This window comes from Caballeronia terrestris, assembly GCF_001544515.1.
GTDB lineage: Bacteria > Pseudomonadota > Gammaproteobacteria > Burkholderiales > Burkholderiaceae > Caballeronia > Caballeronia terrestris.
On sequence record NZ_FCOL02000016.1, the window covers coordinates 1 to 57,152 of the forward strand.

General features: G+C 63.5%; 49 protein-coding genes, 1 tRNA gene and 1 riboswitch (1 of these 51 running past the window's edge). Of the genes, 25 read left to right on the top strand and 25 right to left on the bottom strand.

Features of this window, described 5'->3' with window-relative positions:
* From AWB67_RS15385 to pcaC, 4 genes are all read left to right on the top strand, one after another.
* A partial coding sequence (locus AWB67_RS15385; RefSeq protein ID WP_125477604.1) for an acetyl-CoA C-acyltransferase occupies nt 1–621 on the top strand: 621 nt, incomplete at its 5' end.
* Nucleotides 622–625: 4 nt separating this feature from the next.
* Complete coding sequence (locus tag AWB67_RS15390) at nt 626–1,984, top strand: 3-carboxy-cis,cis-muconate cycloisomerase (RefSeq protein WP_087657119.1); 1,359 nt, start codon at nt 626–628, stop codon at nt 1,982–1,984.
* A gap of 34 nt (nt 1,985–2,018) precedes the next feature.
* Nucleotides 2,019–2,813 carry a 3-oxoadipate enol-lactonase gene (gene pcaD, locus AWB67_RS15395; RefSeq protein ID WP_087657120.1) on the top strand — a complete coding sequence of 265 codons (795 nt, stop codon included), beginning with the start codon at nt 2,019–2,021 and terminating at the stop codon, nt 2,811–2,813.
* Nucleotides 2,810–3,202, top strand: coding sequence for a 4-carboxymuconolactone decarboxylase (gene pcaC, locus AWB67_RS15400; protein WP_087657121.1), 393 nt, complete (start codon nt 2,810–2,812; stop codon nt 3,200–3,202). Before pcaD ends, pcaC begins: the two co-directional genes overlap by 4 nt.
* Nucleotides 3,203–3,692: 490 nt before the next feature.
* On the opposite strand, the gene AWB67_RS40805 is transcribed toward pcaC, so the two are convergent.
* From AWB67_RS40805 to thiC, 3 genes are all read right to left on the bottom strand, one after another.
* On the bottom strand, nt 3,693–4,160 hold the full coding sequence (locus AWB67_RS40805; protein WP_159964853.1) for a hypothetical protein: 468 nt from the start codon (nt 4,158–4,160) through the stop codon (nt 3,693–3,695).
* A gap of 212 nt (nt 4,161–4,372) precedes the next feature.
* Complete coding sequence (locus tag AWB67_RS15405; RefSeq protein ID WP_087657122.1) at nt 4,373–4,585, bottom strand: YMGG-like glycine zipper-containing protein; 213 nt, start codon at nt 4,583–4,585, stop codon at nt 4,373–4,375.
* A gap of 297 nt (nt 4,586–4,882) precedes the next feature.
* The gene (gene thiC, locus AWB67_RS15410; RefSeq protein WP_087657123.1) at nt 4,883–6,814 is read right to left on the bottom strand and encodes a phosphomethylpyrimidine synthase ThiC; all 1,932 of its coding nucleotides are present in this window, start codon (nt 6,812–6,814) and stop codon (nt 4,883–4,885) included.
* A gap of 146 nt (nt 6,815–6,960) precedes the next feature.
* Nucleotides 6,961–7,091: riboswitch (TPP riboswitch) on the bottom strand.
* Nucleotides 7,092–7,370: 279 nt separating this feature from the next.
* Between thiC and AWB67_RS15415 the strand changes: the two genes are divergently transcribed.
* Nucleotides 7,371–8,324, top strand: coding sequence for an EamA family transporter (locus tag AWB67_RS15415; RefSeq protein WP_087657124.1), 954 nt, complete (start codon nt 7,371–7,373; stop codon nt 8,322–8,324).
* 92 nt (nt 8,325–8,416) lie between these two features.
* Here the strand turns inward: AWB67_RS15415 and AWB67_RS15420 are convergent, their stop codons facing one another.
* Both AWB67_RS15420 and AWB67_RS15425 read right to left on the bottom strand, forming a co-directional pair.
* A complete protein-coding gene (locus tag AWB67_RS15420; protein WP_143328408.1) occupies nt 8,417–8,815 on the bottom strand; it encodes an MFS transporter in 399 nt (132 codons plus the stop codon).
* Between the two features lie 8 nt (nt 8,816–8,823).
* Nucleotides 8,824–9,693: an MFS transporter gene (locus tag AWB67_RS15425; RefSeq protein ID WP_087657126.1), complete on the bottom strand. Its 870-nt coding sequence runs from the start codon at nt 9,691–9,693 to the stop codon at nt 8,824–8,826.
* Nucleotides 9,694–10,242: 549 nt separating this feature from the next.
* Between AWB67_RS15425 and AWB67_RS15430 the strand changes: the two genes are divergently transcribed.
* The gene (locus AWB67_RS15430; RefSeq protein ID WP_087657127.1) at nt 10,243–11,025 is read left to right on the top strand and encodes a DUF4397 domain-containing protein; all 783 of its coding nucleotides are present in this window, start codon (nt 10,243–10,245) and stop codon (nt 11,023–11,025) included.
* 161 nt (nt 11,026–11,186) lie between these two features.
* Here AWB67_RS15430 and AWB67_RS15435 read toward each other — a convergent pair whose 3' ends face one another.
* Nucleotides 11,187–11,321: an entericidin A/B family lipoprotein gene (locus tag AWB67_RS15435; RefSeq protein ID WP_087657128.1), complete on the bottom strand. Its 135-nt coding sequence runs from the start codon at nt 11,319–11,321 to the stop codon at nt 11,187–11,189.
* Between the two features lie 252 nt (nt 11,322–11,573).
* On the opposite strand from AWB67_RS15435, the gene AWB67_RS15440 reads away from it, so the two are divergent.
* Nucleotides 11,574–12,788 (top strand): IS701 family transposase, encoded by a 1,215-nt coding sequence (locus AWB67_RS15440; protein ID WP_087657129.1) that lies wholly within the window; start codon nt 11,574–11,576, stop codon nt 12,786–12,788.
* A 123-nt stretch (nt 12,789–12,911) separates the two neighbouring features.
* Here the strand turns inward: AWB67_RS15440 and AWB67_RS15445 are convergent, their stop codons facing one another.
* The gene (locus AWB67_RS15445) at nt 12,912–14,384 is read right to left on the bottom strand and encodes a sensor histidine kinase (protein ID WP_235025181.1); all 1,473 of its coding nucleotides are present in this window, start codon (nt 14,382–14,384) and stop codon (nt 12,912–12,914) included.
* A 182-nt stretch (nt 14,385–14,566) separates the two neighbouring features.
* On the opposite strand from AWB67_RS15445, the gene AWB67_RS15450 reads away from it, so the two are divergent.
* The 5 genes from AWB67_RS15450 (at nt 14,567) to AWB67_RS15470 (ending at nt 16,847) form a co-directional block, all read left to right on the top strand.
* Complete coding sequence (locus AWB67_RS15450; protein ID WP_087657130.1) at nt 14,567–14,743, top strand: DUF1328 domain-containing protein; 177 nt, start codon at nt 14,567–14,569, stop codon at nt 14,741–14,743.
* Between the two features lie 79 nt (nt 14,744–14,822).
* Nucleotides 14,823–14,984 carry a DUF1328 domain-containing protein gene (locus AWB67_RS15455; protein WP_087657131.1) on the top strand — a complete coding sequence of 54 codons (162 nt, stop codon included), beginning with the start codon at nt 14,823–14,825 and terminating at the stop codon, nt 14,982–14,984.
* Between the two features lie 116 nt (nt 14,985–15,100).
* A complete protein-coding gene (locus AWB67_RS15460; protein ID WP_087657132.1) occupies nt 15,101–15,676 on the top strand; it encodes a ferritin-like domain-containing protein in 576 nt (191 codons plus the stop codon).
* A 45-nt stretch (nt 15,677–15,721) separates the two neighbouring features.
* Nucleotides 15,722–16,354: a response regulator gene (locus AWB67_RS15465; RefSeq protein WP_087657231.1), complete on the top strand. Its 633-nt coding sequence runs from the start codon at nt 15,722–15,724 to the stop codon at nt 16,352–16,354.
* 64 nt (nt 16,355–16,418) lie between these two features.
* Nucleotides 16,419–16,847, top strand: coding sequence for a response regulator (locus AWB67_RS15470; protein ID WP_087657232.1), 429 nt, complete (start codon nt 16,419–16,421; stop codon nt 16,845–16,847).
* Between the two features lie 3 nt (nt 16,848–16,850).
* Here the strand turns inward: AWB67_RS15470 and AWB67_RS15475 are convergent, their stop codons facing one another.
* The gene (locus AWB67_RS15475; RefSeq protein ID WP_087657133.1) at nt 16,851–18,056 is read right to left on the bottom strand and encodes an MFS transporter; all 1,206 of its coding nucleotides are present in this window, start codon (nt 18,054–18,056) and stop codon (nt 16,851–16,853) included.
* Nucleotides 18,057–18,253: 197 nt separating this feature from the next.
* On the opposite strand from AWB67_RS15475, the gene AWB67_RS15480 reads away from it, so the two are divergent.
* Complete coding sequence (locus AWB67_RS15480; protein WP_087657134.1) at nt 18,254–18,466, top strand: hypothetical protein; 213 nt, start codon at nt 18,254–18,256, stop codon at nt 18,464–18,466.
* 16 nt (nt 18,467–18,482) lie between these two features.
* Here AWB67_RS15480 and AWB67_RS15485 read toward each other — a convergent pair whose 3' ends face one another.
* The 3 genes from AWB67_RS15485 to AWB67_RS15495 form a co-directional block, all read right to left on the bottom strand.
* On the bottom strand, nt 18,483–18,875 hold the full coding sequence (locus AWB67_RS15485; RefSeq protein WP_087657135.1) for a hypothetical protein: 393 nt from the start codon (nt 18,873–18,875) through the stop codon (nt 18,483–18,485).
* 107 nt (nt 18,876–18,982) lie between these two features.
* A tRNA-Leu gene (locus tag AWB67_RS15490) sits at nt 18,983–19,067 on the bottom strand.
* Nucleotides 19,068–19,349: 282 nt separating this feature from the next.
* The gene (locus AWB67_RS15495) at nt 19,350–19,655 is read right to left on the bottom strand and encodes a DUF4148 domain-containing protein (protein WP_087657136.1); all 306 of its coding nucleotides are present in this window, start codon (nt 19,653–19,655) and stop codon (nt 19,350–19,352) included.
* Nucleotides 19,656–19,817: 162 nt separating this feature from the next.
* Here AWB67_RS15495 and AWB67_RS15500 point away from each other — a divergent pair, with 162 nt between their 5' ends.
* Nucleotides 19,818–20,282: a metallophosphoesterase family protein gene (locus tag AWB67_RS15500; RefSeq protein ID WP_087657137.1), complete on the top strand. Its 465-nt coding sequence runs from the start codon at nt 19,818–19,820 to the stop codon at nt 20,280–20,282.
* A 50-nt stretch (nt 20,283–20,332) separates the two neighbouring features.
* Here AWB67_RS15500 and proP read toward each other — a convergent pair whose 3' ends face one another.
* From proP to argA, 3 genes are all read right to left on the bottom strand, one after another.
* On the bottom strand, nt 20,333–21,802 hold the full coding sequence (gene proP, locus AWB67_RS15505) for a glycine betaine/L-proline transporter ProP (RefSeq protein WP_087657138.1): 1,470 nt from the start codon (nt 21,800–21,802) through the stop codon (nt 20,333–20,335).
* A 624-nt stretch (nt 21,803–22,426) separates the two neighbouring features.
* Nucleotides 22,427–22,699, bottom strand: coding sequence for an oxidative damage protection protein (locus AWB67_RS15510; RefSeq protein ID WP_087657139.1), 273 nt, complete (start codon nt 22,697–22,699; stop codon nt 22,427–22,429).
* Between the two features lie 69 nt (nt 22,700–22,768).
* The gene (argA, locus tag AWB67_RS15515; protein ID WP_087657140.1) at nt 22,769–24,139 is read right to left on the bottom strand and encodes an amino-acid N-acetyltransferase; all 1,371 of its coding nucleotides are present in this window, start codon (nt 24,137–24,139) and stop codon (nt 22,769–22,771) included.
* 511 nt (nt 24,140–24,650) lie between these two features.
* Between argA and hrpA the strand changes: the two genes are divergently transcribed.
* Nucleotides 24,651–28,997 carry an ATP-dependent RNA helicase HrpA gene (gene hrpA, locus AWB67_RS15520; protein WP_235025182.1) on the top strand — a complete coding sequence of 1,449 codons (4,347 nt, stop codon included), beginning with the start codon at nt 24,651–24,653 and terminating at the stop codon, nt 28,995–28,997.
* A gap of 80 nt (nt 28,998–29,077) precedes the next feature.
* Here hrpA and AWB67_RS15525 read toward each other — a convergent pair whose 3' ends face one another.
* The 3 genes from AWB67_RS15525 to AWB67_RS15535 form a co-directional block, all read right to left on the bottom strand.
* On the bottom strand, nt 29,078–29,671 hold the full coding sequence (locus AWB67_RS15525; protein ID WP_235025183.1) for an outer membrane protein assembly factor BamE: 594 nt from the start codon (nt 29,669–29,671) through the stop codon (nt 29,078–29,080).
* A 116-nt stretch (nt 29,672–29,787) separates the two neighbouring features.
* The gene (locus AWB67_RS15530) at nt 29,788–31,203 is read right to left on the bottom strand and encodes a YadA family autotransporter adhesin (protein WP_200822241.1); all 1,416 of its coding nucleotides are present in this window, start codon (nt 31,201–31,203) and stop codon (nt 29,788–29,790) included.
* The gene (locus AWB67_RS15535; RefSeq protein WP_087657143.1) at nt 31,160–32,575 is read right to left on the bottom strand and encodes an ESPR-type extended signal peptide-containing protein; all 1,416 of its coding nucleotides are present in this window, start codon (nt 32,573–32,575) and stop codon (nt 31,160–31,162) included. The genes AWB67_RS15530 and AWB67_RS15535 overlap by 44 nt, the downstream gene beginning before the upstream one ends.
* A 544-nt stretch (nt 32,576–33,119) precedes the next feature.
* On the opposite strand from AWB67_RS15535, the gene AWB67_RS15540 reads away from it, so the two are divergent.
* From AWB67_RS15540 to AWB67_RS15555, 4 genes are all read left to right on the top strand, one after another.
* A complete protein-coding gene (locus AWB67_RS15540) occupies nt 33,120–34,127 on the top strand; it encodes a YncE family protein (protein ID WP_087657144.1) in 1,008 nt (335 codons plus the stop codon).
* A gap of 80 nt (nt 34,128–34,207) precedes the next feature.
* The gene (locus AWB67_RS15545; protein ID WP_087657145.1) at nt 34,208–35,221 is read left to right on the top strand and encodes a sterol desaturase family protein; all 1,014 of its coding nucleotides are present in this window, start codon (nt 34,208–34,210) and stop codon (nt 35,219–35,221) included.
* Nucleotides 35,222–35,398: 177 nt separating this feature from the next.
* A complete protein-coding gene (locus tag AWB67_RS15550; protein WP_087657146.1) occupies nt 35,399–36,226 on the top strand; it encodes an EI24 domain-containing protein in 828 nt (275 codons plus the stop codon).
* Nucleotides 36,227–36,235: 9 nt separating this feature from the next.
* Nucleotides 36,236–37,054, top strand: a complete 819-nt coding sequence (locus AWB67_RS15555; RefSeq protein ID WP_087657147.1) for a competence/damage-inducible protein A — start codon at nt 36,236–36,238, stop codon at nt 37,052–37,054.
* Nucleotides 37,055–37,069: 15 nt separating this feature from the next.
* Here the strand turns inward: AWB67_RS15555 and AWB67_RS15560 are convergent, their stop codons facing one another.
* Nucleotides 37,070–37,534 carry a rhodanese-like domain-containing protein gene (locus AWB67_RS15560; RefSeq protein ID WP_087657148.1) on the bottom strand — a complete coding sequence of 155 codons (465 nt, stop codon included), beginning with the start codon at nt 37,532–37,534 and terminating at the stop codon, nt 37,070–37,072.
* A 370-nt stretch (nt 37,535–37,904) separates the two neighbouring features.
* On the opposite strand from AWB67_RS15560, the gene glnA reads away from it, so the two are divergent.
* From glnA to ntrC, 3 genes are all read left to right on the top strand, one after another.
* On the top strand, nt 37,905–39,320 hold the full coding sequence (gene glnA, locus AWB67_RS15565; RefSeq protein WP_087657149.1) for a type I glutamate--ammonia ligase: 1,416 nt from the start codon (nt 37,905–37,907) through the stop codon (nt 39,318–39,320).
* Nucleotides 39,321–39,505: 185 nt separating this feature from the next.
* Nucleotides 39,506–40,648, top strand: coding sequence for a nitrogen regulation protein NR(II) (gene glnL / locus AWB67_RS15570; protein ID WP_087657150.1), 1,143 nt, complete (start codon nt 39,506–39,508; stop codon nt 40,646–40,648).
* A gap of 115 nt (nt 40,649–40,763) precedes the next feature.
* Complete coding sequence (gene ntrC, locus AWB67_RS15575; protein ID WP_087657234.1) at nt 40,764–42,269, top strand: nitrogen regulation protein NR(I); 1,506 nt, start codon at nt 40,764–40,766, stop codon at nt 42,267–42,269.
* 21 nt (nt 42,270–42,290) lie between these two features.
* Here the strand turns inward: ntrC and xth are convergent, their stop codons facing one another.
* A complete protein-coding gene (gene xth / locus AWB67_RS15580; protein WP_087657151.1) occupies nt 42,291–43,067 on the bottom strand; it encodes an exodeoxyribonuclease III in 777 nt (258 codons plus the stop codon).
* A 122-nt stretch (nt 43,068–43,189) separates the two neighbouring features.
* Here xth and AWB67_RS15585 point away from each other — a divergent pair, with 122 nt between their 5' ends.
* Nucleotides 43,190–44,464, top strand: coding sequence for an amidohydrolase family protein (locus AWB67_RS15585; protein ID WP_087657152.1), 1,275 nt, complete (start codon nt 43,190–43,192; stop codon nt 44,462–44,464).
* Nucleotides 44,465–44,515: 51 nt separating this feature from the next.
* Here the strand turns inward: AWB67_RS15585 and AWB67_RS15590 are convergent, their stop codons facing one another.
* From AWB67_RS15590 to fixL, 6 genes are all read right to left on the bottom strand, one after another.
* Nucleotides 44,516–46,648 carry a M3 family metallopeptidase gene (locus tag AWB67_RS15590; protein WP_087657153.1) on the bottom strand — a complete coding sequence of 711 codons (2,133 nt, stop codon included), beginning with the start codon at nt 46,646–46,648 and terminating at the stop codon, nt 44,516–44,518.
* A 175-nt stretch (nt 46,649–46,823) separates the two neighbouring features.
* The gene (folD, locus tag AWB67_RS15595; protein ID WP_087657154.1) at nt 46,824–47,678 is read right to left on the bottom strand and encodes a bifunctional methylenetetrahydrofolate dehydrogenase/methenyltetrahydrofolate cyclohydrolase FolD; all 855 of its coding nucleotides are present in this window, start codon (nt 47,676–47,678) and stop codon (nt 46,824–46,826) included.
* 220 nt (nt 47,679–47,898) lie between these two features.
* Complete coding sequence (locus AWB67_RS15600) at nt 47,899–48,822, bottom strand: DUF2950 domain-containing protein (RefSeq protein WP_087657155.1); 924 nt, start codon at nt 48,820–48,822, stop codon at nt 47,899–47,901.
* 48 nt (nt 48,823–48,870) lie between these two features.
* The gene (locus tag AWB67_RS15605) at nt 48,871–50,196 is read right to left on the bottom strand and encodes a DUF3300 domain-containing protein (protein ID WP_087657235.1); all 1,326 of its coding nucleotides are present in this window, start codon (nt 50,194–50,196) and stop codon (nt 48,871–48,873) included.
* Between the two features lie 502 nt (nt 50,197–50,698).
* A complete protein-coding gene (fixJ, locus tag AWB67_RS15610) occupies nt 50,699–51,337 on the bottom strand; it encodes an oxygen response regulator transcription factor FixJ (protein WP_087657156.1) in 639 nt (212 codons plus the stop codon).
* Entirely contained in the window at nt 51,334–53,862 is a 2,529-nt protein-coding gene (fixL, locus tag AWB67_RS15615; RefSeq protein ID WP_087657157.1) for an oxygen sensor histidine kinase FixL, read from the bottom strand. Before fixL ends, fixJ begins: the two co-directional genes overlap by 4 nt.
* Nucleotides 53,863–54,133: 271 nt before the next feature.
* Between fixL and aceE the strand changes: the two genes are divergently transcribed.
* Entirely contained in the window at nt 54,134–56,830 is a 2,697-nt protein-coding gene (gene aceE / locus AWB67_RS15620) for a pyruvate dehydrogenase (acetyl-transferring), homodimeric type (protein ID WP_087657158.1), read from the top strand.
* 79 nt (nt 56,831–56,909) lie between these two features.
* On the top strand, nt 56,910–57,152 hold the start of the coding sequence (gene aceF, locus AWB67_RS15625; RefSeq protein WP_087657159.1) for a dihydrolipoyllysine-residue acetyltransferase. Its footprint extends 1,404 nt past the window's final position; 243 of the gene's 1,647 nt are visible here — the first part of the coding sequence; it begins with the start codon at nt 56,910–56,912; its stop codon lies beyond the right edge, outside the window.

A 57,152-nucleotide genomic window follows, 5' to 3' on the forward strand; every position in this document is an offset into this window, starting at 1 on the left:
GCGAAGGCCGACGGCACGTTCGCGCAGGAAATCGTCGCGGTGACGATCGCGCAGAAGAAGGGCGATCCGATCGTCGTGTCGCAGGACGAGCATCCGCGCGAGACGAGCATCGAGGCGCTGGCGAAGCTGAAGGGCGTCGTGCGCCCGGACGGCAGCGTGACGGCGGGCAACGCGTCGGGCGTGAACGACGGCGCAGCCGCGCTCCTGATCGCCGATGAAGACAGCGCGAAGCGTTTCGGGCTCGTGCCGCGCGCCCGGATTCTGGGTCTTGCGACGGCCGGCGTGCCGCCGCGCGTGATGGGCATCGGCCCGGCGCCCGCGACTCAGAAACTTCTGAAGCGCCTGAACATGACGATCGACCAGTTTGACGTGATCGAGCTGAACGAAGCGTTCGCGTCGCAAGGACTGGCCGTGCTGCGCATGCTCGGCGTCGCCGACGACGATCCCCGCGTCAACCCGAACGGCGGCGCGATCGCACTCGGCCACCCGCTCGGCATGAGCGGCGCGCGCCTCGTCACGACCGCGAGCTACCAGCTTCAACGCACCGGCGGCCGCTTCGCGCTCTGCACGATGTGCATCGGCGTGGGGCAGGGCATCGCGATCGCGATCGAACGTGTCTGAAGCCATGTTCGCCGCCACCGGACGCCTGACCGACCTCATCTGCGGTACCGAAGCGGCGAACGCCGTCTGGTCGCCGCGCCAGAACGTGCAGGCGATGCTCGACGTCGAGGCCGCGCTCGCGCGGGCCTCGGCGGCGCACGGCGTGATTCCGGACGCGGCGGTCGGCGCAATCGAAGCCGCCTGCAACGCCGACAACATCGACGCTCACGCGCTGATGGCGGGCGCGGCGCAAGGCGGCAACCTCGCGATTCCGCTCGTCAAGCTACTGACGGCCGTGGTCAAGGCCGCCGACCCCGAAGCCGCCAAATATGTGCACTGGGGCGCGACGAGCCAGGACATCATCGATACGGGCGCGGTCCTGCAATTGCGCGCGACGCTCGACCTGATCGATGCCGATCTGCGCGACCTCTGCGCCGCGCTCGCCGACCAGGCGAGGAAGCACCGCGTCACGCCGATGATCGGCCGGACGTGGCTGCAGCAGGCGCTGCCAGTCACGCTCGGCCTCAAGTTCGCGCAATGGCTCGACGCGCTGACGCGGCATCGCGAGCGTCTTTCGACGCTGCGTTCGCGCGCGCTCGCGCTCCAGTTCGGCGGCGCGGCGGGCACGCTCGCGAGCCTGCGCGACAAGGCGCAGCCAGTCGCGCAAACGCTCGCCGACGAACTTGGCCTCGCGCTCCCCGCTTTGCCGTGGCATACGCAGCGCGACCGCATCGCAGAAGCGGCGGCGTGTCTTGGCATGCTGACCGGTACGCTCGGCAAGATCGCGCGCGACATCTCGCTGTCGATGCAGACCGAAGTCGGCGAGCTCGCGGAACCGGCGGCGGCGGGCAAGGGCGGCTCTTCGACGATGCCGCACAAACGCAACCCGGTCGGCTGCGCGGCGGTGCTGACGGCCGCGACGCGCGCGCCCAACCTGGTCGCGACGATTTTTGCGGGCATGGTGCAGGAGCACGAGCGCGCGCTCGGCGGCTGGCAGGCCGAGTGGGAAGCGTTGCCCGACCTCGCGCGCCTGACCGCGGGCGCGCTCGCGCAGATCAAGTCGATCGTGCCGGACATCGAAGTGAACACCGAACGGCTCACCGCGAATCTCAACGCGACGCGCGGACTCGTGCTCGGCGAGGCCGTCATGCTCGCGCTCGGCGACCGGATCGGCCGGCTGGATGCGCACAAGCTGGTCGAGAAATCGTCGAAGGAGGCCGTGGCAAGCGGCCGGACCCTCTTCGACGTGCTCTCTTCCGAGCCCACCGTCAACCAGCATCTATCAACCGATCAGTTGCAACACTTGCTCGATCCGGCGAATTACGCCGGTTGCGCGCAGGCATTCATCGATGCCGCGCTCGAGCTTCATCACGCGAACGCGTGATCCTCGCGACAACCCAATCAGGAGCGAAACGCCCATGCCTCTCGCCGCCGTCAACGGTATCCATATTTACTATCGCATCGACGCCGACGCGGGCGACGACGCCCCGTGGCTCGTGCTGTCCAACTCGCTCGGCAGCGACATGTCGATGTGGTCGCCGCAAGTCGAGGCGTTTGCAAAAAAATATCGCGTGCTGCGCTACGACACGCGCGGCCACGGCCACTCCGACGCGCCGCAGGGCCCATACACGATCGACCAGCTGATCGGCGACGTGATCGGCCTGATGGACGTCCTGAAGATCAAGCGCGCGCACTATTGCGGGCTGTCGATGGGCGGGCTGACCGGCGTCGGGCTGGCCGCGCGCCATCCGGAGCGCTTCGAGCGCGTGGTGCTGTCGAACACGGCGGCGCTGATCGGCTCGGACGCCGTCTGGACGCCGCGTGCCGCGAAGGCGCGCGAGGTCCACGGCATGGTCTCGCTGACCGACGCTGTCATCCCGCGCTGGTTCACGGCGGGGTTCATCGAAAGCCAGCCGCTCGTGCTCGCGCCGATCCGCGACGTGTTCCGCCACACCTCGGGCGACGGCTACGCATCGAATTGCGAAGCGATCCGCGACGCCGACCTGCGCGGCGAAGCGAAGACGATCAAGGCGCCGGTGCTGGTGATCGCCGGCACGCACGATCTATCGACGACAGCGGAGCAGGGCCGCGAACTGGCCGGCTATATAGAAGGGTCGCGCTACGTGGAGCTCGACGCAGCGCATTTGTCGAACATCGAGAAATCGTCGGATTACACCCGCACCGTGCTGCAATTCCTGGGAGAACAGGCATGACCGAAGACGAACGTTACGACGCGGGCCTGGAAGTGCGCCGCGCGGTGCTGGGCGATGCGCACGTGGACCGCTCGCTCGCGAACCGCACGGACCTCACGACGGAGTTCCAGAACCTGATCACGCGCTATGCGTGGGGCGAGATCTGGACGCGGCCGGGTTTGCCGCGTCATACACGCAGTCTTCTGACGATCGCGATGATGGTCGCGTTGAATCGCGGCGAGGAACTGGCGCTGCATCTGCGGGCGGCGAAGAACAACGGCGTCTCGCGCGACGAGATGAAGGAAGTGCTGATGCAGACAGCGATTTACTGTGGCGTGCCGGCGGCGAACTCCGCGTTTCATCTGGCGCAGAAGATTTTCGATGAGATGGATGAGGCGGCGAAGGGGTGACGGCTTAGGCCGTTGATTTTTGGCTGATAGTGTCGAAAAAGCCGTTCCGGGTTTGCCGGGACGGCTTTTTCATGTACGCCGGATGCGTGGGTGCGCTTTGTTTCAACGCCGATAATCAGGTCTTCGCCGTCTCAGGCGTATCGCGCTCAGTGGCAGGCGCGCCACGAAATACCCAGACCGTCAGCAAGCCAAGGGAAGCGATCATCCACAGCAGGAAAAACGCAAAGGCCATCATCTCCGTCCCCTCAGGCTGGTTGGTGCCGCTTTAGCGCTCGGGGAATAGCCCGTCGCCTTATCGGCATTGTGAGGAAGAACACATAGCGAAAATCGTGCCTGAACGCAGGCGGAAATCGGCGGAGCCTTGTCGGAAAAGGATAGGGCGGCGGTCACAGCGAGTGTGGCCATCCGCGCTTTTCGCACATCAGCGAAAAAACGTTACAGAAACGAAACGCTGGCAGTAAAACGCCAAATTTTTGTAAAGGTCAGGACGCTAGTGACTGTGTCCCGAACCGCCACCGTGCCAGTTGCCGCCCCCACCGCCGTGCCAGCCTCCGCCGCCGCCGTGCCAGCCGTGTCCGCCCCAGCAACAGCCGCCGCCGCCCCAGTAACCGAAGCCGACCGAGATCGACGGATAGCCGTATCCGTAATACGCGGGGTAAGGCGCATAGGGATAAGCCGGGTAAGCAGGGTAGGGATACGCAGGGTAGTAACCCGGATACGTCGCGTAGGTCACGGGCGGTTGCGCGACCGGATACTGCGCGCTGACGGGCGCAGTCGTGTAGGACGAGACCACGGTCGACGAAGCTTCCTGCGTGCCTACCGCGAACTCCCTCTGCGTATAAGCCGCACCGACTACTGGATAAGATGGATAAGCGGGATAGGCCGGATAGCCGACGTAATAACATCCGCTCAGCAGCGCGACGCCCCCGAGAGCCGTCAGCGTGAGTTTCGGATTCATGATGCTGCTCCTTTCGTGCAACTGCCTTCTATCGTGCTGTGTTCGTGCGAGGCATCGAACGGTCGGCGAAAAGAGCTTGGCGCAACGTCGGCGGCTTGAGGAAAAGCGTGGCGGCTCGCGGCTGAGTTCGGATTGGTCGATGTGTTTTAAAGATAGCGCGGATCGTGCGACCCCGCGCGATCCGCTTTGTTACCCCGAATTACCCCGAAGGCCTACTTGCCGACCTGGTTCCCGATCACCCCGCCGACCGCCGCGCCACCGAGCGTCGAAAGCGCACTGCCGCCGATCGCCGCCCCCGCCACGCCGCCGACGCCCGCGCCGACCGCGGTATCGCGTTGCCGCGTGGTCATGCTGTCGCAGGCACTGAGGCCGCCGAGCAGTGCGACAACGAGTGCGGCAGCGCTGATCTGTCTGATATTTTTCATTTTGACTCTCCATTACGTGATGAAGTGGTACGGCCTGGCTGAAGCGGCTTAGGTGTCCATCGGGCGCCGGGCCGGGCTCGCCGCTTGAGCGGCTGATCGTTTTAGGAGCGTTGCAGCGACGGAAGGTTATTGCCGATTCATCCTAGATGAAGCAGGAAAAGTGCCAGATTACGAATGAACCGTGGAGCGCTTTGTGCACGGGCGTTCGCGCCGAAAGAAACGGCCTGTCGCGCACGATGCGCGACAGGCCGTTTTGTCAGCTTGCGTTGTAAATTTCTTCAGCGAGCAACCGAAGCGTCAAGTCCGCTGATAAATCTCCGCGCCCCTCTTCACGAACTCGATCGCCTTCGTCTGCATGCCTTGCTCGAGCGCCTCCGTATCGGTGACGCCTTGCTTGGCCGCATAGTCGCGCACATCCTGCGTGATCTTCATCGAGCAGAAGTGCGGGCCGCACATCGAACAGAAATGCGCGACCTTCGCAGAATCCTTCGGCAACGTTTCGTCGTGGAATTCGCGCGCCTTGTCCGGATCGAGGCCGAGGTTGAACTGGTCCTCCCAGCGGAACTCGAAGCGCGCCTTCGAGAGCGCGTTGTCCCGCACCTGCGCGCCCGGATGACCCTTCGCCAGATCGGCGGCGTGCGCGGCGAGCTTGTACGTGATGATGCCGGTCTTCACGTCGTCCTTGTTCGGCAGGCCCAGATGCTCCTTCGGCGTCACGTAGCAGAGCATCGCCGTGCCGAACCAGCCGATCATCGCCGCTCCGATGCCCGACGTGATGTGGTCGTAGCCGGGCGCGATGTCGGTCGTGAGCGGCCCGAGCGTGTAGAAGGGCGCTTCGTCGCACCATTCGAGCTGCAGGTCCATGTTCTCCTTGATGAGCTGCATCGGCACGTGGCCGGGGCCTTCGATCATCACCTGCACGTCATGCTTCCACGCGATCTGCGTGAGTTCGCCGAGCGTCTTCAACTCGCCGAGTTGCGCTTCGTCGTTGGCGTCGTAGATCGAGCCGGGACGCAGGCCGTCGCCGAGCGAGAAGCTGACGTCGTAGGCTTTCATGATTTCGCAGATGTCCTCGAAATGCTCGTAGAGGAAGCTCTCCTTGTGATGCGCGAGACACCACTTCGCCATGATCGAGCCGCCCCGCGAGACGATGCCCGTCATGCGGTTCGCCGTCAGCGGCACGTATTGCAGACGAACGCCGGCGTGGATCGTGAAGTAATCGACGCCTTGCTCCGCCTGTTCGATCAGCGTGTCGCGGAAGATTTCCCAGGTCAGGTCCTCGGCCTTGCCGTTGACCTTTTCGAGCGCCTGGTAGATCGGCACCGTGCCGATCGGCACCGGCGAGTTGCGGATGATCCACTCGCGCGTCTCGTGAATATGCTTGCCGGTCGAGAGATCCATGACCGTATCGCCGCCCCAGCGGATCGCCCAGGTCATCTTGTCGACTTCCTCGCCGATGGAGGAGGTCACCGCCGAATTGCCGATGTTCGCGTTGATCTTCACGAGGAAGTTGCGGCCGATGATCATCGGCTCCGATTCCGGGTGATTGATGTTCGCCGGGATGATCGCGCGGCCGCGCGCCACTTCCTCGCGCACGAACTCGGGCGTGATCGCCTGCAGCGCGTCGGGGCCGAACGCGGTCGCGCCGAACGCCTGGCCGGGATGCTGGCGGCCCATCATCTTTGCGAGCTTTTCGCCGTTCGGGCCACTCGTCTTCAGGCTTTCGAGATACTCGGCGCGGCGCTGGTTCTCGCGGATCGCGATGTATTCCATCTCCGGCGTGACGATGCCCTGGCGCGCGTAGTGCATCTGCGAGACGTTCTTGCCCGCGACCGCGCGGCGTGGCGTACGATGCAGGCCGGGAAAGCGCAACTCGACGGTGGCGGGATCGGCGGCGCGCTCCCGGCCGAAATCGCTCGAGAGGCCCGTCAGGCTCTCGGTGTCGCCGCGCGCTTCGATCCAGCGGGCGCGGAGTGCCGGGAGGCCCGAGCGGATGTCGATGGTCGCGTCGGGATCGGTATACGGGCCCGAGGTGTCGTAGACGTAGACCGGCGGATTTTTCTCGCCGCCGAAGCTGTCGGGCGTGTCGGACTGGGTGATTTCGCGCATCGGCACGCGGATGTCGGGTTGCGAGCCGGTCACGTAGACCTTGCGCGAATTCGGCAACGGGGCGACGGCGGCCGCGTCGACGACGGCATCGGCGGACAGGAACTTCGGGTTGGCATTCATGTGCTGTCTCTCCTGGGGACGGTTTTATCCAGCCAACCGATGGACGCGACAACGCCCGGCGGCGACTGATTCAGGAGCTAAACAGGGAGGAACGAGACGGAAGGAGTTGCGGGTTTCTGGCTTGCGTGAGTGGAAGGACCCCGGCGCGGTGAAACCCGAACGCTTCCCTGCGCTGGCATTATCCAGATCAGGTTCAAAGGGTATTTCTCACCCACGGCGTGCGGGCAATCCAAGTTCACGGATTGCGATGCACGACGCAGGACCCCCGCGTTAGCAGCCGCTACGTTACACCGCGCCGTGGCGTCTTGGCAACCTTTTGTGACACTCCGGCGGCGTGCGTACAGCGCTTACTGCATAATGTCGGACGCCGCGTTTTCAGTACTTTCCCGTACGCGCGGCGGCCCGGTTTTCCGGCCGAACTCCCTTCTGTGCTCTGTGCTCCATCATGTTGTCCTGCCTTACCCGTCTTGCCGCGACGCCCCTGCGGCATGCGCGTTTCCCCGTGCGTTGCCCTCGTTGCGGCGCTTGTGCATTTCCGGCCGCTGCGGAGCGTTGAATGTCTGCTCTCCCGTCGCCGAAGTTTCCGCCCAGCCTGCCGTTCAATTTCCCCGACCGGTTTCCGTTTCGACTCCCGCAGACTCAGAAGGGACGCGTCGCGCTCGCGCTCGCTGTCGTCTATATCGTCTGGGGCTCGACGTATATGGCCGTGCATCTTTCCCTCGAGTCTTTTCCGCCGTTGATGCTGTCGGGGTTGCGTAACCTTTTTGCCGGCATCGGCCTCTTCATTTTCGCGGCGCGCAAGAAGCCGATCTGGCCTACCGGCGCCGAGATCCGCAATGCGGCGATCGTCGGGACGCTGCTCGTCGGGCTTTCGAGCGGGATGCTCGCGTTCGGGATGCGCACGGTCGAGACCGGCACTGCCGCCGTGATGGTCGCGACGGTTCCGCTCTTTGCGACGATCATCGCGGCGTTCACCGGGCGCAGTATCGCGAAGGGGGAGTGGGTCGCGGTTGGGCTGGGACTCGTTGGCATCGCGCTCCTCAATCACGGCGATACGTCGGCGGGGTCGACGGCTGGATCGCTCGCGATTCTCTGCGGCGCGATTTTTTGGGCCGGCGGCGCGCATCTCGCCGGGCGGCTAAAGCTGCCGTCCGATCTCTTCGTTTCGACCGCGCTGCAGATCGGACTCGGCGGCACCATTTCGACGATGGTCGCGTGGTTTTCCGGCGAGCGGATCGCGAGTATCGGACTGGTGCCGGCGGCTTCGTTTCTCTATCTGATGCTGATCGGGACGATGGCGGCTTATGTCGCCTATGGGTATCTCATTCGACATACCAGTCCGATCATCGCCAGCAGTTGCATGTATGTAAATCCGGTCGTGGCTGTGGCATTGGGCGCGCTGCTGCTCGGGGAAGTCATCACGCGCTGGACCGTCATCGCGACGGTCATTATCTTGCTTAGCGTTGGATTGTCGTTTTGGTTTGATTCTCGGAGGAGGGGGTTCGTTTAAGGTGGGCGCGCTGGGTTGGGTTACCGTGCTGAAAATCCAAACCCCGAATCCGCCACCAACGCGCCGTATTGTTCTTCCCAGTACGGGATTGGCTATATCTTCTCGACCATTTCCACATCCGCGTCCGAGCCCAAATCTTCAGGGCTTAGTTGCCTAATTCCTTTGGAAAGCAAGAGCAGTGCGCCGGACGCGGTGAGTCCGATCAGGCAAAAAAACAGCGTGCCCTTCGCCCCCAAAAACGAACTGGCCGCGAGTCCTCCGAGCAGTGCGCCTATCGGGTCGGCACCCCAACTCACGAACCTCACTGTCGCGGTGACGCGAGACAAGTGACGATTTTCAATCATCGTCTGCCGCAGAGTCTGCTCGACGATGACGTGTACGACGATCGCGAAGTCCCATGCTGCGATGCTGGCTGCAATCACCGTGGCCCGATACGGAAAAGGAAGTCCCTCCGCCAACAGGATGGGAATACCTAGCGGTCCGATGACCAACAATGAACCTACAGCGTGGTGCGTCGACCTAGCGTCTTGACGAGCATCGGCGCGCACATCGCACCGAGCAAGCCGAATACGCCGACGACGGACACCACGGCCCCGAACATCGCGGCGCTGAATTCAAGCTGCTTTAGCGCAAAGAAAGTGAGCACCGTGAAAAATGCCGTGTGAAAGAGATTGAATATGCCTGCGGCGATTGCGATATACCGCTGGATTTCATTTTTCCAAAGAAGCCGAATGCCAGCGCCTATGTCAGAAAGGTGCGAGTGTTCATCATTGGTCGCTGGCGAAACTGAGGGCAATGAGACGCCTTTAAGACATATGGTGCTGAACAGGTAGATCACCGCGTTCAGTACGAACACCGAGGCCGCCGACACCGCTTGGACAAGCCCGCCTGCGATTGCAGGACCGAGAGCGGTCGCCGTCGAGGTGATTGCCTCGAACCAGCTATTCGCCTTAGTCAGATCCTTGCGATGCACGATCGTCGGAATGACCGCAGCGATTACGCTATCAAATAGCAGTTTGACGCCTGAGAGTCCGAAACTGATCAGACACAGCAGCGCGATGCTCAACTGCTCAAAATATATAAGAATGGGCACTGATCCAACGATGATCAACCGCACTAGACCGCACCAGAGCAAAGTCGCTTTCCGGTCCCATTGCTCAGCCAGCGCACCGGCGGAAAGCCCGAGCAGCAAAGGAGCTGCGGTGCCCGATGCCGCGAGGATTCCAACTTCCGCTGCGTTGGCGTGGAGGGTTGTAATCGCAATCAGCGGCATGGCGATCATCAGGATCGAGCTGGCAGTCGTGTTGAGCGTTTCCGATGCCAGAACGCGGAAGAATGAGCTTCCGTATCCTGTAGGTGTGTTTTGCATTGCGTGAGCCTGATTTCAGGATGCCGGGTTCGTTACCGGTCGATGGCACTGTTTTTAGGACGCAGGTGACATAGGCGCTTGTCCTCAAGCGAGGCACAACTTCGGTGATTGCCATGACTCGGCACTGCGGTAGTCATACTAAGGGATCGGGGCAATATACTGCGCTTCGAATTATCTCGGCACTAGAAGCCCGAATCGGGTCGCAGCAGTGTTTTGAAGGGCGGATCCAAGTCAGCCAGCAAGGATATGGCAGTCCAAGTATGCCCAAGAGAAGTTAGCAGCAAGTCATGGAAACAGGGTGTAAGAAGTTGCACCGCTGAGGCGCAAAGGCATCTAAACGAACGACCCATCTGTTCCATAGAGCGCACGTTCTAAACCCACTGCAAGCCTTGCGCAAAGAGCCGAAGCGGCAAGGGCAGCGCAGCAGAACCCCAAGAACGGCACATCGCTTGCTCAAGCGAGGCACCCCCCGGCGCCATCCATAACCCGCGCCCACGGGTAAAAAAGCGGGCTCCCGCACACCATCCAATCGATAATAAAGGTGAAAACATGAAACTCATCCGCACAGCTGCAGCGCTTGCTGCCGTCGCATCGATCCTGAGCGCATGCGGCGGAAGTTCCGACGATGTCGGCAAGGAACTCGGCCTCACGCCGCCAGAAGTCCACTTCATTCACGCGATCCCGAGCGCACCGAACGTCGACTTCTATAACAACGGCAAGGTCCTGCAAGCGAACCTCGCCTACAAGACCGTCACGAATTTCGCCACCATCAACACGGGCGCGCAGACTTTCTCTTACTCCGCCATCAACACGACGACCCAACTCGCCTCCGACGCCAGCATCACGAACGCCGCGAAGGGTCACGAATACACCGTGATCGCGTTGCCGGATGCGGGCTTCCTGCCGTCGATCGCCGTCATCGATGATCCGTTCGACAAGGGCCTGCTTTCGGGCAGCGCGCGCGTACGGGGCTTCAATGCTTCGGCGAATGCGCAGAACCTCGACCTCTATCTCGTGGCACCGGGGACGAACATCGCAACCGTCAGCTCGACGATGGCTGGCGTCGCGTTCAAGAACGCCGTGCCGGCCACGACGCAGGACTCGATCTACGTCTCCGGCGGCACGTATCAGCTGATCGCGACTCTGCCGGGATCGAAGACGCCGGTGTACACGTCCGGCTCGTTCGATCTCGTCAACAACGCGGACTGGCTCGTCACGACGCTGCCCGCCGGCAACGCGCTCTCGCAAGTGATCCCGAACAAGATCCGCTTGCTGGTCGCGCAGGGCGGCAACACGCAGACCCCGGCGATCGAGTTGCCCGATACGCAGTAAGCATCACGCGCTAGCTAAAAAAAAATCGGCGGACTTTGCCAAAAGCAAAGTCCGCCGATTTCGCATGCACGAAATAGCGGCACGAAAAAAACCCGCCGCTAGAAGCGACGGGCTGACAGGAAACTCACGGCATCAAGGTATCAGCAGGTCCAAGCGCGTTCTTACTTGTTCTGCTCGGCCGAGTTCGTGATGGCTTTACCGCCCTTCGAGATGTCCTGGCCCGCGCCGGAGACCGTGTTGCAGCCCGCGAGTGCAGCGGTGCCAGCGATCAGCAGCAAAGCGATGAGTCGAGTCATGAGTATTCCCCTTTGAAGTTAGATGCGTGTTTGGAATCGGGTCGCGCATCGTGTTGGATCAGCCCGGATCGACTACCGGTCGAGACCATCATAAAAAAACCATCGTGCTCAGGCTGTAGGCGCGGCTGCGTTTTTCTTGTCGGCCGCGTCCGCTAATCATGTCGGCGCCGTCCTACGTGACAAGCGCCTAGTACTACTGTGTTAAAAATAAGGCATTATTCGCTTATCTTCAAGTGACCTGTGAGGAAGGCGATGGAAATCCCAAGGGAGCGGTTTGAGGAATACGTGTCGCTGATTGCACAGACGCTTGGGCACGCCGACCGTGTCGAACCGTTTCGTGGCTACTGCACCGGGTTGATGCTGCCGGTTAAGCGTAAGAGCGTCGAGCCTATGGCGGCGCATTTATCGCCGAGCCGGGTGCGCTCGGAACACCAACGGCTGCATCACTTTGTGGCTGACGCGCCATGGTCGGACGAAGCGGTGCTTGATGCGGTGAGCAGTTATGCCCTTGAGCGAATCAGCCGGCGCGCGGGTGCGCCCGAGGCGCTGATTATTGACGATACCGGCTTTCCCAAGAAGGGTAAGCACTCGGTCGGGGTCGCGCGGCAGTACTGCGGCCAACTGGGCAAGCAAGACAACTGCCAAATCGCGGTCAGCGTCTCGGTAGCGAATGAACACTTTAGCTTGCCAGTGCGCTACCAATTGTATTTGCCGCAAAGCTGGGCCGATGACCGGGAAAGGCGTAGCCATGCCAAAGTGCCCGAGGCGCTTGAGTTCGTCACCAAGCCGATGCTCGCCCTACAACTGCTTGAGAACATCGGCAAAGTGAAATCGCTGCCCGAACTGGTTCTGGCCGACGCCGGTTACGGGGCGAGCACCGAGTTCCGCGAACAACTCACGATGATGGGCTTCACTTATGTAGTTGGGGTGACCGGGACGGTCAGCATGCAGTCGCCAGCTCAGCCGCCGCTGCAAGCTAAAGAGTTGGCCATGCAATTGCCGTCGCGGCGCTTTCGCACCGTTAAATGGCGTGAAGGAACCAACCGAACGTTGTCGTCGCGTTTTGCGGCCACACGAGTGCATTGCGCCTCGCGAGCAGCACGGCCAGGCGGGCCCTCCGACGAGCAATGGTTGCTCATCGAGTGGCCCAAGGGCGAAGTCGAACCGACCAAGTACTTCCTGAGCACATTGCCGGCTGAAACGGCAATCAAGGAACTCGTGCGACTCGCAAAACTGCGCTGGCGCATCGAGCGCGATTATCAGGAACTCAAGCAGGAACTCGGCTTGGGCCATTTCGAGGGACGCAGTTGGCGCGGCTTTCATCACCACGCGACCCTGTGCATAGCGGCCTATGGCTTTCTCGTCACCGAACGCCTGGACGGGCAAAAAAAAACTCCAGCTTATCGGTTACCCTGCGAAGTCCCTTCCTTACCCGAAGGCTTCCGGCCCCGGGGCGCCCCTGCGTAAGCAGCGCCATGTGCCGGATTCGATCGCAACGCTGCGATTGGAGCTTGCTGCCGCATTGCTTGCCCGTCTTGACCGGTGTCCGTGCTGCGGGCGGAGAACTGAATAGTTGTTAACACAGTAGTACTAGGCGACTGGAAAGATCGCGGCGCTAAGGTCGGTGCTGCGCTCGCGCGGCATCGTCGCGCGGATGCTCGTGCCGTGCGGCTCGCGCGGTTCGATCTCGATGCGCCCGCCGCGCGCGCTCACGCGCTGGCGCATGCCAAGCAGCCCATGCGTGTGCGTGCGCTTCAAATCCTGCGGGAGAATGCCGACGCCGTCATCCGCGATGCTGAGCGACACGCGTTCGTCGTCGAGCGTCAGCGCGATCGCGATGCTCGTCGCCCGCGCGTACTTCGCCGCGTTCGTGAGCGATTCCTGCGCCACGCGAAAGAGCGCGATCTCTATGTCGCCGCCGAGCTTCACGTCGTTCTCCGGCAGCGCGAGTTCGAGCGTCCAGCCGTTGCGCTGCGCGGCTTCGTCGGCGAGGGTGCGCAGCGCGGTGACGAGCCCGAAGTTGGCGAGCACGGTCGGGCGCATGTCCTCGATGATGCGCCGCTTGAGCGCAATCCCCTGATCGAGGTTCGCCAGCGCGCGCGAAAGCTTTTCGACCATCGCCGGTTCGCTTTGCCGCAGTTTGTTGTTGACCCACGCGACGTCCATCTTGCTCGCAGTGAGAATCGAGCCGAGTTCGTCGTGCAGTTCGCGCGCGAGTTCGGTCTTCTCGTTTTCGCTCACCGATTGCAAATGCCACGCGAGCGCTTCGAGCTGGCGTGTGCGCTCGAAGACGAGCTGATCGAGTTCTTCCTGCTGCGTGATCAGCTTCTTCTGAACGCGATCCTGCTTGTCGAGCTGGATGCCGAGATTGCGAAACAACAGCAGGAACAGCACGATGTTGAGCGCACACAGCGCACCGACGCAAAACGTCGAGATTCGCTGGTCGGCGCGGCTTGAATCGAGCGCGTGCTGCGCGCGGCGCTCTTCGTTCAGGCGCAAGAGGGCGAGCGTCGTATCGAGGATGTCGCCGCCTTCCGGGGGCTTCAAGGCAAGCGCGCGGGCCTGATCGATCGTGTCCGTGGGGCCGGAGAGCGTTGCTAGACCGGCGGCGATCTGCGTATCGACCGCGCCGCTCACCTGCGCGAAGCTCGCGAGCGCGGTGTCGTCGGCCTTGCGGTGATAGTAGCCGTCGAGCGAGGCGATCGTCTGACGGATGCGCGTTGCCGCTTGCCGGAAATGCTCCGCGTAGGGCGCGCGCGTGGACGGCGGCGCGAGGACGTACGCGCGCTCGTCGGCGGTGAGGGTGGCGACGTCGGCGGCGAGCGCGGTCAGTTGCGTGGTCGCGCCTTTCGCGTCGAGCGCGACTTCGTACTCGGAGGCGATGCGCATGCGCCCCGATTCCAGGATGACGAGGCCGCCTACCGTAATGACGATCGCTACCGTCATCGCGACGGCCCAGCTCCAGCGGCGCATGAAATCGTTGAGGCGCGTCGCGCGGCCTGGGTTTGCGCTCTTTTTGATTGGCGCGTTCTGCGCGGAGGCGGCTGCCATTGCCTTGGTCATGTCGATCGGTCGTTTGTAGTAATTCGCTTGGTAGCCGCTTCCGACGCGGGAGAGACGGCGTCAGGCGGGTTGAAAGCGCGTGTCAGTCGATTCCCACAGCAAAAAAGGCGCCTGCCCGAGTGTATTGCGCCTCAGGCCCTACTAACATGGACTGGGCAGACAAACTTTAAGCGGGGTCGATCATGTTGAAGTGGGCATTGTTTTTCGCGATCGTGGCCGTGGTCGCTGGCCTTCTGGGCTTTACCGGCATCGCGGCGGGCGCTGCGAGCATCGCCAAGTTCTTGTTCGTGTTGTTCCTGATCCTGTGCGTGGTGTTCCTCGTGCTCGGATTCGTCATCACGAAAAAAGTCGTGGATTAGCGGCACTCGCTGGCCGGAATTCATCTGGACGGGGCCGGCGGTGACCGGTCCCGGACCATGAGGCATAAGGAGAGCCGCCATGCTGCATTACGCCGCCGTTTTCTTCGTCATCGCGATCATCGCCGCCGTGTTCGGCTTCACCGGCATCGCGGCGGGCGCGGCAGAAATCGCCAAGATCCTGTTCTACATTTTTCTCGTGGTTTTCGCGGTCACGTTGCTGCTCGGTGTCGTTCGGACCTGACTTTGCGAGTCCGGGGAAGTCCGGGCACGCCGCATGCTTGAGTGGCAAAGATTGAGCGCGAACACAACCGCTGCTTGAACACCGCCACACATCAATCCCTTTCGAGGAGCATCTAAATGTCGAAATCGTCTGCTGTAAAGGCTGAACCGGGCCATTCGAAGGACGCGTTTGTCCTGGATGTCGAAAAAATTCGTGCCGAAGCGCGTCAGCACATGGATGAAGGCGCGGTCACGTCGACCTATGGCGCCGATCGCGAAGTCGTGTTGAAGCTGCTGAACGATTCGCTCGCGACCGAAATCGTCTGCGTGCTGCGCTACAAGCGTCACTATTTCATGGCGAAGGGCATCCATTCGGAAGCGGTCGCCACCGAGTTCGGTGAACACGCGGCCGAGGAGCAGGAACACGCCGATACGATCGCCGAGCGCATCGTCCAGTTAGGCGGCGAGCCGAACTTTGCGCCGGACAGCCTCAAGTCGCGCTCGCACTCCGAGTACAAGGAAGGCGCGAACCTGATCGACATGATCCGCGAGAACCTGATCGCCGAGCGCATCGCCATCGATACCTATCGAGAGATCATTCGCTATCTCGGCGACAAGGACGTGACGACGCGCCGCATGTTCGAGGACATCCTGGCGGTCGAAGAAGAGCACGCCGACGACATGGCCGACCTGCTCGAAGGCCGCAATGGCTGAAGGCCGCGCGCGCTTCGGGATGCGTGTGCCGCGCGGATGCCGCCGATGATTCGAGTGCTGATAGCGGACGATCACGCGATTGTCCGAAGCGGGTTCAAGCAGTTCGTCGCGGACGAACCCGACATGGAAGTCGCGGCGGAAGCGTCCACCGGCGACGAAACGATCGCGCTCGTGCGCGCCGAAGCGTTCGACGTCGTCTTGCTCGACATCGCGATGCCGGACAAGAACGGCATCGATACGTTGCGCGTCATCAAGCAGTTGCGGCCGGAGCAGGGCGTGCTGATGCTCTCGGGCTTTCCGGAGAGCCAGTACGCGATCAACCTGCTGCGCGCGGGCGCCAACGGCTATCTGAACAAGGACGCGGCGCCCGACGAGATCGTGCGCGCGATCCGCACGGTGGCGCGCGGGCATCGGTATCTGTCGGAATTCATCGCCGATGCGCTCGCCGACAAGCTCGAAAAACCCGCGTCCGAGCGTCCGCACGAGGCGCTCTCGGAACGCGAATTCCAGATCTTCTGCAAGCTCGCGGGTGGACGCATTCCGACCGAGATCGCGGAGGAGCTGCATCTGTCGGTGAAGACAGTCAGCACGTATCGGGCGCGGGTGCTTGAGAAGATGCGGCTGTCGAACAACGCCGACCTCACGTACTACGCGATCAAGAACGGCCTGATCGAGTAGCGGCGACGGGGCGCGCGGCGTGGAAGAGCGGGGACAACGGATCGGCTATCAGGAGGCGCCCGCCGTGGGCAATCAGACGATCATCGACGACGCAGGTTCCGGCGCGCCCAGGCGGCCGCTGCGGGTGCTTCTGATCGAGGACTCGCCGCTGATCCGGCGCAGCCTCGTCGAGGCGATCGATGCGTCCGGCCAGTTGCGCGTGACCGCTTTCGCCGATTCGCCCGATGACGCCATTGCGTTGCTGACGTCGGAATCGTTCGATGCGGTGATCGTCGACCTGCAACTCAAGCGTGGGTCGGGCGTCGAGGTGCTGGCTTATCTGCAGGAAAAAGGACTCGTGAATTCATCGTTTGCCGCTGTGCTGACGAATCACGCGCTGCCTGCGTATCGCAAGCGCTGTCTGCAATACGGCGTACAGCATTTCTTCGATAAGTCGCTTGAGTTTGATCGCGTGATCGACGCATTGCATACTTACGCGCGAGAGCGGGCCTGACGGTCATCCAAGCTGCGACGCCGCCCCCACTCGCCCACGCCGGTGGCTCAACGCAGCGAGCCCGACCGCGGCCAGCCCCGCGACACATACGCCCGTCCATCCGAACGCGTGCCACGCCAGCGACGCCACCGCCGACCCCGCCGCCCCGCCGATGAAATACGCGACCATGTAGACCGTGTTCACGCGGCTGCGCGCTTCGGGCGCCAGGGCGTAGATGCGCGTCTGGTTCGAGATCTGCGCGGCCTGCACGCCGACATCGAGCACGATCACGCCGATCACGAGCCCCGCGATGCTCCGTCCCGAGAACGCGAACACCACGAACGACACCGCGACCAACGCGATCGACAGCGAGATGACCGCGCGCGGTCCGCGCTTGTCGGCGGTCTTGCCCGCGAGCGGCGCCGCGAGCGCGCCCGCCGCGCCGACGATCCCGAACAGCCCCGCCGCCTGCGGCCCCATGTGGAAGGGCTCGCCCGCGAGCAATAGCGTGAGCACCGACCAGAAGATGCTGAACGCCGCGAACATCGCGCCGCCCGTGAGTGACGCCTCGCGAAGCCCCGGATGCTCGACGACGAGATGCCACATCGACACCAGCAGCTTGCCGTAGGGCAGCGTCGAGGTCGGCCGGCTCTTCGGCAAGCGCGAGATGACGACCACCGCAAGCAGGATCGTCGCCACGACGGACGCCCCGAACACCGCCCGCCAGCCGAAGTACTGCGCGACGACCCCCGACACCGTGCGCGCGAGCAGGATGCCGAGCAGAAGTCCGCTCATCACCGTGCCGACGGCGTGGCCGCGTTCGGCGGCCGGCGCGAGTTCGGCGGAAAACGGCACGGCCTGCTGCGCGATCGTCGCAACGACGCCGATCGTGAGGCTCGCCGCGATCAGCACGGCGAGGGTGGGTGCGCCGGCCGCCCCGACGAGCGCGATGGCGAGCGCCGCGAGTTGCAGCAGGATCAGGAGGCGCCGGTCGAAGCGGTCGCCGAGCGGAGCCAGGAAAAACATCCCGAGCGCGTAGCCGAGTTGCGTCGCCGCCGGCACCGCGCCGATCAGCCACGCGCTCTCGGGAAACGACGCGCGAAAGTCTTCGAGCAGCGGCTGGTTAAAGTAGATGTTCGCAACCGATACCCCCGCGATCGTGGCGAGCAGCCACAGCGTGGCGCGCGAGTAGTGTGGATGGTGGTGCGGTGCCGGCGAGGATGAGGGCATGTCGGGATCGAGTGACGGCGGGGAAGGGGCACTGACGGCCTGATAGCCGAGCCGCCGATCATACTGGAGACGCTTGGGTCTTGCAGAAGGCTCGTCCGCGAATCGGGGGTGGCGTTCCCCACGCGACGGGGGTGCTCGCACGCGGTCGACTTGCCTAAACTTTGGGCACGATGAAGTCCCAGGCTTCGGAGGCCGCCATGACGCCCGTTGCGCTTTACATCACCCCGCAGTACATCGCTTCGGTCCGCACCGGACGGGGCCGCGCCTGCTTCGAAGGCACGGTGCGGTTCATCGACGTCGAGGCGCTGCCGTTCAACATCGAGCACGTTTGCCTGCTCGATCGCGATACGGCGATCGAAGCGCTATTCGATGCCGTGAGAGACGCCGAGCGGTTGCTGAGGGCGGTTTAAGCGGATCGCGCCGCCCTTATTCCTGACCGCCTTCCGGAACGGCGTCGTACACGCGCGCGAATTTTTCCGGCGCGAGCCATCGGAAGGTATCGAGGGTTTCGCCCCGGAACGTGCATTCGACAGCGGCCGGAAGTTTCACTCGAGTCGCCTTCACGGTCTTGATCTCGCCGTTTTTCACAGGTTTAGTCTCGAGCGACTTGGCCGTGGCGCCGTAGGTTGCCTCGACTACCACACGCGATCCCTTGTGGGCCACGCCGGTTCTATCGAACGACAAAGGCGGCTCGGAATCCGGATACGTCGCGATCATCTTTTGCTTGCAGACGCCGGCATTCTTGTAGGCGCTCGTGCAGCCGGTCGTGATCGCAAGGAGCAATGCGGAAAGAGCGACGATTGGCAATCGAGTGGTCATGCGGCTCTCGTGTTCGATGATGTGTCCCGGGCGGGACGAATGAAGTGGTACGAAATGTACACGACAGATTCCGGGTCGCGGCCTCGATCTTGTGCGAAACCTGTCTATGGTGCCGGGGACCGGACTTGAACCGGCAAGCCGTTAGGCGGCGGATTTTAAGTCCGCTATGTTTACCAATTTCATCACCCCGGCAGGGCGGACGCGATTCTACCATTGCGCGTCGGCGCGGCAAAACGCCGCCGGGCCGCGCGGAGCCAGTCGGGACGGGTGGTTCGGTGGTTTTCAACCGCGACCGCTTCGCCGTGCGATCAACATAAAAAGAGCCCAGTGTCCGACGAGAACTGGGCAAAGCCGCCGGGATTCCGGCGACGGAGGTTCTTTCAAATACAAAACCGACCCGGTCGCGACAAATGCCGCAACCGGGCCGGTTTTAAAAAGCCGCGGACGATACCTCCATCCGCACGACGCTCCTGCTTACTGACCAACGTAAATCCCTTGCGACACCGGCGAGGCAACCTTGCCCGACTGCGCCGATCCATTGATCGAAGCGCCATAGCTCGTTTGCGTCGCGTCGTTCTGCGCGACGACGCGCGCTTGCGCTGCCTGAATGTCGGCCGGGTACGCCGGATCGCTGGCGTTCGGGTTGTAGCCTGCCTTTTCGAGCTGGACGAGTTCGGCGCGAACTTGCGCACGGCTCAGCGGAGCGTTCGACTGAGCAAACGAAGCGACAGGAGCAGCGAGAACAGCGGCAACGACGACGGCTTGAATGAGCGATTTCATGATCAACTACCTCCAGATGGTTTTTCTTTGCTGTGAACACCGTTGTTCGCAGCCAGTGATTACATTGTAAGTAGGGGATTAAAAATATTTAACCGCGCATCCGACGAATCATCCTTGCGAATCCTGCAATAATGAGATGACGTACTCTTGGCTCGAAGGATCATGTCCCCAGCAATCCGCATCGGCTTGATCTCCGATACGCACAATCTTGTGCGTCCCGAGGCGCTCGCGGCACTTGAAGGCTGCGCGCAGATCATCCATGCAGGCGACATCTGCCGCCCAGCCGTCCTCGATGCGCTCGCCGAACTCGCGCCGCTCACCGTCGTGCGCGGCAATAACGACTCCGGTCCACGCATTGACGAACTCCCCGAATCGACGACGCTCACCGTCGGCGGTGCGACGATCTTCGTCGTCCATGACATCGCCGACGTGCCGCGCGATCTCGCCGGCATCGACGTCGTCGTGACGGGGCATTCGCACAAGCCACTCGTCGAGCGACGCGGTGACGTGCTGTTCGTCAACCCGGGCAGCGCGGGGCCGCGCCGCTTCACGTTGCCGGTCACGCTCGGCGTGCTGACCATCGGCGGCGGAAAAATCGACGCTCGCATCGTCCCTCTGCTCGACTAAAAAGCAAAAAAAGCCGGCGTAGTAGCCGGCTTTCATCGAAAACAAAACGCTTACGCGCGGACCGTGCCCTCAGGCAAACGCTCGTCGTCCATTTCGGCTGCGACGCGCGAACCGCGCAACGCGGCATGCGCTTCCGCGCGCGTCGCGACGGCAGGCGGCGAGCCCTTCAGTGGCTTGCGAGCAGTCTCGTGCAGCGCGAGCACCGACACGATCCCGATCACCGACGCGCCCATCAGATAGTAAGCGGGCATCATCAGATTGCCGGTTGCGTCGACGAGCCAAGCGGTCACGAGTGGCGTCGTCCCGCCGAACAGCGACACCGATACATTGAAGCCGATCGCGAGCGCGCCGTAGCGGATCTTCGTCGGAAAGAGCGCCGGCAGCGTCGACGGCATCACGCCGGTAAAACACGACAGCATCACACCGAGGATCAGCATGCCGCTGAAAATCGGCACGATCGTGCCCATGCGAATCAGTTGGAGCGCCGGAATCGACAGCACCAGCAAGCCGACGCAGCCCGCGAGCATCACCGGCTTGCGGCCGATCTTGTCGGAGAGATGGCCCGCAAAGAGCGTCATCGGCATCATCAGCACCATCACGACGAGCACGATAAAAAGACCATGCGTCTCGTTGAACTTGAGCGTCGCCGACAGGTAGCTCGGCAGATACGAGAGCGCCATGTAGTCGGTCACGTTGAAGATCAGCACGAGGCCGACGCACAGCAGAAGCGGCTTCCATTGCTGCATCAGCGTTTCGCGGAACTGGCGCTGGGGCGTCGCATGCGCTTCGGATTCGCGCTTGTCGGCTTCGCGCTGGAACGCGGGCGTTTCTTCGAGCTTCATCCGGATATAGAGCCCGATCAGCCCGAGCGGCCCGGCGACCAGAAACGGAATGCGCCAGCCCCACGACAGCAGTGATTCCTGCGAGAGCGTCGCCGTCAGCACTGCGACCACACCGGCGCCGAGCACGTAGCCGACGAGCGTGCCGAATTCCAGAAAGCTCGCCATGAAACCGCGCTTCTTGTCCGGCGAGAATTCGGCGATGAAGGTCGCCGCGCCGCCGTACTCGCCGCCGGTCGAGAAGCCTTGCAGCAGTCGCGCGACGAGCAGGAGGATCGGCGCGAAGATGCCGATCGTCGCGTAGCTCGGGATCAGGCCGATACAGAACGTGCCGATCGCCATCATGATCATGGTCATCGCGAGCACGCGCTTGCGGCCGATGCGGTCGCCGAGCGGCCCGAACACCATGCCGCCGAGCGGGCGGACGAGGAACGCGGCGGCGAACGTGCCGAAAGTGGCGAGCAACTGCGCGGTCGGATTGCTCGACGGGAAGAAGACCTTGCCGAGCGTCACGGCGATATAGCTGTAGACGCCGAAGTCGAACCATTCCATCGCGTTGCCGATCGCCATCGCGCCGACCGCGCGTTTCAGAAGCGATTGGTCGACGATGGTGATGTCATCGATGTCGAGGGATGGTTGCTGGTCGCGTTTGCTCCAGAGGCCGTCGTGTAAGGCGGTCATAGGCGGGAATGCTCCGTGTCGATGCCGGGGTCCGCGAGGGACGCGACCGGCGCGCTCGTTCGAGCGCGTGTTGCCGGGAGTGCCGTTTCAAAGTGCAGTTTCGCGACGGTGCCGGAAAGCAGGCGTCGCTCGGGTCGCCGGCAGGGCGTTGCAAATTCATGTGAAAAAGCAAAGCCAATGGATCGCGGCGAGGGTCGCGAAAGTGCACTCGATGAAAACAGCGCGAATTGACGAAAGCGGACGGCGAACTGTGAAGCTGCCGCGGGCGTGCCGCTACGTCGAATGAAGAGGGCTTGGAACGAAAAAGGCCGGCGTGAAGCTGAAAAGCAGCTAAAACCGACGCGCCTCTTTGTATGAAACTGTCACGAATCGCAGGGTGCCGGTCGACTGCTTGGCCGGAGTGCGTATGCGTGAATGATGGTGAATTGCTGTTCGAAAGAAGAAGATGATACCACGATGACGGATGAAGCACAAACCCGGGCTTTCGGCGGATATGCCAAAAAGTCTTGAATCCCTTGTGTGACGGGCGATTACGGCGTTTGCGAGCATCTGCTTAACAACACTCGAAGGCGTAAAAAAACCGGCCCTGAAGGACCGGTTTTCGATGGCAACCGAGTGCGAAATTCAGCCCTGCGGCGGGACGTACCCTTGCGCGGTATCTGCGCCTTCGCCGAAGAAATACTTCTCCGTTTGCTTGAGCAGATATTGACGCGCGCGCGGATCGGCCATGTTCAGACGATTTTCATTGATCAGCATGGTTTGTTGCTTGAGCCATCCTTGCCACGCTTCCTTCGATACCGTCTCGTAAATCCGCTTGCCGAGCTCGCCCGGCAGCGGCGGAAAATCGAGTCCTTCGGCTTCCTTGCCGAGCTTTGCGCATTGAATCATTCGAGCCATCTTGTGTTTCTCCTAATCCGGTATCGGGGTATCGAGCGTTCGTCTTAGTTTGCGAACGGCCGCAATCGGTTAAAGCTGCTTTTTGAGTACGAGCGACTTGCGTTGCCAGTTATAGAGACGGCGCCGGTCTTCCGGCAAATCGTCGACGGTCACCTTCACGAAGCCGCGTTTCAGAAACCAGTGTTCAGTGCGCGTCGTCAGCACGAAAATGTGCGTCAGGCCGCGTGCCCGCGCGCGCTGCTCGATTCGCTTCAGCAGTCGCTCGCCGTCGCCGGAGCCTTGTGCCTCGGGCGCGACCGTCAGGCACGCCATCTCGCCGATGCGCTCCTGCGTGTACGGATAGAGCGCCGCGCAGCCGAACAGCACGCCATCGTGCTCGATCACCGAGAAGTGGTCGATGTCGCGTTCGATCTGGTGACGCCCGCGCCGCACGAGTGTGCCGTCGGATTCGAGCGGCTCGATCAGCGTGAGAATGCCGCCGACGTCGTCCGGCGTCGCTTCGCGCAGGCTTTCGAGGTTCTCGTACGAAATCATCGTGCCGACGCCGTCGTGCAGGAAGAGTTCCAGGAGCACGCTGCCGTCGAGCGCGTAAGGGATGATGTGCGCCCGCGCCACGCCGCCGCGGCACGCGCGGATTGTGTGCTTCAGGTAGAACGCGGCGTCGCCCTGCAGCTCGCCGCCTTCATGCAGGCGATACGCGTCGTCAAGCGACATTTCGCGCACGAGCTCGCCGCTTTCGTCGACGAGACCCGGCGTTTCGGTCAGGAAGATGATCTTGTCGGCGCGCAGGGCGATCGCCGCCGCCGAGGCCACATCTTCCATCGACAGGTTGAACGCTTCGCCCGTCGGTGAGAAGCCGAGCGGGGAGAGCAGCACGAGCTTGTTGCTCGCGAGCGAATGGCGGACCGAATCGCCGTCGATCTTGCGCACGACGCCTGTGTGCTGGAAATCGACGCCATCCAGGATGCCGACCGGCCGCGCTGTCACGAAATTGCCCGACACGACGCTGATGTGCGCGTGGGCCATCGGCGTGTTCGGCAAGCCCTGGCTAATGGCGGCCTCGATGTCGAGGCGCACTTCGCCGGCGGCTTCCTTCGCGGATTCGAGGGCGCGGGCATCGGTGATGCGCAGGCCGTGCGAAAACGACGATTCCACGCCGTGCAGGCTCAATTGCTCTTCGACTTGCGGGCGCGAGCCGTGCACCAGGACGACGTGGATGCCCATCGCGTGCAAAAGGCCGACGTCCTGCACGAGCGCGTTGAGCCGGCCTTCCTGCACCAGCTCGCCGCCGAACGCGACGACGAACGTCTTGTTGCGAAACGCATGGATATACGGTGCGACGGAGCGCATCCATTCGACGAACTGGGCGTGCTGATTCGGCGTGTCCGGTTCGGCTGCAACCGGCGACGGCACGGTGGGGAGGTCGGTTTGAGAATTCATGCGGGGATTATAATGCGACGCTATGCCGAATGTTTCCAAACGCCCCGCCGATGCCGGCAAGTCCGAGCCCCAGGAACAGTTGAAGAAGCTGCGTGAAAGTCTGCTGCGCGAGGGGGAGGCGCGGGCGGATTCTGGTGGTGATAAAGCGCTGAGCAAGAAAGAGGCCGCTGCGCGGCGGTTTGCGGCGGGGGGTGCTGCGCCAGCAGTTGCGTCTGATCGCGATGATGCTGGGCGGGCGCGGTCAGTATCTACGAGAAGTGAAGTGTCGTCGGGTGATGCGCAGCCGCGGGTGGGCGCGCAATCGCGCGTTGGGCCGACGAAAGCACCGAAGGCGCCAAAATCTTCGTCCGGCGATCGTCTGCCCAATGCGCAGCGCGAGTCGCGACCGCAGTCGTCTGTTTCGCGGGATGAGCGTGGGAGCAAGCCGCGTCAGGAAAAAGTCGTGACGGCACAAGCCGTGCAGGCATCCGCCGACCGTCCGCCTATGGCGCAACGCCAACCGAGACCTCAAGTGTCCGCAGCGCGCCATGAATCCGCCGGACGCGAGTCCGAACCGCGTCAGGAAAATCGCAGCCCGCGCCGTGAAGATGCTGCGAAGACCGCAGACACGCGTCCGCCTCGCTCCGAAACCCAAGTACACGCGCTACAACGCGACCAATCGCGACGCGGGAACGCCGCAAAGCCTGCCGGCCAGCGTTTCGAAGCGCAAACAGATTCACCACAACGCGACGTACAGCGCACTGAGCGCGAGACCAAACCGCGCGGCGAAAATCGTGGCCCGCGCGGCGAGAGCGACGCAAATCTCTCCGACACGCGCGCGACTCACCCCGAGGCACAAACGCAAGCTGCACAACGCGACGACCAAAACAGCGAACGCGAGTCCAAGCCGCGCAAGCAAAATCGTGGCCCGCGCGGCGAGCATGCCGCACATTCCGCCGATCCGCGCCCGCCTCGCGCCGAAGCGCAAACACCCCGTCGCGACACCCCCCGCGAGCGCCGCGTCGTCGAGTCAAATCCGATCCCGCCGATCGCCTTCCCCGAAGCGCTCCCCGTCTCGGGCCGTCGCGAGGAGATCGCGCGTGCCATCACCGCACATCAGGTCGTCATCGTCAGCGGCGAAACCGGCTCCGGCAAAACGACCCAGCTCCCCAAAATCTGCCTCTCGCTCGGACGCGGCTTGGGCGCCGGCGGCGCGGGCCTGATCGGCCACACACAGCCGCGCCGGATCGCGGCATCGGCGACGGGACGCCGCATCGCCGAAGAGCTCGGCACGCCCTTCGGTCAAGTCGTCGGCTACAAGGTGCGCTTCACGGACAACCTCTCGCCCGGCGCGTCGGTCAAGCTGATGACCGACGGCATCCTGCTCGCCGAAACGCAGACCGACCCGCTGCTCAAGGCCTACGACACAATCATCATCGACGAGGCGCACGAGCGCAGTCTCAACATCGATTTCCTGCTCGGCTACCTGAAGGAAATCCTGCCACGCCGGCCCGATCTGAAGCTGATCGTGACCTCGGCGACCATCGACGCCGACCGTTTCGCGCGCCACTTCGGCAGCGACGACAAACCCGCGCCCGTGATCGAAGTGAGCGGGCGCATGTTCCCCGTGGAAGTGCGCTACCGGCCCGTGCAGGAAGACAGCCCCGCCGTGAAGAACGCGCAGGGCACGCCGCAGAAGGAGCCGCGCCAGAAAACCCAGCGCGAGACCGACCGCGACCTGATGGAAGCCATCGTCGATGCCGTCGATGAACTCTGCCGCGAAGGCCCCGGCGACGTCCTCGTGTTCCTCCCCGGCGAGCGCGAGATCCGCGACGCCGCCGAGGCGCTGCGCAAGCACCATCCGCCGCATACCGAGATCCTGCCGCTCTTCGCGCGCCTCTCGGCGGCCGAACAGGAGCGCGTATTCAAGCCGTCGAACGCGCGGCGCATCGTGCTCGCGACCAACGTCGCGGAGACGTCGCTGACGGTGCCGGGCATCCGCTACGTCGTCGATACGGGGATGGCGCGCGTCAAGCGCTATTCGTACCGGAACAAGGTCGAGCAGTTGCAGGTCGAGCCGGTGTCGCAGGCGGCGGCGAACCAGCGGGCGGGGCGCTGCGGGCGTGTCGCGGACGGCGTGTGCATCCGTCTTTACGAAGAAGCCGATTTCCAGTCGCGGGTGCGCTTTACCGACCCCGAAATCCTGCGCTCGTCGCTCGCGGCCGTCATCTTGCGGATGAAGTCGCTGCATCTGACGGCGATCGAAACGTTCCCGTTCATCGAGCCGCCGCCGGGCCGCGCAGTTGCCGACGGCTATCAGTTGCTGAACGAACTGGGCGCCGTCGATGACGACAATGCGCTTACGCCGCTCGGCCGCGAACTCGCGCGCCTGCCGCTCGACCCGCGCGTCGGACGGATGATTCTCGCCGCGCGAGATCACCAGGCGCTGCGCGAGGTGCTCATCATCGCGGCGGCACTGTCCGTGCAGGACCCGCGCGACCGGCCGATCGAGGCGCAGGAGCAGGCGGACCAGGCGCATCGCCGATTCGTCGACGAGCGTTCCGAGTTCCTGCAATGGACGCGCATCTGGGCGTGGTTCGAGGACGCGATCGCGCACAAGAAGTCGAACAAGCAGCTCACCGACGCGTGCCGCGCGAACTTTTTGTCGCATCTGCGCTTGCGCGAATGGCGCGACGTGCATTCGCAATTGCTGACGGTCGTGCGCGAGCACGGCTGGCGGCTGAACGAAGTCGAAGCCACCTTCGAGCAGGTGCATCTCTCCCTGCTGACGGGGCTTCTCGGCAACGTCGGCCTCAAAGCCGACGACGAGCCGTATTACCTCGGCGCGCGCGGCATCAAGTTCTATCTGTGGCCGGGCTCCGCGCTTCTCAAAAAAGCGGGGCGCTGGGTGATGGCGGGCGAACTCGTTGAAACGAGCCGTCTTTACGCGCGCACGATCGCAAAAATCGAGCCGGAATGGCTGGAGCAGGTCGGCGCGCATTTGTTGCGCCGCTCGCTTTCCGAGCCGCACTGGGAGAAGAAGGCGGCGCAGGTCGCGGCGTTCGAGCGCGCGACGCTGCACGGCTTGACCGTCTACGCGCGACGGCGCGTGAGTTTCGGCAAGCAGGACCCGGCGCGCGCGCGGGAACTGTTTATCCGCGGGGCTCTCGTCGAAGGCGAATTCGACACGAAACTTCCGTTTTTCGCGCACAACCGCAAACTGGTTGCCGATATCGAGCAACTGGAGCACAAGTCGCGCAGACAAGACGTGCTCGTCGACGACGAGTTGATCTTCGCGTTCTACGATTCGCTCGTACCCGAGGGCATTCACACGGGGGCGGCGTTCGAGCGCTGGTATCGCGACGAGGAGAAGGCGGGCAAGACGCGCCTTCTCTTCCTCTCGCGCGACGACCTGATGCGCCACGAAGCCGCCGGCATCACGACCGACCTGTTCCCGAAGCGCATGACGATGGCCGGCATCGAGATGACGCTGACCTATCACTTCGAGCCCGGTTCGCCGCGCGACGGCGTGACGCTGACGGTGCCACTCTACGGCCTGAATCAGGTCGACGCGCGCCGCGCCGAATGGCTTGTGCGCGGCATGCTGAAGGAAAAGGCGCAGTTGCTGATGAAGTCGCTGCCGCAGAAGCTGCGCCGGCACGTGGTGCCGCTGCCCGAGTTCGCGGCGGGCTTCGCCGACCGGCACAGCGGGCCGAAGTTCGGCGCGGGCGGCCTGCTCGAAGCGCTGATCGCCGATATTCGCGCGCAGACGCAGATCGCGATGAAAGGCTCCGACTTCAAGCTCGAAACGCTGCCTGCGCACCTTTTCATGAACTTCAAGGTGATCGACGAGCACGGCCGCCAACTCGCGATGGGACGCAATCTCGCGCAGTTGCGCGCTGAACTCGGCGGCCAGGCGCAGCAGCATTTCCAAAAGCTCGCGGCAGGCGCAACGCTCGATCTCGGCGACGATGCCGCGCCGCAGGCATCGGTCGCCGCCCCTTCGAGCGATCCGTTGAGCACCGCGCTCTACGAAAACCTCACAACGTGGAACTTCGGCAAGCTGCCTGAGTTGCTCGAAATCCGCCGTCGCGGACAGACGCTTTTCGGCTATCCGGCGCTCGTCGATCGCGGCACGCATTGCGACGTCGAAGTCTTCGATTCGCCGGAGGAAGCGGCGCGGATTCATCGCGCGGGGCTGCGGCGGCTTTTCGGGCTGCAACTGCGCGAGCCGATCAAGTATCTGGAGAAGAACCTCGGCGGGTTGCGCGAGATGTCGCTGCAGTACATGGCGCTCGGTACTCAAGAGGATTTGCGCGATCAGATTATCGAGACGGCGCTGGATCGCGCGTGCCTGCAAGACCCGCTCCCCGACGACGACGCCGGTTTTCACAAACGTCGCGACGAAGGGAAGGGGCGTCTGACGCTCCTCGCGCAGGAAATCGCGCGGCTGACGGGGCAGATTCTCGGCGAATACGCGTCGGTGCAGAAGAAGCTCGTTCAGGCGAAGTCTTTTGGCGTAGCCTACACCGACATGCTCGCGCAATTGAACGCGTTGATCGGAAAGCGCTTCGTGATCGATACGCCCTATGTGCAACTCGCGCATTTTCCGCGCTATCTGAAGGGCATCGCGCTGCGCATCGACAAGCTGAAAGCCGATCCGGCCCGCGACGCGCGTCTGTCCACCGACTTGCAGCCGCTCGCGCAGCACTATCAGCGCGCGATCGCGCAGCGCGGGGGCGTCGCGGACGCAAGGCTTGCGGAGTACCGCTGGCTGCTGGAGGAGTTGCGCGTGTCGCTGTTCGCGCAGGAATTGCGCACGCCGATGCCGATTTCGGTGAAACGCCTCCACAAAGTGTGGGAATCGATCCAGCGGTGACGCTTCAGCGCGCTGATGCGTTCCGAATGCGACGAGGCCGGCGTTCTTTACGCCGGCCTTATCGCATGTGCTGCGCGTGCTTACTTGAGCTTGTCGACGCGGATCACGTCGTTGGTGACTTCCGTCGTGCTGGCCTCGACCGCGGACATCGTCATCGCGGACGACGCGGCAGCGTCCTCGGGAGCCGCCGTCGCAGCGGACGCGGTCACTTCGACAGGCGGTTCGTACTTGCGCCATTTGCCGTCGAGCAGCGTTTCGACTTTGTCGCCGCACTGGCGATAGAAGCTGCGCGCCTCATTGTGCGAATTGAAAAGCACCTTCAACTGGCAGATGAATTGCGGCGCGCCGGCTTCGTTCGTTACGTTCACGCGGTAGTCCCATTCGCGTACGCCGAAAAAGCCTTCGTCATACTGCGGCCGGCCGATCAGCCCGGCAACCTGTTCCTTCGTCATGCCGGGCTTCAGCTTGCGCAGCGATTCGACGAGCGGATAGGTACCGTTGCGGAACCACGTCGGCGTATCCGGGCCGGGAAAGACGAGCTGGTCGTGCATGCCGTCTTTGGACAGCGTGCTGCGCGTGCCGCAGCCCTGCAGCAGCAAGGCGGCGCCAAGCGTTGCGGCAAAGGCGGCCCACGCGGGTGCGCGGCGGAAATGCGTGCGGAGTGTGTGTTTCATCGTGCTCATGTGTTCAATTCCGATGATTGTCTGGAGTCGTGCGCGGGATCGGCGTATCCGCCGATCCCGCGCCGGCCCTTATGCGAATGAGGCCGGTGAGGGCGTTCAACAGCGCCTCACCAGTGCATGCCCGCGCCGAGCGATACGCCGAACTCGCCGCGCGTGCTCGTCGTGCCGGTGACCTTGTAGGCCCAGATGCCGTTATCCGACAACTGCGACACGCCGAGCGCCACCGCCGACTGGCCGCCGTACGTGCCGCCGCCGATCGCGACCATGCCTCGACCCGGCAGGACGGCTTGCGGCAGGCCCGCGACGGCGAGCGCCGCCGCCGTGCCGGCGTAGGCGTCGCGGCGGGTGGATTCCGCCTTCGAATTGGCGTAGTCGTTGGCTTGCTTGAGCGTATTCGACGACGACTGGCTCAACTGATCGACGTTCACGGCGTCCGTGCCTTGCGTGCCGGCGGCGACGTTGGTGATCTGGCGTTCATGGCCGGCCGTGCCGACCGAAACGGAGTTCGCGCGATCGGCGGCGGAGTTCTGGCCGAGCGCCACGGAGTTGTCGGCGGAGGCTTGCGCACCATTGCCGAGCGCCGTGGCGCCGTTGCCCGAGGCCGCCGCGTTCTGGCCGGCGGCAAGCGCACCCGCGCCCGAAGCGGAGGCGCCCGCGCCGAATGCAGCGGCGCCCGCGCCCGAAGCCGAGGCGCGTGCGCCGAAGGCCGCTGCGTCCGTGCCGGACGCCGAGGCACTCGCTCCCGCCGCCACGGCATGCGTGCCCGTGACCGACGCGCCTTCGGTGTCGCGCTCGCCTTCCGCGCTGAAGAACGGGTTCGCGGCGTTGATCACGGCGTTGTTGACCTGACCAATGGCGTCGTTTAGCTGGCCGAGGTTCACGGCGTCGGTGACATTCACACCGGCTGCAACGTTGTGGATCGCCGTTCCGCCCGCTGCGGGGTCGCCTTCGAGCGTGACGCTATTCTTGTTGACCGTGCCGTCGGGGTTGCGGTCGTATTTCACCGCGCCGTCAACGGTGGTAGCGACCTCGTCGACCTTGGCGGTCACGCCTTTCAACTGCGCCACGTTGACGGCTTCGTCGTCGTTCAGGCCGGGAGCCACGCCGCTGATCGTGCGGTTGCCGATGTTCACTTCGCCCATCGACGATTGCGTGCCGGTAAGGTTGTAGCCGGTGTAGGAACTACGCGCGCCGATCTTCGCAATCGAGCCGGCGCCGAGTGCGACGCTGTTTGCTGTCGCCTGCGCCGCCGTGCCGATTGCGAGAGCATTCTCGCCCGTCGCAACCGCTCGTTGCCCGAATGCCGCTGCCGCCAAACCGTCGGCGCTGCTGCGTTCGCCGAAGGCGATCGCTCCACGCCCGCGCGAGGTCGTACTCGTGCCGATGGCGATGCTGTTCGTATTCGCCGCAAGCGAACCCGCGCCCGCCGCGATGGAATTACCGCCGCTCGCCACGGCGTCCGCGCCGATGGCTGTTGCGCTAGTGTTGGCTTGCGCGTTGGTGCCGATTGCGGTGCCGCTCATGCCCGTCGCCACGGCGTTGTTTCCTACTGTAAGGGCTGTCGGACTTGGCGTTCGCCGCGCGGCCGACGGCGATGGCGCCCTCCCTGGCATTGGCCACCGCTCCCTTTCCTACGGCGACAGAGCCGTCGCCCGTCGCCAGCGAGGCGGCGCCGACCGCGACGGAGCCGGCCGAGGCCAGCCCCTGGACGTCGGCAGTCGCCCCCGTACCGATGGCGATGGAATCGGTCTTGCCGGCAATGGCTTTGGTTCCGGCTGCGAAACTGTTCTTGCCGTTTGCTTTCGCGAGGTCGCCTACTGCGATCGCGCTGTCAGCCGAAGCGGCCGCGGCCGCGCCTACGGCGATGCTCGATTCGCCCGTCGCTGCCGCGCTACCACCGACAGCGACGGCGTCCAGTTGTGTCGCGCTCGAGAATTCTCCGACTGCGACGGAGCTCTGGCCCGTTGCCTTGGCGAGATCGCCAGCAGCGGTTGCGCCAATCCCGGCTGCGGAGCTTGAACCCACGGCGACACCCTGAGCATCTGCCACGGCGTCCAGGCCGGCAGCAACCGACTGCGCGCCTTTGGCCTGCGCGCCGTTGCCCACCGCGATCGCGTTGTCAGCCGAAGCGGCCGCGCCCGCGCCTACGGCGATGCTCGATTCGCCCGTCGCTGCCGCGCCATCACCGACGGCGATGGCGTCGAGTTTTGTCGCGCTGGAGGATTCTCCGACTGCGACCGAGCTTTGGCCGGTTGCGCTTGCGAGATTGCCCGCAGCGGTTGCGCCAACCCCGGCTGCGGAGCTTGACCCCACGGCCACGCCCTGGGCTTCGGCCACGGCATTCATGCCGGCAGCAACCGCTTGTTTGCCTTTGGCCTGCGCGCCGTCACCGAGAGCGAGACTCGATGCGCCCGCCGCCTTCGCGTCGACGCCGAAAGCCGACGCCTTCGCCGCCGACGCTTGCGCGCGCGCGCCCATGGCGGTAGCTTCGAGCGCGGTGGCTTTGGAAGAATCGCCTACCGCGGTCGCACTTTCGCCCGATGCGAACGCTGCGTCACCCATGGCGACGCTGGACGTTTGCAAGGCTTTTGCGCCCGCACCCAGTGCCACGGCGGCGTTCCCGGAAGCCGTCGCTATCGTGCCGATGGCAAGTGCATAGTCCTCGGTGGCGCGCGCAGCCGTGCCCACCTCGAGCGATTCCGAACCTGTACCGACTGACCAGTCGTCGATATCGGCATAAACCTGCCCGCTCACCGCTCCACCAGCCAAGATCGCGCATATAACCGCGCGCTTGCCGCGCGAGCTTTTCCGCTTCGTTTTCGAGCGCGACGTCTCCGAAGCGGCGACCCACGTTCCCGACGATTCGTTCCACACAGCCTTGAAGATTTTGTTCATATAAGAGGATGTCCAGCGAGATTAGAAAAATTGCCAATGAGCGGATCTGTCGCCGTCGGGTTGACGTCGTCGCGTCGAACGACGTCCTCCGCCTTCGAGGTGCTTGGGTCCCGGTCAAAAAATTCGGATTCGGACGATTGCTTCCTCTGCGGACCTTGACGCGCGGAATATTCGGTTTTATTTGCGTCGGTCAATACGCGATATTTCCTAATTCGCGCTGGATAGGAGCCGATTTGCCGGCTAGCGGCTCCCGGGCACGAGGTCGAGCGCACGTTGGCGTCGTACCGGTGAACTTGTTTCCAGAGGGGAAGAAAAACCGCCGGGACGGCGAGGCCCAGAGAGGGCAAATCGGCAATCCGGTCGCGATCGCGCGAAATGGACGGACGTGCCTGAGCAGACAAAGAGTGCGCAAGGCGTCGCGACACGGACGCTGAATATCGCCTTGGCTCGCCGGAGCCAAAAGCCTCGCTGCCCGCGCGACCGTCAACGCTTTGCGTGGAGCAAACGTTCTACAATGACGCCCTGTTTTCCCACCCGAGCTTTCATGCGCAATTTCCCGCTTTCCCGTCTCGTTCGCGTGGCCCTCGGCGGCGCGGCCATTTCCGCCGCCTTTCTCGCCACCGCCGCCCACGCCAACAACGTCATCGTGCTGAACTCCGGCGAGGCAACGTTGAGCCTCATCGACGAAACCACGCACCAGGTCGTGGGCACCGTGCCCACCGGCAAGGAACCGCATCATTTGATGCCCACGCCCGACGGCACCTCGCTGATCGTCGCAAACTCAGTGTCGAACAACCTGATGTTCGTCGACCCGAAGACGGGCAAGACGCAGCGCTGGATGGAAAACATTGAGGACCCGTACCAGATCGGCTTCTCGCCGGACCGCAAGTGGTTCGTCTCGACCGGCCTGCGCCTCGACCGCCTCGACATCTACAAGTACGACGGCAAGGACATCTCCATCGCCAAGCGCCTGCCGCTCGCGGTCATGCCGAGCCACATCGCGTTCACCACGGATAGTCAAACGGCGTTCATCTCGCTGCAGGTGTCGGGCGAAATAGCCGCGATCGACCTGCCGACGCAGACCGTCAAGTGGAAGATGAAAGTCGGCAAGGTGCCGGCCGGGCTCTGGATGACGCCCGGCGACAAGTACATGCTGGTCGGCATGACGGGCGCGGACTACGTCGCGGTCGTCGACTGGCGCAACCAGAAGATCGTAAAGACGATCAAGACAGGCAACGGCGCGCACAACTTCCGCTCGCTCGCGGACGGCAAGCACGTCGCGGTGTCGAACCGGGTGGCGAGCACGATCAGCATCATCGACGAGGACACGCTCACAAACGTCGGCGACATCACCGGCCTCATGCCCGGCCCCGACGACATGGAACTTTCCGCCGACAAACGCTATCTGTGGGTTACGTTCCGTTTCGCGAAGCACATCGGCATCATCGACCTGACGAATCGCAAGCTGATTCAGACGATCGCCGTGGGCCGCTCGCCGCACGGCATCTACTTCCAGAATCGCGCGCCGGTGACGGCGCCGAACGGCGCGTGATTCGGGTTTTGAAGGGTCTTTGAAAGGCGCGTCTGTACTACCCTATAGAGATAGGCCCGCAGCGCATGTGACGGAGCACCATGTTTCAGTTCATTTTTTCGTCTCTCGATAACTTCGTTTCGGCGATGCAGACGCTTCTGTACGTCGACGTCATCCAGCCGTTCCTGTTCAAGGTCGGCCTGATGGACTACGACGAGGACACCTACGACGCGCTCTACTGGGTGATCGTCGGCGTGATGGAAGTGCTCGCGATGTACGCGCTCCTGCGCCCGCTCGAGGCGCTGCGGCCGGCAGAGCAGTGGGAGCACCGAAAAGGCGTGCGGGTGGACGTGCTGTACACGTGGATCGTCAAGCTCGGCATCCTGAACCTGTTCTTCTTCTTCACGTTCCAGCCGCTCTTCGATTCGCTGCAAAGCTGGTTACGTCTGCACAGCGTGCCCAATCTCGAAATCGACAATCTCTGGCCCGGCGTAACGACGCAGCCGCTCGTCGCGTTCGTCATCTATCTGGTCGTGCTCGATTTCGCCGGCTACTGGTATCACCGGCTGGAGCACAGGATTGGCATCTGGTGGGAGCTGCACGCCGTGCACCACAGCCAGCAACAGATGTCGCTCTGGTCCGACGACCGCAACCACCTGCTCGACGACGTCCTTCAGGCGAGCTTTTTCGCGTCGATCGCTCTTGTGATCGGCGTGGAGCCGGCGCAGTTCGTGGTGCTGGTGGCGATCACGAACCTGATGCAAAGCGTCCAGCACGCGAATATCCGCATTCACTACGGCTGGCTCGGCGACCGTTTGCTGGTGAGCCCGGCGTTTCATCGCCGGCATCACGCGATCGGTTTTGGCCACGAAGGCACGAAATACGGCTGCAACTTCGGCGTGCTGTTTCCGTGGTGGGACATGCTTTTCCGGAGCGTGTCGTGGAACCGGGAAGTGGAGCCGACGGGTATTCGTGACCAGCTTGCCGCGCCGGGTGTGACGCCCGTGAACTACGGCGAGGGCTTTTTCGAGCAGCATTGGCTCGCGTTCAAGCGCATCGGCGCTCGTCTCGTGGCGCGCCGGCAAAACTCCGACACGGACACCGCCGCTGTCTGACGTAAGTCCATGCCGCACGGGCCCGTGCGGCTCCAGCCGGCGCGTATTGGCCATTCGGCCAACTGCGCGAACTGGCTCCGCTGGTTTATTCTCTGTCGGCCAGAGTTGGAGCTTCAGCGCTGACTCTGGCCCCATGCAACGAAGTTGCTCCTTACTTTCCCTACCAAGACGAATCGCATGAATGACTTGCTGCGTTCGTTCGTGCGCGCGCTCGCGAACGCTTTTCACCCCAAGATGCTCTGGCTCACCTTCATGCCGTTCGCCGTCGCGACGGCGGGTTGGGGCGTCCTTCTGTGGTACTTCTGGCAGACGCTGACGGGCGCGGCGAGCGGCTGGCTCGACGGCTGGGCGCTCACATCGATGATGTACCGGCTCTTCGATTCCTTCGGCTTTGCGTCGCTGCATTCGGTGATCGCGCCGTTCCTGGTGGTCGTGATGACGATTCCGCTGATCGTGGTGACCGTGTTGCTGCTGATCGCGACGATGTCGATGCCGTCGGTCATCAAGCTGCTCACGCGCCGGCAATACGCCACGCTGGAGGAGCGTCACGGCGGCTCGTGGTACGGCAGCCTCGGCCATTCGGTGATAACGACGGTGGTATGCCTCGTGCTGCTGGTAGTGACGTTGCCGCTGTGGCTGATCCCGCCGTTCTTCGCGCTGATCCCACCGCTCCTGTGGGGCTGGCTCACGTATCGCGTGATGACCTACGACGCGCTCGCCGTGCACGCAAGCGCCGCCGAGCGACGCGCGATCGTGAGGGGCGCGCGCTGGCCGCTGCTTGGCATCGGCATCGCGAGCGGACTCCTGAGCTCGCTTCCGACGATGCTCTGGGCTTGGTCGGTATGGCTCTTGCCGCTGTTTCCGGTGGTCGCCGCGGTGACGATCTGGATTTACGCGTACATCCTCGTCTTTTCGGCGCTCTGGTTCGCGCACTACTGTCTGCACGCGCTCGAACGCCTGCGGTCCGAGACGGCGAGCACGGCGGTCGTGCCGCTTCAATCCTGAGGGGTCTTTATGGGCTTTGGCGTAATCATCATCGGCGATGAGATCTTGTCCGGGCGGCGCGCGGACAAGCATCTGCCGAAAATCATCGAACTGCTCGCGTCGCGCGGCCTGGCGCTCGACTGGGCGGAATACATCGGCGACGATCCTGAGCGCATCACCGCGACGCTCGCGCGCACCTTCGCCGCGGACGACGTCGTGTTCTCAACCGGCGGCATCGGCGCGACGCCCGACGACCACACGCGGCAATCCGCCGCGCGTGCGCTCGGCGTGCCGCTGGAGCTGCATCCGGAAGCCGCCGAGCTGATTCGCGCGCGCGTAATCGAGATGGCGGCCGGCAAGCCGATCGATCTCGAATCGCCCGAAAACCTGCATCGGCTGAACATGGGGACGTTTCCGCGGGGCGCGTCGATCATTCCGAACAGCTACAACCGAATTCCGGGCTTTTCAGTCGCCGATCATCATTTCGTGCCCGGCTTCCCGGTGATGGCGTGGCCGATGATGGAGTGGGTGCTCGATACGAAATACGCGCATCTGCATCACTCGAAGCCTTATGTCGAGCGGTCGGTGCTGGTGTTCGGGCTGCCTGAGTCGCGCATCACGCCGCTGATGGTCACGATCGAACAGGATTTTCCCGGCGTGCGGGTGTTCAGCCTGCCGAGCGTCGGCGATGCGTCGCGCGGTGCGATTTACGCGCGCGCACACATCGATCTGGGCGTAAAAGGCGATCCGGATTGCGCTAATGCGGCCTTCGAGGCGTTGCGCGATGGTGTGAACGCCCTCGGCGGCGAAATGGTGGAAGCGCCGCCGGGCGAGGCGGCGCAGGCTTGACAGCTTGTTGGCCCGTTACGCGCCGATCCACGGGAGGCCGCGGAAGCACCAGCCGGAAACGGTCTTGCGATGACCTTGGCCGTCCTTGTCGCCCTCGAAGCCTTCCAGCAGGTCGAACGCCTGCGTGTAACCTTCCTTCTGCGCGGCGACTGCGGCGAGCTTCGATCGCGCCGCGCTGCGGCAAAGGAACAGGACGGGCGTATCCGGGGTGGCGACTTGCCGCAGTTGTTCGATAAACTCGGCGTTCGGAACCGAGCCCGGGTAGCGGATCCATTCGATGTGGGCGTACTGCGCGCCGTCGATCCCCGGGCGACCGACCCAGTCGAGTTCCGCGCGGGTGCGGACATCGACGAGCTTGACGCGCGGGTCGAGTTGCAGCAGTTCGAACGCCTCAGCGGGCAGGATTGCGCCCGCATACGGCAAGCGGTTTTCAGCGCCACGGGCCGTGGCCTGACCGTACAACTGCTCGAGCGTGCTCATGACGCAAGTCTCCGTAAAGCTTAAAAGTTCATTCTAGCGTGGCGGCGGCGCTTGCAACACCTAAGCGCCGAGAAGCAAGGAAATGGCAGTATGCATCAAGTTGGTGCGGGGAATGAGCGATGCTCTATTTCGGTGCTAACGTAAGAAGAGTATCGGAGCGAGGCACTGTTTTTGTGCATGCAGCGAGGCCAGTACTCCGGCGCTCGATGCGGAGCAAAATGATCCTTCACCGAAAATGCGCGCTGCTTCAATCGCTTGGCGCAAGGATGGTGCGCCTGGCACGGAAGCTGCTTTTTAGACGCCGATAGTTTTCGGATCGGTACGGGGCGGCGAAGCCGTTCGCCGACTTTTGTTAATCAGGAGATAGGTAATGAGTAAATCCGTGGCCGACGTCATGCAACTCGTCAAGGACGAGGACGTCAAGTTTGTCGATTTCCGTTTCACCGACACGCGCGGTAAAGAACAACACGTATCGGTGCCGGTATCGGCATTCGACGAAGACAAATTTGAAAGCGGCCACGCTTTCGACGGTTCGTCCATCGCAGGCTGGAAGGGCATCGAAGCGTCGGACATGCTGCTCGTGCCGGATGCCGACACGGCTTTCATCGACCCGTTCTATGAAGAATCGACGCTCGTGCTGTCGTGCGACGTCGTCGAACCGGCTGACGGCAAGGGCTACGAACGCGACCCGCGTTCGCTTGCGAAGCGCGCCGAAGCGTATCTGAAGAGCTCGGGCCTCGGCGACACGGCTTTCTTCGGTCCGGAGCCGGAATTCTTCATTTTCGACTCGATCAAGTGGGGCACGGACCAATCGGGCACGTTCGTCAAGATCGGCTCGGAAGAAGCACCGTGGTCGTCGGCAATGGACTTCGAAGGCGGCAACACCGGCCACCGTCCGGGCACGAAGGGCGGCTACTTCCCGGTCGCCCCGGTCGACACGTTCCAGGACATCCGCTCGGAAATGTGTCTGCTGCTCGAACAGATCGGCATTCCGGTCGAAGTGCATCACCACGAAGTGGCGGGCCAGGGCCAGAACGAAATCGGCACGAAGTTCTCGACGCTGGTTCAGCGCGCCGACTGGCTGCAGCAGATGAAGTACATCATCCACAACGTGGCGCACACGTACGGCAAGACGGCGACGTTCATGCCGAAGCCAGTCGTCGGCGACAACGGTTCGGGCATGCACGTTCACCAGTCGATCTGGAAGGACGGTGTGAACCTGTTCGCGGGCAACGGCTACGCGGGCCTGTCGGAATTCGCGCTGTTCTACATCGGCGGCATCATCAAGCATGCGCGCGCGCTGAACGCGATCACGAACCCGGGTACGAACTCGTACAAGCGTCTCGTGCCGCACTTCGAAGCACCGGTCAAGCTCGCCTACTCGGCGCGTAACCGCTCGGCGTCGATCCGCATTCCGCACGTGCCGAACCCGAAGGGCCGCCGTATCGAAACGCGCTTCCCGGATCCGCTCGCGAACCCGTACCTGTGCTTCTCGGCGCTGATGATGGCCGGTCTCGACGGCGTGCAGAACAAGATCCACCCGGGCGAAGCCGCCGACAAGAACCTGTACGACCTGCCGCCGGAAGAGGATGCAAAGATCCCGACCGTGTGCGCCGGCCTCGACGAAGCGCTCGACGCGCTGGATGGCGACCGCGAGTTCCTGACGCGCGGCGGCGTGTTCACGGATTCGATGCTCGACGCGTACATCGAACTGAAGACGGGCGAGCTGCAACGCTTCCGTCAGGCGGTGCATCCGATCGAGTTCGAAATGTACTACTCGCTGTAAGCACGCCGGATGGCGACGCTTCATCGGCGGCCTGCCAGTGAAGCGCGCCGTTTTGCGAGCCACGCGGGATGACGAAAAGGGACGGCGCGCCGTCCCTTTTTTTAATCACCGCGCTTTAATGCGCCGCAAGTGCGCGCGGCTGAATTTCAAGATACCGACTTAACGAGCGAGGCCTCACCGCAAAGATGGTGCTCAAGAATCTGATCAAGTCGAGAAAGCCGCAGGCCGATGCGTTATCGGACGATGCGCAACTCGTGCACACCGGCTTGCTGCCGGGGCTCGAAGCGCTGCCGACCGTCGTGCTGGTGCTGGACAAGCGCAACCTGAAGGTCGCGTATGCGAATCCGTCGGCGGAATCGATGCTGGAGATGTCGCGCAAGCAGCTCACGCAGACGCACTGGCCCGAGCTTTTCGCCAACGCCGAGGAGCTGGTGAGCACGATTGCGTCGATCGCCGAGAACCGTTTCAACGCGACCCATCTCGACGCCGTGCTCGAGCGCGCCGGACGCGAGGCGCTGCATGTGCATGCGGTCGTCGCGTATCTCGAAAGTGCGGCGGACTACGTGCTGCTCGAGCTTTTCGAGAACGAGCGGCATCTCAAAAGTGATCGCGAGGAGCGCATTCACGACCTGACCGCGGTGAACAAGCAACTGATCCGCAATCTCGCGCACGAGATCAAGAATCCGCTCGGGGGCATTCGCGGTGCCGCGCAACTGCTCGAATTCGAACTCGGCGCGCGCGAACGCGACGAATTGCGCGAATACACGCAGGTGATCATCAAGGAATCGGACCGGCTGCAGACGCTCGTCGACCGGTTGCTGGAGCCGCACCGGCATCCGCATATCGTCGGCGACGTGAATATTCACGAGGTCTGCGAGCGCGTGCGGCAGGTGATCCTCGCGGAGTTTCCGCGCGGCCTCACGATCGAGCGCGACTATGACGTCTCCGTGCCCGACCTGCGCGGCGACAAGGAGCAACTGATCCAGGCGCTGCTGAACATCGTGCGCAATGCGGCCGAAGCGCTGCGCGAACGCATTTCGCAGGGCGACGCGAAGATCGAATTGCGCACGCGCATCGCGCGCAAGGTCACGATCGGCAAGCGCCTGCACAAACTGGCACTGGACTTGCATATCACTGACAACGGCCCGGGCATCCCCGGCGATATCCGCGACCGCATCTTTTATCCGCTCGTGTCGGGCCGGGAAGACGGCAGCGGACTTGGCCTCACGCTCGCGCAGTCGTTCGTGCAGCAGCACGATGGACTGATCGAAGTGGAGAGCAGGCCGGGCTGCACCGAGTTCACGATCCTTTTGCCTTTTGGAAGCTAACCTGGGACCCATGACCGAAGGTTGATTATCCAGAGCCAACATTCCGAATCATGCTTTGACGCCTGACCGTTTCGACGGGCTCACCGAACCACACGAAGACTTCTCGCCGAACGATATGAAGCCGATCTGGATAGTAGACGACGACCAATCCATCCGCTGGGTGCTCGAAAAAGCCCTGGCACGCGAGAATTTCGCGACGCGCAGCTTTTCCGGCGTGCGCGACGCCCTCGCCGCGCTCGAGCAGGAGAGCCCACAAGTGCTCGTCTCCGACATCCGCATGCCGGGTGGCTCGGGGCTCGAGTTGCTGCAAACCGTGCGCGACCGGCTGCCGGGGCTGCCGGTCATCATCATGACCGCGTTCTCGGACCTCGACAGCGCCGTCGCTGCGTTCCAGGGCGGTGCGTTCGAGTACCTCGCGAAACCATTCGACGTCGACAAGGCGGTGGAGCTGATCCGCCGCGCCGTCGACGAAAGCATGCGTGGCGAAGCGGCCTATGACGACCGCGTCACCGAGACGCCCGAGATGCTGGGCCAGGCGCCGGCGATGCAGGACATGTTCCGCGCAATCGGACGTCTGTCGCATTCGGCCGCCACCGTGCTCATCACGGGCGAATCAGGCACCGGAAAGGAGCTTGTCGCCCGTGCGCTGCACCGACATAGCCCGCGCGCGAACGGCCCGTTCATCGCGCTCAATACCGCGGCGATCCCGAAGGACCTGCTGGAATCCGAACTCTTCGGTCACGAGCGCGGCGCGTTTACCGGCGCGCAGGCGATGCGCCAGGGCCGCTTCGAGCAGGCGGAGAACGGCACGCTCTTTCTCGACGAAATCGGCGACATGCCGTTCGACCTGCAGACGCGGCTGTTGCGCGTTTTGTCGGACGGGCAGTTTTATCGCGTCGGCGGCCACAATCCGCTGAAGGCGAACGTCCGCGTGATCGCCGCGACGCACCAGAATCTCGAATCGCGCGTGCGGCAAGGGCTGTTTCGCGAGGACCTGTATCACCGTCTCAACGTGATCCGGCTGCGATTGCCCGCGCTGCGCGAGCGCAGCGAAGACATTCCGCTGCTCACGCGCCACTTCCTGCAGAAAAGCGCGCGCGATCTCGGCGTCGAGCCGAAACGCGTGTCGGAAGAGGCGCTGGCTTATCTCGCTTCGCTGCCGTTTCCGGGCAACGTGCGGCAGCTCGAAAACCTGTGCAACTGGCTGACGGTGATGGCGCCCGCGCAGACGATCGAGCAGAAGGACCTGCCGCCCGATCTCACGCCGACGCAGGAATATGCCGGCGAGAGCACGTCGCTCACGGCGAATTCGGAGACGAGCGGCGCGGTGTTATCCAGCGCAGGGCTGAACGGCACGTCGAGCGCGCCGGCGACGCTCAACGCCGCGCCGCCGGGCGTGCCGGTCAGCGTGTGGGAGAACGGTTTGCGCACGGAAGTCGCGCGGCTGTTGCGCGAGAACACGGCCGATGTCATGGACGAACTCGCGCGCCGGTTCGAGGCAGCCGTGATCCGCGAGGCGCTCGATTTCACGCGCGGCCGCAAGGTCGAGGCGGCGGAGCGGCTCGGCATCGGACGCAATACGATCACACGCAAGATCCAGGAACTACATCTCGACGCCTGATTCCCGGGCGTCTCAAAAAAATCAGCCGATCGTCGCGATCACGGGCGCGTGATCCGACGGCTGCTCCCACTTGCGCGGCACCTTGTCGACTTCGCAGGCCGAGCACGTCGCGGCAAGTTCGGCCGACAACAAAATGTGATCGATCCGCAGACCCGCATTGCGGCGGAATGCGAGCATCCGGTAATCCCACCACGTAAAGAGTTTTTCGGGCTGCTCGAACTGTCGGAAGGAATCTGTCAGGCCGAGCCCGACGAGCCGCACGAACTGCGCGCGCTCTTCCGGCGACACGAGATTCTGGCCTTCCCACGCTTTCGGATCGTGCACGTCGCGGTCTTCGGGCGCGATGTTGTAATCGCCGAGGAGCGCGAGCTTCGGGTGCGCCTTTATCTCGTCAATGAGCCAGTCGTGCAGCGCGTCGAGCCAGCGCATCTTGTAGGCGAATTTCTCGCTGCCTACAGCCTGCCCGTTCGGAAAATACGCCGACACGATCCGCACGCCGTTGATCGTCGCCGCGATCACGCGTTGCTGCGGATCGTCGAAGCCGGGGATGTTGCGCACGACGCTGCCTTCATCGACCGATACGCCGTCGCGCACCAGGATGCCGACGCCGTTGTACGTCTTCTGGCCGGCGAACCAGCTCTTGTAGCCGGCCGCTTCGAAGTCGGTGCGGGGGAATTTGTCGTCGGTGAGCTTGAGTTCCTGCAGACACAGGACGTCGGCCTGGCTCAACTGAAGCCAGTCGAGGACGTGCTGCTGGCGGACTTTCAGGGAATTGACGTTCCAGGTGGCTATTTTCATGCGTGGGTCGAAAGAGTGGAAAGGCGTTGGCGGGAATGATAACCGTCCGGCGCATACACGACAGCCAGGCGATTTTGTCCCGCTACAATCATCCCGAAAAGCCCAACCGCTCAAGGAATTGTATGGACCTCATCATTCGACGCGCGGCGACTGTACGTTCCCGCGAACTGGTCGACATCGGCATGGAAGCGGGGCGCATCGCCGCGATCGAGCCGCGACTGGAAGCCACCGCCCGCGAGGAAATCGACGCCAACGGTTCGCTCGTCACCGCGCCCTTCGTCGACGCGCATTTCCACATGGACGCGACGCTGTCCTACGGCTTGCCGCGCGTGAACGCGTCGGGGACGCTGCTCGAAGGCATCGCGCTGTGGGGCGAACTGAAGCCGGACCTGACGCAGGAAGCGCTCGTCGAGCGCGCGATGCAGTACTGCGACTGGGCCGTCGCGCGCGGCTTGCTCGCGATTCGCTCGCACGTCGATGTCTGCGATCCGCGTCTGCTCGCCGTTGAGGCATTGCTCGAAGTGAAACGTCGCGTGAAACCGTATCTCGATCTGCAACTCGTCGCGTTTCCGCAGGACGGCATACTGCGCAGCGCAGGCGCCTTCGAAAACCTCAAGCGCGCGATTGCGCTCGGCGTCGATGTGGTTGGCGGCATTCCGCACTTCGAGCGCACGATGGCGGACGGCGCGGCGTCGGTGAAGCTGCTCTGCGAATTCGCGGCGGAGAAGGGCCTGCGCGTGGACATGCACTGCGACGAAACCGACGATCCGATGTCGCGCCACATCGAAACGCTCGCGGCCGAGACGCATCGGCTCGGCCTGCAAGGACGCGTGACCGGCTCGCACCTCACGTCGATGCATTCGATGGACAACTACTACGTGAGCAAGCTGATTCCGTTGATCCGCGAGTCGGGCGTCGCGGCGATCGCGAATCCGCTCATCAACATCACGCTGCAGGGCCGCGCCGAGACGTATCCGAAGCGGCGCGGCATGACGCGCGTGCCGGAACTGCTCGCGGCGGGCGTCGATGTCGCGTTCGGCCACGATTGCGTGATGGACCCGTGGTACAGCCTGGGTTCCGGCGACATGCTCGAAGTCGCGCACATGGGGCTGCACGTCGCGCAGATGACGGGCGTGGACGGCATGCGCGCCGCGTTCGACGCCGTCACGACGACGCCTGCGCGGATTCTTGGCATCGAAGGGTACGGTATCGAAGTGGGCTGCAACGCGGATTGCGTCGTGCTCGACGCGCGCGATCCGATCGAAGCGATCCGGCTGCGAGCCGCGCGCACGGCGGTGATCCGGCGCGGGAAGATCGTGAGCCGCTCGCCGCCGGTGCGCGCCACTCTGGCGCTCGAAGGGCGGCCCGCCGAGGTGAATTTCAGGCTGGAGCGCTGAGCAGAAAAAGGCCGTCCCGACTCACGCCGGAACGGCCTTTGAAACGTCACCTCAATCGACGCGCGTATGCACCGCGTCGGCTGTCATGCCGTTATGGCGCAGCAACGCGTCGATGTTCGGTTCGCGTCCGCGGAACGCCTTGAACGATTCCATTGCGGGCCGGCTGCCGCCCACCTCCAGAATTTCGCGGCGATAGCGGATGCCGGTCTCGGCATCGAGCACCGAACGATTCGACGACTGCGCCGCTTCCTCGAACGCCGCATAAGCATCCGCCGAGAGCACTTCCGCCCACTTGTAGCTGTAGTAGCCGGCCGCGTAACCGCCCGCGAACACGTGACTGAACGTGTTGGGCCAGCGCGAGAACGGCGCCTGCGGCACGACGTGGAACTTCTCGTTGATCTCGCGGGCGACGTCGGTGACGCTCTTGCCTTCGTCGCGCGCAGGGTCGTAGGACGTGTGCAGCACCATGTCGAACATCGAGAACACAATCTGGCGCAGCGTGCCCAGGCCGCTCTGGAAGTTTTTCGCGGCGAGCATCTTGTCGAAGAGATCGCGCGGCAGCGGGGCGCCGGTATCGACGTGGGCGGACATGTCGGTCAGCACGTCCCACTCCCACGCGAAGTTTTCCATGAACTGCGACGGCAGTTCGACCGCATCCCACTCGACGCCGTTGATGCCCGATACGCCCATTTCATCGACGCGCGTCAGCATGTGATGCAGCCCGTGGCCGAATTCGTGGAAAAGCGTGATGACTTCGTCGTGCGTGAAGCAGGCGGGCTTGCCGCCGACCGGCGCGGAGAAATTGCACGTCAGGTACGCGACGGGCGTCTGCACGTCGCCGCTCGTGAGTTTGTGACGCGAGCGCGCATCGTCCATCCAGGCGCCGCCGCGCTTGCCTTCACGCGCGTAGAGGTCGAGATAGAACTGCGCGATCAGCGCGCCCTCCTTGTTCTCGACGCGGAAAAACCGCACTTCCGGATTCCAGACCGCCGCTTCGTCGCGCCGGATCGACACGCCGAAGAGCGTCTCGGTGACTTTGAACAAGCCCTTCAACACCGCTTCCTGCGGGAAGTACTGCTTCACCTCGTTTTCCGAGAACGAATAGCGCTGCTGGCGCAGGCGCTCGGCGGCGAAGGTCGCGTCCCACGGCAGCAGTTCCGGCATGCCGAGTTCGGTCGCGGCGAACGCGCGCAACTCCATCCAGTCGTTTTCGCCGTGCGGGCGCGCGCGCTTCGCCAGGTCTTCGAGAAACGAGATGACCTGCGCGGGCGATTCCGCCATCTTCGGCGCCAGCGATACTTCTGCGAAATTCTGATAGCCGAGCGTGTGCGCCTCTTCAGCGCGCAGCTTCAGATGCTCGGCGACGTTCGCGGTGTTATCCCATTCGGCTTTGCCGTTGCCGTACATCTCGCCGAGTTCGGACGCGCGCGTCACGTACGCGCGATACATCGCTTCGCGCAGCGGCCGGTGCTCGGCGTACTGCATCACAGGGAAATACGACGGGAAATGCAGCGTGAATTTCCAGCCGTCCTTGCCGTCTTTCTGCGCGGCTTCGCGCGCCGCCTGGATCACGTCTTCCGGCAGGCCCGCCAGCTCGCTTTCCTTCGTGACGATGTAGGCGAACGCGTTGGTCGCATCGAGAACGTGGTCGGAGAACGCCTTCGAGAGCGCCGCCTGTTCTTCCTGCAATTGCGCGAAGCGCGGCTTGCGATCTTCGGGCAGTTCGGCGCCGGAGAGGCGGAAGCTGCGCAGCGAATTTTCGAGAATCTTCTTGCGCTCTTTCGAGAGTCCCGCGAATTCCTCACCGGCGGCGATCGCCTTGTACTTCTCGTAAAGCGCGAGATTCTGGCCGACGCTCGCCCAGAATTCCGTCACGCGCGGCAGGTTTTCGCCGTAGGCGGCGCGCAGTTCTGGCGTATCGGCGACGGCGTTCAGATGGCCCGCGACGCCCCACGCGCGCGACAGCCGTTCGGACGCGCTCTCGACCGATCCGACGATGTCCTTCCAGGTGGCGGGGGTATCGGGCGAGCTCGCGTGATCGACAGCGGCCTTCGCGGCGGCGAGCAGTTCGTCGAGCGCCGGCGTGACGTGTTCGGGTTTGATCTCGCCGAAACGCGGCAAGTCGGAGAAATCGAGCAGCGGGTTGGCGTGGGTTGCTGACGTGGCTAACGTGGTGTCGCTCATGGCTCTCCCGGTCTCGTGTAAAAGGGGCGGGTCCGCCCTTGTTTCGGTCGTTCGCTGCGCGTTTAGAGTGATGAATCGCATGCGAACGTCAGGGAATCATTATTGGGGCGACGCGGGCAATTTCCAATCGATTCTGCCTACAGATGCGATTTTGAACGCCCAGCGGCGTTAGCGCTCAGTCAAGCGCCGCCCGCTCGGCGGCCTCGATCGTGTTGACGAGCAGCATCGTGATCGTCATCGGGCCGACGCCGCCCGGCACCGGCGTGATGAAGCCGGCCACGTCGAGCATGCCCGCGAAATCGACGTCGCCGCACAGTTTGCCCGCGTCGTCGCGATTCATGCCGACGTCGATCACCGTCGCGCCCGGCTTCACCATGTCGGCCGTCAGCACGTTGCGTCGCCCGACCGCCGCGACCACCACGTCCGCGTTCCTCGTATGCGCGGCCAGATCGCGCGTCTTGCTGTGACAGATCGTGACAGTCGCGCCGGCTTCGAGCAGCAGCAGCGCCATCGGTTTGCCGACGATGTTCGAGCGGCCGATCACGACCGCGTTCGCGCCCTGAAGCGGAATCTCGTATTCCTTGAACATTTTCATCACGCCATACGGCGTGCACGGGCGAAAGAGCGGCTTGCCGGTGAGCAGCGCGCCTGCGTTCGCGACGTGGAACCCGTCGACGTCCTTTTCGGGCGCGATCGCCTCGATGACCTTGTGGCTGTCGATGTGCGCCGGCAGCGGCAACTGCACGAGAATGCCGTGGATCTTCGGATTGCGGTTCAGCACGTCGATGTGCGCGAGGAGATCGGCTTCGGAAAGCGTCGCGGGGAAACGGTCGAACACCGAATGGAGGCCGTTGTCCTGACACGCCTTCACCTTGTTGCGCACGTAGACCTCGCTCGCCGGATTGTCGCCGACGAGCACGACGGCGAGACCCGGCTGATGTCCGCGAGCGGTGAGAGCGGCGGCGCGGGTGGCGACATCGGCGCGAAGTTTCTTGGAAAGGGCGGTGCCGTCGATCAGTTGGGCAGTCATCGTGAGTCGGTCGAGAGTAGGCAAGTGGGGCGGCGCGGCGGCCTTGAGCGGCACGCGCGAAGCGCTTCCGGAATCGTCCGAACGGGTGCGGGGCGCTTTTCGGAAGGCGCTGATGGGGAAGGCCGAAATTATACCGCTTCGGGTGGTTGGCCTGCCTTGAGCGGATTCTTGGCCGCTGAAATGTAAAAGGCCCCAAAAAGGGGCCTCTGCGACTGGTCGATCAGGGCGAAACGGGCTGCCAGGTATCGTCGGGATTGAAGGTCCGCAGCGCGGCGGCGGCCTTCGCCGTCGATCGCCCGAGGTTCTTCTGATAAACCCGCCCGTCCTGATTGACGATGAAAGTCATCACGCCCGTCTTGCCATACTCGGCCGGCCACGCGACGAGGCCGAATCCCTTCGACATCTCGCCGTCGCTCACGTAGTTCTGCGCGCCGCCCTGCGCGCTCGGCCCCTGCGCGGTCAGGATCTTGTAGTGATAGCCGTGATAGGCATCGGCGGGGAGGGTGTGGTTCGGCATCGTCGCGGCGAGTGGCCCGAGCGGGCTTTCGGGCTCGCCGGGCGCGCTGTCCCAGTAAAGGCCGTCGCGCTTGCCCGGCGTGCTGACGAAGCGCTGCGCGTAGTGCTGCTGCTGCTTCTGGTAATCGCGCTGGGCGTCGACGTAGCCGAGCGCCGCGAGCATCACCGAGCGCTCGTTGCGGCCGATGCGCCGCGTCAGGATTTCGTCGCGCGCGGCGGGCAGGTCGAACTTCCATCCTTTTGATCCCTGCACGAGCGGGATCGGCAGCGTCCAGCCGTTGCCGCCCGCCTCGACGTGCGCGCGCGCCGCGCCGCCGAGCGGGGCGGCGTCATTGACGATCTTGTGCTCCTTCGACCACGCGCCGAGGAAATCGTAGATATCCTGCTCGCCGATGTCGTCGGTCGGGATGAAGCGCGGGTAGTCGTTGCCGAGTACGTGGCGCAAGGCGGCGTGGTCGCTGGTGGCGAGGGCGTCGGCGAAGGCGTCGGCGGCGGCGTCGGGCGTCGGGTAGACGGCTTGTGCGTGGATGGCAGGCGCAGAAAACGCGCCGAACGCGGCCGCCGCGACCCACGCGATGGCGCGTGCGCGCAGTTTCTTCGATGTGGCGTGTACGGGTGTGTGACTCATCACGGGCTCCTGAATCGGGTTGGGCGAGGGTTTGAGGCGTGTACGGGACTACCGGCGGCGCATGCCGCCGCCGTGTCCGCCGCCAAATCCGCCTCCGCCTCCGCGCATGCCGCCGCCTCCACCGCCGAATTCACGGCCGCCACCGCCGCCACCGCCTCCGAATTCACGTCCGCCACCACCCGCTCCGAGGTTGCCTCCGCCTCCGCCACGGTTGGCAAGCTGGTCGCGGCTCGCCTGGCCGCGCTGCATGTCGCGCCGAGCGGCATCGCCGTCGCCGGCGCCGCGCAACGCGTTGTCGCGATTCACGCCCTGCGCGCGCTGCTGCAGATCGTTGCGGTTAGCACCCCCAGCACCCCCAGCACCTCCGGCCCCGCCGCGATTGCCGCGCTCGCCACCCTGCTTGATGTCCTGCACGCGCTGGCTCGCGGAGCCGGTGACATCCTGCCCGGTACGCGTTTCCAGCGTCTGCCGCGCCTGCGCGCGCGGGTCTTCGCGGCCGCGGAACTGGTCGGCTTGCGCGCGATTCCCGCTGCCGATGTTGCCCGTGTTGAGGTTGTTCTGCCGGTTGCTGCGATCGACGTTGCGATTGAACTGCGGGTCGTTGCGGTTCCAGTTCGCCGTCGTGTTGTTCGCGTTCAGCCGGTTGTTCACGTTGATGTTGTTATAGCGGTTGACGTTCACGTTGACGTCGTGCGAATTCCAGTTGAAGCCGCCCCAGAGCGCATTCGTGATCGCTATGCCCGTGCCGAACGCGAGCCCGGCGACCAGCGCCGAGCCGGCGTAGTAGCCGACCGGCGGCGGAATGTAGACCGGCGGATAAGCGGGATACGCCCACGCGCCGTAGACGACCGTCGGGTTATAAGTCGGCACGTACACGACTTGCGGATTCGCCGGCACGATCTGAATCGTGCTCTGCTCGACGACCACCTTCTGCTGCTCGTTCGTCTTCAGGTTGCCGGCTTGCTGCGCCTGCTTTCTCAGCCGCTGCACGGAATCCATCACGTCGTTCGGCTGCGCGAGGAACGCGTTGCCGAGTTGCGAGACCCAGTCGGGCTTCGAGTTCATCGTCGCGAGGACCTGGGGGAACGCCACGAGCGATTGCACGCTCGGGTCCCACGGCTCCGAGGCGACGGCCTTCACCGCATCGTCGCCCTTGACGTTCGTGTGCGCGCTCGACCACGCCGCCGCCGCGGTCACTTCCGACGGATACGTCGTCGCCATCAGCACCTGCGCGAGCAGCGCGTCGGGGTAGAGCGCGATGGGGGCGGTCAACGAGTCGAGCTGCTGCTTCGAGAGTTTCGCGGCCGCCGGCGCGCTCGGCTGCGCCTGCGTCTGCGTCTGCGCGAGAGTGGGCGTCGCGTGGAGCGCGAGCATCGGCGAAGCGCAGAGGGCCGCGCACAGCAGCAGGACGCGCGCGGCCGGACGGGCATCGGCGAGTGGGCGGATTCGAGTCACGATCGGGTCCTCCCGGCCGTCGCGCGCGGCGACAGCCGATGACGGGGCGCTCACGCGGGCGTCGCCGGGAATGGGGCGGGCCTGCACTGCAGCGGGAAAATTCGATGCTGGGGAAGAAAGCGCGCGCGCAGCGAACACGAGAGCACGCCGGCCGGGGACAAGCGGAACAATATCGGCGACCGAAACGTTTGCTGGCGAAGATGAGGCGTGAATGGGCGCCTGATTGCGCATGACCCGGTTCCTGAAGTTTCGGTTCGGCCAAATTAGGGCCGGGGACACGTCGTGTCAACGTGAATGCAGAAATATCACGTTTCCGAAAACGCGGGAACTAGGAAAAGAGGAGTTGACGGGAGGGGAGAAACACGAAGCGCGCCGGACCTTGACTCATCCGGCGCGCGTGCAACGTGCGTTGCGAAGAGGCTTACTGCTGCGGCTTGTTCGACAGCGCGAGTCTGAGAAGATCGGCGACGGTATTCACGCTCAGCTTCTCCATGATGTTCGCGCGGTGCGCTTCCACCGTCTTGATGCTGATGCCGAGATCATCGGCGATCTGCTTGTTCAGGCGCCCCGCGATGATCCGTTCGAGCACCTGATGTTCGCGCGCCGTCAGCTTGCCGAGACGCTCGGCGGCCGCGCGCTGCTGCTGTACGCTCGTGCTCTCGCTGCGCGCCTTTTCCAGCATGCGCTCCACGAGCTTGCGCAGCTCGGCTTCGTCAAACGGCTTTTCGATGAAGTCCATCGCGCCTTTTTTCATGGTCGAGACGGCCATCGGCACGTCGCCGTGACCCGTCACGAAGATGATCGGCAGCAGCGAATTCTCTGCGATCAGGCGTTCCTGCAATTCGAGGCCCGTCATGCCGGCCATGCGCACGTCGAGGATCAGGCACGAGATCGCGCCGGAATGCGCGATCGGCAGATAGGCGTCGAGATAGGTCTCCGCGCTCGCGAAACACTGCACGCGATAGCCATTGGCCTCGAGCAGCCAGCGCAAAGAATCGCGCACGGCCTCGTCATCGTCGACGACGAAGACGGTTTCCTGGGTGGTAACTGGACTGCTCATAGCTCTCCCGTAACGGTTTGTTGTCTGGTGTGTTCATCGAGAGCGTCCTGCCCGCCGTTGCTCGGGCTGTCGGACTCTCCAATCGGCAGACTGCAGTGGAACGTGGCGCCAGTGACGTGGCCGTCGGATTCGACGTTATTGACCACCCAAAGGCGTCCGCGATGCGATTCGATGATCGAACGGCAAATGTTCAGCCCCATGCCCATGCCGTCGGACTTGGTGCTGTAGAACGGCTCGAAAAGGCGCTCGGCGGTGGCTTCGTCGACGCCCGGACCCTGGTCCACGACGCTCACGCACACGAAGTTGCCGTCGGTGCGTTGCACGATCACGCGAATCACCGGATCGACGGCATTCGGTTTCGCATCATGCATCGCTTCGGCCGCGTTTTTCAACAGGTTCACCAATACTTGCTCGATCAAGACCGGATCGACGTAGATCACGGGCATGCGCGAACGAATTTCCGTCACGATGCGGATCTTGCGCTTTCTTGCCTCGATCTCGGCGAGACCGACCGCATCGGCAACGATATCGGCGACGCGCGATGCCTGGCGCTTCGGTTCGCTGCGCTTCACGAATTCACGGATGCGCTTGATGATCATCCCGGCGCGCACGGCTTGCTGCGCGGTTTTCTCGAGCACGGGCAGCAGATTTTCCTGCGTCATGCGGCCCGATTTCACCATCGCGACGCAGCCCGAGCAGTAGTTGTTGATCGCGGCGAGCGGCTGGTTCAGCTCGTGCGCGAGCGACGACGCCATCTCGCCCATCGTCATCAGCCGGCTCGTGAACTGGAGCTTTTCTTCCTGCTGATGCGCGAGTTCCTGCGCCTGCTTGCGCTGCGTGATGTCGGTTGCGATCTGCATCTGCGCGAGATGGCCGTCTACCCATTGAATGTACTGGCGCCGCACTTCGAACCACTTCTGGATACCGTCGACATAGACTTCCTGCGCGTCCGCCGAGCTCTCCGTGAGCGCGGTGGCGGGCAGGCCCGCATAGGTATCTACCATGTCGATGGTGTCGGACGATGTCTGTGCGCCGTCGAACCCCGCGCCCGCGAGTTGCAGGTGGCCGTCCGGGCGGATGCCGAACAGGTGCCGGTAATAGCGGTTCGCGAAGAGCAGTTCGGCTTCGTCGGCGGCGAGCACGGAGACGGCGGCATCGAGGCTTTCGAGCACTGTCGTGAAGCGCTCGTGCGCGGCGGCGAGTTCTTCGCGCGCGCGTTTGGGCTCGGTGATGTCCGTCATCGACGACATCCAGCCGGTCTGCCGCCCGGAGCTGTCGATCAGCGGCGACACGTAGAGCCGCGCGTGGAAGAACGAGCCGTCCTTGCGGCGCACGCGCAATTCGAAGCCGGACGATGGCGCCTTGCCGCGCAGCGTCATGTCGAGCTGGCGCTGCATTTCGGGATACGCGTCGCGCGGCCAGTACGGAAACGGCTTCGTCTTGCCGACGAGGTCGTTTTCGTCCCAGCCGGTCATCCGGCAGAACGCAGGATTGACGTGCGTGATGCGGCCGTGCATGTCGAGCACGCGCATGCCGATCAGTACCGAGTTTTCCATCGCGCGGCGGAAAAACGCTTCGGCATAAAGCGCCTGCTGCGCCTCGAAACGCTGCCGGGTGTGCTTCCAGAGGCTCCACAGACTCCACAGCACGAAGCACGACAGACCCGCCACGAGCCACACGAGCGTGTTGTTCGTGAAATTCGTGAGCTGCGGGTACGAATACACGCGCACCGACACGCCTTGTCCCGGCGGATCGAGCGGCAGGTCGTAGAACATGTCGCGCGGCAGGCGCGGACGGCTCGACGTGGTGGCGAGTTCGCGGTTGTTGAGATCGGTGATCGAAATCTTGTACTTCGCCGACAGCTCGCTCGGAATGTCGTGCTTCAGGATCCCTTCGATCGAAAACACCGCCGCGATCGATCCGAGGAATTCGCGGTCGCGAAAAACCGGCGTCTGCAGCGTGATGTAGCCGTTGCCGAGATCGTCGTAGAGAAGGGGGGAATAGACCTGGCGGCGCGTCGTGCGCGCTTCGTCGAAGGCGGCCTGGACGGCTTCGTCCATCTGCGTTTCGTTCGGCTTGGCCAGGCGAGAACCCAATACCGGCAAAGGCGTGTTGGGCCAGCGCGGCTTGTGCTCGCTCGTATACCAGTTCATGTACAGGATCTCGGGATGACCCTGCATGATGTCGGTGGAGGAGGTCTGGAACGTCTGCGGATCACCGTGTCCGGTGGCGATGTCGCGAGCGAGCGCCTGAATTTGTTCTTGCGCTCCCGTCATGGAAAGACGAATCTGCTGCTGGGCCCACGCGACGTTTCTGTAAAGCGTGTCTTCCTGTTGCTGCTGCTCGCGCCGATTGAGACTCCACAAGATCAGGCTCATCACGATCAGAAAGACCAGGATCGAAATGAGCGGCGTGAGTAAATAGGAGTTCGACCACCACGGTCCGTGGTGCCAGCGGGACGGCGACGAGTCTGTCGGCTTGCGCGACGACCGCGCCGAACGTGCGAAAAGCCGATCGGTCAACATGGCGGCAATTGTAACGCAGCGTTTGATTGTTAAATGGCGTAGAAAGACAGGAAACAGCCTTCAAATGGTCGCAAGGGAGCGAAACGTCTACCGAAAAAGTCTTGCCGGACGGTGCGCCGCAGCAATTTTTCGTATTATGAGATTCAATCCCGTGATTTGAAAAATTCCTTGCGTGATGGTCCGGACCCTCATTAGAATTGCCGCACGCGGCCGGCGCCGTATTGGCGCGTGATGTCAGTTCATAGAGCGTTCCTCAAATCAGGAGACGAGCATGTCCGCTGTACCCGACGAAGTTCTGAAATATGTCGCCAATGCCAACGACGACGATCCCCAGGAAACCGCCGAGTGGCTCGAAGCGCTAGACGGCGTGATTTCGGCAGTTGGCCCTGATCGCGCGCATTACCTGATCGAGAAACAAATCGAGTTTGCCCGCGTCCACGGCGAACATCTGCCTTTTTCCGCGAACACCCCCTACATCAACACGATCCCCGTCGCCAACCAGGCGAAGATTCCGGGCGATCAGGACCTCGAACACCGCATCCGCTCGTACACGCGCTGGAACGCCATCGCGATGGTGCTGCGCGCCGGCAAGGACACGAACGTCGGCGGCCACATCGCTTCGTTCGCTTCCGCTGCCACGTTGTACGACGTCGGGTTCAACCACTTCTGGCACGCCCCTTCGAAGGATCACGGCGGCGACCTCGTGTTCGTGCAGGGCCACTCGTCGCCGGGCGTGTATTCGCGCGCGTTCCTGCTCGGGCGCCTCACTGAAAAGCAACTGAACAACTTCCGCCAGGAAGTGGGCGGCGAGGGCATCTCGTCGTATCCGCATCCGTGGCTGATGCCTGATTTCTGGCAGTTCCCGACCGTCTCGATGGGCTTGGGCCCGATCATGGCGATCTATCAGGCGCGCTTCATGAAGTACATGGAAGCCCGTGGCATCGTGAAGACGGCCGGCCGCAAGGTCTGGGCGTTCCTCGGCGACGGCGAAACCGACGAGCCGGAATCGCTCGGCGCGATCGGCATGGCCGGCCGCGAGCGGCTCGGCAACCTCGTGTTCGTGATCAACTGCAACTTGCAGCGTCTCGACGGCCCGGTGCGCGGCAACGGCAAGATCATCCAGGAACTGGAATCGGAATTCCGCGGCGCCGGCTGGAACGTGGTCAAGGTGGTGTGGGGCAGCCGCTGGGATGCGCTCTTCGCCCGCGACAAGACCGGCGCGCTGATGCGTCGCATGATGGAAGTCGTCGACGGCGAATATCAGACGTACAAGTCGGAGTCGGGCGCGTTCGTTCGCGAGCACTTCTTCAACACGCCGGAACTGAAGGCGCTCGTCTCGGACTGGTCCGATGAAGACATCTGGAACCTGAACCGTGGCGGCCACGATCCGCACAAGATCTACGCGGCGTACGACCAGGCGCAGAAGGCGACGCACGCGCCGACTGTCATCCTTGCCAAGACCATCAAGGGCTACGGCATGGGCGAGCACGGTCAGGCGATGAACATCACCCACCAGCAGAAGAAGCTGCCGATCGAGACGCTGAAGAAATTCCGCGACCAGTTCAAGCTGCCGATTCCGGACGACAAGATCGAGGACGTGCCGTACCTCACCTTCGAGGAAGACTCGAAGGAACTCGAGTACATGCGCGCCCAGCGTCAGGCCCTCGGCGGTTATCTGCCGACGCGTCGCGAGAAGGCGGAATCGCTGCCGGTGCCGGAACTGTCGGCGTTCGAGGCGGTGCTGAAGGGGACGGGCCCGGGCCGCGAGATCTCCACGACGATGGCGTTCGTGCGCGTCCTGAACATCCTCCTGAAGGACAAGGCGCTCGGCAAGCGCATCGTGCCGATCGTCCCGGACGAATCGCGTACGTTCGGCATGGAGGGCCTGTTCCGCCAGATCGGTATCTGGAACCAGGAAGGCCAGAAGTACGTGCCGGAAGATTCCGACCAGCTCATGTTCTATCGCGAGTCGGAAAGCGGGCAGATCCTGCAGGAAGGCATCAACGAAGCTGGCGGGATGTGTGACTGGATCGCGGCCGCGACGTCGTATTCGACGCACGGCGAGATCATGATCCCGTTCTACATCTTCTATTCGATGTTCGGCTTCCAGCGTATCGGCGATCTGGCATGGGCGGCGGGCGACATGCGTTCGCGCGGCTTCCTGCTCGGCGGTACGGCAGGTCGCACGACGCTGAACGGCGAAGGCCTGCAGCACGAGGACGGCCATTCGCTCCTGTGGGCGGCATCGATCCCGAACTGCGTGAGCTACGACCCGACGTTCGGCTACGAACTCGCCGTGATCATGCAGGACGGCCTGCGCCGCATGGTGGCGGACCAGGAGGACGTGTACTACTACATCACGGTGATGAACGAGAACTACGAGCATCCGGCGATCCCGGAAAGCGAGTCGGTTGCCGCGGACATCATCAAGGGCATGTACGCGTTCAGGAAGGCCGAGGCCGACAAGAAGGCGCCGCGCGTGCAACTGATGGGCGCGGGCACCATCTTCAACGAAGTCATCGCCGCAGCCGAGCTGCTGAAGACCGACTGGGGCGTCGCCGCCGACCTCTGGAGCGTGCCGAGCTTTACGGAACTGGCCCGCGAAGGCCAGGCCGTCGAGCGCTACAACCTCCTGCATCCGACCGAAGAGAAGAAGGTCGCGCATGTCACGAAGCTGCTGAAGGACGCGCCGGGCCCGGTGATCGCATCGACGGACTACATCCGCGCGCTCGTCGACCAGATCCGTGCGTTTGTGCCGCAGAAGTTCGTCGTGCTCGGCACCGATGGCTTCGGCCGCTCGGACACGCGTGAGGCGCTGCGTCATTTCTTCGAAGTCGACCGCTACTGGGTCACGCTCGCCGCGCTCAACGCGCTCGCGGACGAAGGCACGATCGACCGCAAGGTCGTCGGCGAGGCGATCAAGAAGTACAGCCTCGACCCGTCCAAACCCAACCCGATGACCGTCTAAAGGCATCGCCCCCGAGCGTTGTGACGGCGCGCCGCTTCGAAGCGAAGCGGCGCGCCGTGCAACTCAGGAGACACTAATAATGAGTCAAGCGATCGAAATCAAAGTGCCGGATATCGGCGATTTCTCCGATATCCCGGTCATCGAAATTCACGTGAAGGCGGGCGACACCGTCGAGAAGGAGCAGTCGCTCGTCACGCTCGAATCCGACAAGGCCACGATGGACGTGCCCAGTTCAGCCGCTGGCACCGTCAAGGAAGTGAAGGTCAAGATCGGCGACAACGTGTCGGAAGGCACGCTGATCGTCGTATTGGAAGGCGGCGCG

Excerpts from the sequence above, each read along its gene's own strand:
- AWB67_RS15390 (WP_087657119.1), top strand. The coding sequence starts at position 626 with ATGTTCGCCGCCACCGGACGCCTGACCGACCTCATCTGCGGTACCGAA.
- pcaD (WP_087657120.1), top strand. The coding sequence starts at position 2,019 with ATGCCTCTCGCCGCCGTCAACGGTATCCATATTTACTATCGCATCGAC.
- pcaC (WP_087657121.1), top strand. The coding sequence starts at position 2,810 with ATGACCGAAGACGAACGTTACGACGCGGGCCTGGAAGTGCGCCGCGCG.
- AWB67_RS40805 (WP_159964853.1), bottom strand. The coding sequence starts at position 4,160 with ATGAATCCGAAACTCACGCTGACGGCTCTCGGGGGCGTCGCGCTGCTG.
- AWB67_RS15405 (WP_087657122.1), bottom strand. The coding sequence starts at position 4,585 with ATGAAAAATATCAGACAGATCAGCGCTGCCGCACTCGTTGTCGCACTG.
- thiC (WP_087657123.1), bottom strand. The coding sequence starts at position 6,814 with ATGAATGCCAACCCGAAGTTCCTGTCCGCCGATGCCGTCGTCGACGCG.
- AWB67_RS15415 (WP_087657124.1), top strand. The coding sequence starts at position 7,371 with ATGTCTGCTCTCCCGTCGCCGAAGTTTCCGCCCAGCCTGCCGTTCAAT.
- AWB67_RS15425 (WP_087657126.1), bottom strand. The coding sequence starts at position 9,693 with ATGCAAAACACACCTACAGGATACGGAAGCTCATTCTTCCGCGTTCTG.
- AWB67_RS15430 (WP_087657127.1), top strand. The coding sequence starts at position 10,243 with ATGAAACTCATCCGCACAGCTGCAGCGCTTGCTGCCGTCGCATCGATC.
- AWB67_RS15435 (WP_087657128.1), bottom strand. The coding sequence starts at position 11,321 with ATGACTCGACTCATCGCTTTGCTGCTGATCGCTGGCACCGCTGCACTC.
- AWB67_RS15440 (WP_087657129.1), top strand. The coding sequence starts at position 11,574 with ATGGAAATCCCAAGGGAGCGGTTTGAGGAATACGTGTCGCTGATTGCA.
- AWB67_RS15445 (WP_235025181.1), bottom strand. The coding sequence starts at position 14,384 with ATGACCAAGGCAATGGCAGCCGCCTCCGCGCAGAACGCGCCAATCAAA.
- AWB67_RS15450 (WP_087657130.1), top strand. The coding sequence starts at position 14,567 with ATGTTGAAGTGGGCATTGTTTTTCGCGATCGTGGCCGTGGTCGCTGGC.
- AWB67_RS15455 (WP_087657131.1), top strand. The coding sequence starts at position 14,823 with ATGCTGCATTACGCCGCCGTTTTCTTCGTCATCGCGATCATCGCCGCC.
- AWB67_RS15460 (WP_087657132.1), top strand. The coding sequence starts at position 15,101 with ATGTCGAAATCGTCTGCTGTAAAGGCTGAACCGGGCCATTCGAAGGAC.
- AWB67_RS15465 (WP_087657231.1), top strand. The coding sequence starts at position 15,722 with ATGATTCGAGTGCTGATAGCGGACGATCACGCGATTGTCCGAAGCGGG.
- AWB67_RS15475 (WP_087657133.1), bottom strand. The coding sequence starts at position 18,056 with ATGCCCTCATCCTCGCCGGCACCGCACCACCATCCACACTACTCGCGC.
- AWB67_RS15480 (WP_087657134.1), top strand. The coding sequence starts at position 18,254 with ATGACGCCCGTTGCGCTTTACATCACCCCGCAGTACATCGCTTCGGTC.
- AWB67_RS15485 (WP_087657135.1), bottom strand. The coding sequence starts at position 18,875 with ATGACCACTCGATTGCCAATCGTCGCTCTTTCCGCATTGCTCCTTGCG.
- AWB67_RS15495 (WP_087657136.1), bottom strand. The coding sequence starts at position 19,655 with ATGAAATCGCTCATTCAAGCCGTCGTCGTTGCCGCTGTTCTCGCTGCT.
- AWB67_RS15500 (WP_087657137.1), top strand. The coding sequence starts at position 19,818 with ATGTCCCCAGCAATCCGCATCGGCTTGATCTCCGATACGCACAATCTT.
- proP (WP_087657138.1), bottom strand. The coding sequence starts at position 21,802 with ATGACCGCCTTACACGACGGCCTCTGGAGCAAACGCGACCAGCAACCA.
- AWB67_RS15510 (WP_087657139.1), bottom strand. The coding sequence starts at position 22,699 with ATGGCTCGAATGATTCAATGCGCAAAGCTCGGCAAGGAAGCCGAAGGA.
- argA (WP_087657140.1), bottom strand. The coding sequence starts at position 24,139 with ATGAATTCTCAAACCGACCTCCCCACCGTGCCGTCGCCGGTTGCAGCC.
- AWB67_RS15525 (WP_235025183.1), bottom strand. The coding sequence starts at position 29,671 with ATGAAACACACACTCCGCACGCATTTCCGCCGCGCACCCGCGTGGGCC.
- AWB67_RS15530 (WP_200822241.1), bottom strand. The coding sequence starts at position 31,203 with ATGAGCGGCACCGCAATCGGCACCAACGCGCAAGCCAACACTAGCGCA.
- AWB67_RS15535 (WP_087657143.1), bottom strand. The coding sequence starts at position 32,575 with ATGAACAAAATCTTCAAGGCTGTGTGGAACGAATCGTCGGGAACGTGG.
- AWB67_RS15540 (WP_087657144.1), top strand. The coding sequence starts at position 33,120 with ATGCGCAATTTCCCGCTTTCCCGTCTCGTTCGCGTGGCCCTCGGCGGC.
- AWB67_RS15545 (WP_087657145.1), top strand. The coding sequence starts at position 34,208 with ATGTTTCAGTTCATTTTTTCGTCTCTCGATAACTTCGTTTCGGCGATG.
- AWB67_RS15550 (WP_087657146.1), top strand. The coding sequence starts at position 35,399 with ATGAATGACTTGCTGCGTTCGTTCGTGCGCGCGCTCGCGAACGCTTTT.
- AWB67_RS15555 (WP_087657147.1), top strand. The coding sequence starts at position 36,236 with ATGGGCTTTGGCGTAATCATCATCGGCGATGAGATCTTGTCCGGGCGG.
- AWB67_RS15560 (WP_087657148.1), bottom strand. The coding sequence starts at position 37,534 with ATGAGCACGCTCGAGCAGTTGTACGGTCAGGCCACGGCCCGTGGCGCT.
- glnA (WP_087657149.1), top strand. The coding sequence starts at position 37,905 with ATGAGTAAATCCGTGGCCGACGTCATGCAACTCGTCAAGGACGAGGAC.
- glnL (WP_087657150.1), top strand. The coding sequence starts at position 39,506 with ATGGTGCTCAAGAATCTGATCAAGTCGAGAAAGCCGCAGGCCGATGCG.
- ntrC (WP_087657234.1), top strand. The coding sequence starts at position 40,764 with ATGAAGCCGATCTGGATAGTAGACGACGACCAATCCATCCGCTGGGTG.
- xth (WP_087657151.1), bottom strand. The coding sequence starts at position 43,067 with ATGAAAATAGCCACCTGGAACGTCAATTCCCTGAAAGTCCGCCAGCAG.
- AWB67_RS15585 (WP_087657152.1), top strand. The coding sequence starts at position 43,190 with ATGGACCTCATCATTCGACGCGCGGCGACTGTACGTTCCCGCGAACTG.
- AWB67_RS15590 (WP_087657153.1), bottom strand. The coding sequence starts at position 46,648 with ATGAGCGACACCACGTTAGCCACGTCAGCAACCCACGCCAACCCGCTG.
- folD (WP_087657154.1), bottom strand. The coding sequence starts at position 47,678 with ATGACTGCCCAACTGATCGACGGCACCGCCCTTTCCAAGAAACTTCGC.
- AWB67_RS15600 (WP_087657155.1), bottom strand. The coding sequence starts at position 48,822 with ATGAGTCACACACCCGTACACGCCACATCGAAGAAACTGCGCGCACGC.
- AWB67_RS15605 (WP_087657235.1), bottom strand. The coding sequence starts at position 50,196 with ATGCTCGCGCTCCACGCGACGCCCACTCTCGCGCAGACGCAGACGCAG.
- fixJ (WP_087657156.1), bottom strand. The coding sequence starts at position 51,337 with ATGAGCAGTCCAGTTACCACCCAGGAAACCGTCTTCGTCGTCGACGAT.
- fixL (WP_087657157.1), bottom strand. The coding sequence starts at position 53,862 with ATGTTGACCGATCGGCTTTTCGCACGTTCGGCGCGGTCGTCGCGCAAG.
- aceE (WP_087657158.1), top strand. The coding sequence starts at position 54,134 with ATGTCCGCTGTACCCGACGAAGTTCTGAAATATGTCGCCAATGCCAAC.